At 59.9% G+C, this 55,330-nt stretch carries 57 protein-coding genes and 2 pseudogenes (1 of these 59 cut by a window edge); 38 read left to right on the top strand and 21 right to left on the bottom strand.

Annotated features, from left to right (window positions below; translation table 11 throughout):
- The 4 genes from ACPYOJ_RS06085 to ACPYOJ_RS06070 all read left to right on the top strand — a co-directional run.
- On the top strand, positions 1-25 hold the 3' end of the coding sequence (locus tag ACPYOJ_RS06085) for a hypothetical protein (protein WP_481415443.1). Its footprint begins 218 nt before the window's first position; 25 of the gene's 243 nt are visible here — the last part of the coding sequence; the start codon falls outside the window, past its left edge; the stop codon is at positions 23-25.
- A 524-nt stretch (positions 26-549) separates the two neighbouring features.
- Positions 550-762 (top strand): DUF2905 domain-containing protein, encoded by a 213-nt coding sequence (locus ACPYOJ_RS06080; RefSeq protein WP_481415442.1) that lies wholly within the window; start codon positions 550-552, stop codon positions 760-762.
- A 99-nt stretch (positions 763-861) separates the two neighbouring features.
- Complete coding sequence (locus tag ACPYOJ_RS06075) at positions 862-1,713, top strand: FkbM family methyltransferase (RefSeq protein WP_481415441.1); 852 nt, start codon at positions 862-864, stop codon at positions 1,711-1,713.
- Positions 1,714-1,864: 151 nt separating this feature from the next.
- Complete coding sequence (locus ACPYOJ_RS06070) at positions 1,865-2,347, top strand: hypothetical protein (protein ID WP_481415440.1); 483 nt, start codon at positions 1,865-1,867, stop codon at positions 2,345-2,347.
- Positions 2,348-3,022: 675 nt separating this feature from the next.
- On the opposite strand, the gene ACPYOJ_RS06065 is transcribed toward ACPYOJ_RS06070, so the two are convergent.
- Positions 3,023-4,165: a glycosyltransferase gene (locus tag ACPYOJ_RS06065; protein WP_481415439.1), complete on the bottom strand. Its 1,143-nt coding sequence runs from the start codon at positions 4,163-4,165 to the stop codon at positions 3,023-3,025.
- Positions 4,166-4,342: 177 nt separating this feature from the next.
- On the opposite strand from ACPYOJ_RS06065, the gene ACPYOJ_RS06060 reads away from it, so the two are divergent.
- The 7 genes and pseudogenes from ACPYOJ_RS06060 (at position 4,343) to ACPYOJ_RS06030 (ending at position 10,215) form a co-directional block, all read left to right on the top strand.
- On the top strand, positions 4,343-4,687 hold the full coding sequence (locus ACPYOJ_RS06060) for a hypothetical protein (RefSeq protein WP_481415438.1): 345 nt from the start codon (positions 4,343-4,345) through the stop codon (positions 4,685-4,687).
- Between the two features lie 184 nt (positions 4,688-4,871).
- On the top strand, positions 4,872-5,918 hold the full coding sequence (locus tag ACPYOJ_RS06055) for a glycoside hydrolase family 25 protein (protein ID WP_481415437.1): 1,047 nt from the start codon (positions 4,872-4,874) through the stop codon (positions 5,916-5,918).
- A 282-nt stretch (positions 5,919-6,200) separates the two neighbouring features.
- The gene (locus tag ACPYOJ_RS06050; RefSeq protein ID WP_168833083.1) at positions 6,201-6,623 is read left to right on the top strand and encodes an EF-hand domain-containing protein; all 423 of its coding nucleotides are present in this window, start codon (positions 6,201-6,203) and stop codon (positions 6,621-6,623) included.
- Between the two features lie 262 nt (positions 6,624-6,885).
- On the top strand, positions 6,886-7,338 hold the full coding sequence (locus tag ACPYOJ_RS06045) for a hypothetical protein (RefSeq protein ID WP_481415436.1): 453 nt from the start codon (positions 6,886-6,888) through the stop codon (positions 7,336-7,338).
- A gap of 30 nt (positions 7,339-7,368) precedes the next feature.
- Positions 7,369-8,637: a cell envelope integrity protein TolA gene (gene tolA / locus ACPYOJ_RS06040; RefSeq protein WP_481415435.1), complete on the top strand. Its 1,269-nt coding sequence runs from the start codon at positions 7,369-7,371 to the stop codon at positions 8,635-8,637.
- Positions 8,638-8,927: 290 nt separating this feature from the next.
- On the top strand, positions 8,928-9,347 hold the full coding sequence (locus ACPYOJ_RS06035; protein ID WP_481415434.1) for a helix-turn-helix domain-containing protein: 420 nt from the start codon (positions 8,928-8,930) through the stop codon (positions 9,345-9,347).
- A gap of 560 nt (positions 9,348-9,907) precedes the next feature.
- Positions 9,908-10,215, top strand: a pseudogene (locus ACPYOJ_RS06030) (hypothetical protein).
- 127 nt (positions 10,216-10,342) lie between these two features.
- Here ACPYOJ_RS06030 and ACPYOJ_RS06025 read toward each other — a convergent pair.
- The 4 genes from ACPYOJ_RS06025 to ACPYOJ_RS06010 form a co-directional block, all read right to left on the bottom strand.
- Positions 10,343-13,558, bottom strand: coding sequence for an efflux RND transporter permease subunit (locus ACPYOJ_RS06025; protein ID WP_481415433.1), 3,216 nt, complete (start codon positions 13,556-13,558; stop codon positions 10,343-10,345).
- 3 nt (positions 13,559-13,561) lie between these two features.
- The gene (locus ACPYOJ_RS06020; RefSeq protein ID WP_481415432.1) at positions 13,562-14,674 is read right to left on the bottom strand and encodes an efflux RND transporter periplasmic adaptor subunit; all 1,113 of its coding nucleotides are present in this window, start codon (positions 14,672-14,674) and stop codon (positions 13,562-13,564) included.
- Between the two features lie 192 nt (positions 14,675-14,866).
- The gene (locus tag ACPYOJ_RS06015; RefSeq protein WP_168833077.1) at positions 14,867-15,865 is read right to left on the bottom strand and encodes a LacI family DNA-binding transcriptional regulator; all 999 of its coding nucleotides are present in this window, start codon (positions 15,863-15,865) and stop codon (positions 14,867-14,869) included.
- Between the two features lie 9 nt (positions 15,866-15,874).
- Positions 15,875-16,882, bottom strand: coding sequence for a Gfo/Idh/MocA family protein (locus ACPYOJ_RS06010; RefSeq protein WP_481415431.1), 1,008 nt, complete (start codon positions 16,880-16,882; stop codon positions 15,875-15,877).
- 200 nt (positions 16,883-17,082) lie between these two features.
- Between ACPYOJ_RS06010 and ACPYOJ_RS06005 the strand changes: the two genes are divergently transcribed.
- The 5 genes from ACPYOJ_RS06005 (at position 17,083) to ACPYOJ_RS05985 (ending at position 22,121) form a co-directional block, all read left to right on the top strand.
- Positions 17,083-18,375: an ABC transporter substrate-binding protein gene (locus ACPYOJ_RS06005; RefSeq protein ID WP_481415430.1), complete on the top strand. Its 1,293-nt coding sequence runs from the start codon at positions 17,083-17,085 to the stop codon at positions 18,373-18,375.
- A gap of 78 nt (positions 18,376-18,453) precedes the next feature.
- On the top strand, positions 18,454-19,341 hold the full coding sequence (locus ACPYOJ_RS06000; protein WP_481415429.1) for a carbohydrate ABC transporter permease: 888 nt from the start codon (positions 18,454-18,456) through the stop codon (positions 19,339-19,341).
- Between the two features lies 1 nt (position 19,342).
- Positions 19,343-20,254, top strand: a complete 912-nt coding sequence (locus ACPYOJ_RS05995; RefSeq protein WP_481415428.1) for a carbohydrate ABC transporter permease — start codon at positions 19,343-19,345, stop codon at positions 20,252-20,254.
- A 21-nt stretch (positions 20,255-20,275) separates the two neighbouring features.
- Positions 20,276-21,361, top strand: coding sequence for an ABC transporter ATP-binding protein (locus ACPYOJ_RS05990; protein WP_481415427.1), 1,086 nt, complete (start codon positions 20,276-20,278; stop codon positions 21,359-21,361).
- 13 nt (positions 21,362-21,374) lie between these two features.
- Positions 21,375-22,121 carry a ThuA domain-containing protein gene (locus ACPYOJ_RS05985; RefSeq protein WP_481415426.1) on the top strand — a complete coding sequence of 249 codons (747 nt, stop codon included), beginning with the start codon at positions 21,375-21,377 and terminating at the stop codon, positions 22,119-22,121.
- 154 nt (positions 22,122-22,275) lie between these two features.
- On the opposite strand, the gene ACPYOJ_RS05980 is transcribed toward ACPYOJ_RS05985, so the two are convergent.
- Complete coding sequence (locus ACPYOJ_RS05980; protein ID WP_481415425.1) at positions 22,276-22,863, bottom strand: TetR/AcrR family transcriptional regulator; 588 nt, start codon at positions 22,861-22,863, stop codon at positions 22,276-22,278.
- Positions 22,864-22,995: 132 nt separating this feature from the next.
- On the opposite strand from ACPYOJ_RS05980, the gene ACPYOJ_RS05975 reads away from it, so the two are divergent.
- Entirely contained in the window at positions 22,996-24,210 is a 1,215-nt protein-coding gene (locus tag ACPYOJ_RS05975; protein WP_481415424.1) for an MFS transporter, read from the top strand.
- 12 nt (positions 24,211-24,222) lie between these two features.
- Here ACPYOJ_RS05975 and ACPYOJ_RS05970 read toward each other — a convergent pair whose 3' ends face one another.
- The 4 genes from ACPYOJ_RS05970 to ACPYOJ_RS05955 all read right to left on the bottom strand — a co-directional run bounded on the left by ACPYOJ_RS05970 (position 24,223) and on the right by ACPYOJ_RS05955 (position 28,158).
- Positions 24,223-24,867: a metallophosphoesterase family protein gene (locus tag ACPYOJ_RS05970; RefSeq protein WP_168833068.1), complete on the bottom strand. Its 645-nt coding sequence runs from the start codon at positions 24,865-24,867 to the stop codon at positions 24,223-24,225.
- A 302-nt stretch (positions 24,868-25,169) separates the two neighbouring features.
- Complete coding sequence (locus ACPYOJ_RS05965) at positions 25,170-25,925, bottom strand: ABC transporter ATP-binding protein (protein ID WP_481415423.1); 756 nt, start codon at positions 25,923-25,925, stop codon at positions 25,170-25,172.
- A complete protein-coding gene (locus ACPYOJ_RS05960) occupies positions 25,919-26,986 on the bottom strand; it encodes a FecCD family ABC transporter permease (protein ID WP_481415422.1) in 1,068 nt (355 codons plus the stop codon). Before ACPYOJ_RS05960 ends, ACPYOJ_RS05965 begins: the two co-directional genes overlap by 7 nt.
- Positions 26,987-27,018: 32 nt before the next feature.
- Positions 27,019-28,158, bottom strand: coding sequence for an ABC transporter substrate-binding protein (locus ACPYOJ_RS05955; RefSeq protein ID WP_481415421.1), 1,140 nt, complete (start codon positions 28,156-28,158; stop codon positions 27,019-27,021).
- A gap of 103 nt (positions 28,159-28,261) precedes the next feature.
- Between ACPYOJ_RS05955 and ACPYOJ_RS05950 the strand changes: the two genes are divergently transcribed.
- Both ACPYOJ_RS05950 and ACPYOJ_RS05945 read left to right on the top strand, forming a co-directional pair.
- Positions 28,262-29,068, top strand: coding sequence for a class I SAM-dependent methyltransferase (locus tag ACPYOJ_RS05950; protein WP_481415420.1), 807 nt, complete (start codon positions 28,262-28,264; stop codon positions 29,066-29,068).
- 332 nt (positions 29,069-29,400) lie between these two features.
- A complete protein-coding gene (locus ACPYOJ_RS05945; protein ID WP_481415419.1) occupies positions 29,401-29,679 on the top strand; it encodes a hypothetical protein in 279 nt (92 codons plus the stop codon).
- Between the two features lie 72 nt (positions 29,680-29,751).
- On the opposite strand, the gene ACPYOJ_RS05940 is transcribed toward ACPYOJ_RS05945, so the two are convergent.
- Positions 29,752-30,054 (bottom strand): MliC family protein, encoded by a 303-nt coding sequence (locus tag ACPYOJ_RS05940; protein ID WP_481415418.1) that lies wholly within the window; start codon positions 30,052-30,054, stop codon positions 29,752-29,754.
- Positions 30,055-30,144: 90 nt separating this feature from the next.
- On the bottom strand, positions 30,145-31,263 hold the full coding sequence (locus ACPYOJ_RS05935) for a helix-turn-helix domain-containing protein (protein WP_481415417.1): 1,119 nt from the start codon (positions 31,261-31,263) through the stop codon (positions 30,145-30,147).
- A 534-nt stretch (positions 31,264-31,797) separates the two neighbouring features.
- Between ACPYOJ_RS05935 and ACPYOJ_RS05930 the strand changes: the two genes are divergently transcribed.
- The 13 genes from ACPYOJ_RS05930 (at position 31,798) to ACPYOJ_RS05870 (ending at position 42,879) form a co-directional block, all read left to right on the top strand.
- Entirely contained in the window at positions 31,798-32,754 is a 957-nt protein-coding gene (locus ACPYOJ_RS05930; protein ID WP_168833060.1) for a Bug family tripartite tricarboxylate transporter substrate binding protein, read from the top strand.
- 24 nt (positions 32,755-32,778) lie between these two features.
- On the top strand, positions 32,779-34,281 hold the full coding sequence (locus tag ACPYOJ_RS05925) for a tripartite tricarboxylate transporter permease (RefSeq protein WP_168833059.1): 1,503 nt from the start codon (positions 32,779-32,781) through the stop codon (positions 34,279-34,281).
- Positions 34,278-34,796 (top strand): tripartite tricarboxylate transporter TctB family protein, encoded by a 519-nt coding sequence (locus ACPYOJ_RS05920; RefSeq protein WP_481415416.1) that lies wholly within the window; start codon positions 34,278-34,280, stop codon positions 34,794-34,796. The genes ACPYOJ_RS05925 and ACPYOJ_RS05920 overlap by 4 nt, the downstream gene beginning before the upstream one ends.
- Positions 34,797-34,844: 48 nt before the next feature.
- The gene (locus ACPYOJ_RS05915; protein WP_481415415.1) at positions 34,845-35,615 is read left to right on the top strand and encodes a class II aldolase/adducin family protein; all 771 of its coding nucleotides are present in this window, start codon (positions 34,845-34,847) and stop codon (positions 35,613-35,615) included.
- Between the two features lie 44 nt (positions 35,616-35,659).
- Positions 35,660-36,430, top strand: a complete 771-nt coding sequence (locus ACPYOJ_RS05910; protein ID WP_481415414.1) for a class II aldolase/adducin family protein — start codon at positions 35,660-35,662, stop codon at positions 36,428-36,430.
- Positions 36,431-36,507: 77 nt separating this feature from the next.
- Complete coding sequence (locus ACPYOJ_RS05905) at positions 36,508-37,086, top strand: chromate transporter (RefSeq protein WP_481415413.1); 579 nt, start codon at positions 36,508-36,510, stop codon at positions 37,084-37,086.
- Complete coding sequence (locus ACPYOJ_RS05900) at positions 37,076-37,615, top strand: chromate transporter (RefSeq protein WP_481415412.1); 540 nt, start codon at positions 37,076-37,078, stop codon at positions 37,613-37,615. The genes ACPYOJ_RS05905 and ACPYOJ_RS05900 overlap by 11 nt, the downstream gene beginning before the upstream one ends.
- 237 nt (positions 37,616-37,852) lie before the next feature.
- Positions 37,853-38,770 (top strand): LysR family transcriptional regulator, encoded by a 918-nt coding sequence (locus ACPYOJ_RS05895; protein WP_481415411.1) that lies wholly within the window; start codon positions 37,853-37,855, stop codon positions 38,768-38,770.
- Positions 38,771-38,874: 104 nt separating this feature from the next.
- Entirely contained in the window at positions 38,875-39,771 is an 897-nt protein-coding gene (locus ACPYOJ_RS05890) for an alpha/beta fold hydrolase (RefSeq protein WP_481415410.1), read from the top strand.
- A gap of 86 nt (positions 39,772-39,857) precedes the next feature.
- Entirely contained in the window at positions 39,858-41,147 is a 1,290-nt protein-coding gene (locus tag ACPYOJ_RS05885) for an MFS transporter (RefSeq protein ID WP_481415409.1), read from the top strand.
- Positions 41,144-41,596, top strand: coding sequence for a nuclear transport factor 2 family protein (locus ACPYOJ_RS05880; RefSeq protein WP_481415408.1), 453 nt, complete (start codon positions 41,144-41,146; stop codon positions 41,594-41,596). Before ACPYOJ_RS05885 ends, ACPYOJ_RS05880 begins: the two co-directional genes overlap by 4 nt.
- A gap of 82 nt (positions 41,597-41,678) precedes the next feature.
- Entirely contained in the window at positions 41,679-42,326 is a 648-nt protein-coding gene (locus ACPYOJ_RS05875) for a glutathione S-transferase N-terminal domain-containing protein (protein ID WP_481415407.1), read from the top strand.
- 4 nt (positions 42,327-42,330) lie between these two features.
- The gene (locus ACPYOJ_RS05870; RefSeq protein ID WP_481415406.1) at positions 42,331-42,879 is read left to right on the top strand and encodes a carboxymuconolactone decarboxylase family protein; all 549 of its coding nucleotides are present in this window, start codon (positions 42,331-42,333) and stop codon (positions 42,877-42,879) included.
- 165 nt (positions 42,880-43,044) lie between these two features.
- Here the strand turns inward: ACPYOJ_RS05870 and ACPYOJ_RS05865 are convergent, their stop codons facing one another.
- Genes ACPYOJ_RS05865 through ACPYOJ_RS05835 form a run of 7 tightly spaced genes read right to left on the bottom strand, consistent with a single transcriptional unit; the run spans position 43,045 to position 48,508 of the window.
- The gene (locus ACPYOJ_RS05865) at positions 43,045-43,815 is read right to left on the bottom strand and encodes an SDR family NAD(P)-dependent oxidoreductase (RefSeq protein ID WP_481415405.1); all 771 of its coding nucleotides are present in this window, start codon (positions 43,813-43,815) and stop codon (positions 43,045-43,047) included.
- A 23-nt stretch (positions 43,816-43,838) separates the two neighbouring features.
- Positions 43,839-44,807, bottom strand: a complete 969-nt coding sequence (locus ACPYOJ_RS05860) for an NAD-dependent epimerase/dehydratase family protein (protein ID WP_481415404.1) — start codon at positions 44,805-44,807, stop codon at positions 43,839-43,841.
- Positions 44,804-45,484 carry an amino acid ABC transporter permease gene (locus tag ACPYOJ_RS05855; RefSeq protein ID WP_481415403.1) on the bottom strand — a complete coding sequence of 227 codons (681 nt, stop codon included), beginning with the start codon at positions 45,482-45,484 and terminating at the stop codon, positions 44,804-44,806. Before ACPYOJ_RS05855 ends, ACPYOJ_RS05860 begins: the two co-directional genes overlap by 4 nt.
- 9 nt (positions 45,485-45,493) lie before the next feature.
- On the bottom strand, positions 45,494-46,165 hold the full coding sequence (locus tag ACPYOJ_RS05850) for an amino acid ABC transporter permease (protein WP_481415402.1): 672 nt from the start codon (positions 46,163-46,165) through the stop codon (positions 45,494-45,496).
- Positions 46,166-46,220: 55 nt separating this feature from the next.
- Positions 46,221-47,084, bottom strand: coding sequence for a substrate-binding periplasmic protein (locus tag ACPYOJ_RS05845; RefSeq protein WP_481415401.1), 864 nt, complete (start codon positions 47,082-47,084; stop codon positions 46,221-46,223).
- A 28-nt stretch (positions 47,085-47,112) separates the two neighbouring features.
- A complete protein-coding gene (locus ACPYOJ_RS05840; protein ID WP_481415400.1) occupies positions 47,113-48,024 on the bottom strand; it encodes an allantoinase PuuE in 912 nt (303 codons plus the stop codon).
- A gap of 4 nt (positions 48,025-48,028) precedes the next feature.
- On the bottom strand, positions 48,029-48,508 hold the full coding sequence (locus tag ACPYOJ_RS05835) for an ureidoglycolate lyase (RefSeq protein WP_481415399.1): 480 nt from the start codon (positions 48,506-48,508) through the stop codon (positions 48,029-48,031).
- Between the two features lie 186 nt (positions 48,509-48,694).
- Between ACPYOJ_RS05835 and ACPYOJ_RS05830 the strand changes: the two genes are divergently transcribed.
- The gene (locus tag ACPYOJ_RS05830; RefSeq protein ID WP_168833045.1) at positions 48,695-49,360 is read left to right on the top strand and encodes a GntR family transcriptional regulator; all 666 of its coding nucleotides are present in this window, start codon (positions 48,695-48,697) and stop codon (positions 49,358-49,360) included.
- A 154-nt stretch (positions 49,361-49,514) separates the two neighbouring features.
- On the opposite strand, the gene ACPYOJ_RS05825 is transcribed toward ACPYOJ_RS05830, so the two are convergent.
- The gene (locus tag ACPYOJ_RS05825; RefSeq protein ID WP_481415503.1) at positions 49,515-49,949 is read right to left on the bottom strand and encodes a GntR family transcriptional regulator; all 435 of its coding nucleotides are present in this window, start codon (positions 49,947-49,949) and stop codon (positions 49,515-49,517) included.
- Positions 49,950-49,967: 18 nt separating this feature from the next.
- A pseudogene (locus ACPYOJ_RS05820) lies at positions 49,968-50,162 on the bottom strand (GntR family transcriptional regulator); the annotation flags it as partial.
- Between the two features lie 149 nt (positions 50,163-50,311).
- Between ACPYOJ_RS05820 and ACPYOJ_RS05815 the strand changes: the two are divergent.
- The 5 genes from ACPYOJ_RS05815 (at position 50,312) to hydA (ending at position 55,226) form a co-directional block, all read left to right on the top strand.
- Complete coding sequence (locus ACPYOJ_RS05815) at positions 50,312-51,115, top strand: substrate-binding periplasmic protein (protein ID WP_481415398.1); 804 nt, start codon at positions 50,312-50,314, stop codon at positions 51,113-51,115.
- A gap of 54 nt (positions 51,116-51,169) precedes the next feature.
- Positions 51,170-51,901: an amino acid ABC transporter permease gene (locus ACPYOJ_RS05810; protein ID WP_481415397.1), complete on the top strand. Its 732-nt coding sequence runs from the start codon at positions 51,170-51,172 to the stop codon at positions 51,899-51,901.
- Between the two features lie 11 nt (positions 51,902-51,912).
- Positions 51,913-52,680 carry an amino acid ABC transporter ATP-binding protein gene (locus ACPYOJ_RS05805; RefSeq protein WP_481415396.1) on the top strand — a complete coding sequence of 256 codons (768 nt, stop codon included), beginning with the start codon at positions 51,913-51,915 and terminating at the stop codon, positions 52,678-52,680.
- A gap of 82 nt (positions 52,681-52,762) precedes the next feature.
- The gene (locus ACPYOJ_RS05800) at positions 52,763-53,770 is read left to right on the top strand and encodes an NAD-dependent epimerase/dehydratase family protein (RefSeq protein ID WP_481415395.1); all 1,008 of its coding nucleotides are present in this window, start codon (positions 52,763-52,765) and stop codon (positions 53,768-53,770) included.
- Positions 53,763-55,226: a dihydropyrimidinase gene (gene hydA / locus ACPYOJ_RS05795; RefSeq protein WP_481415394.1), complete on the top strand. Its 1,464-nt coding sequence runs from the start codon at positions 53,763-53,765 to the stop codon at positions 55,224-55,226. Before ACPYOJ_RS05800 ends, hydA begins: the two co-directional genes overlap by 8 nt.
- Positions 55,227-55,330: the final 104 nt, after the last annotated feature.

The raw sequence follows: 55,330 nt of genomic DNA, 5'->3' as shown, positions 1-55,330 counted from the left end.
GCGTCAGGAGGCGCAGGCCGTGTAGAGCGGATCGGTGGGGCGGTGATCGTCTTGAGGTCGTCGGTGAACTCGGTCTCAGAGAAGGCCTTTCGGTAGCGCTCTGATCAGGCCGCTCCGCTACGTCCGGACTTTGCACGCCAGTTCAAACAACCGGAAACGAAAAAGCCTGCCGCGGGAGGAGGTGCGGCAGGCTTTTCCAAAAGAACCGATCAGCAACCTGGGAGGAGGAGTGGCGCTGATCCCGAGAGCGACCTGGGAGGAGGACGGTCGCACACTCGCATCGAAGTTCTGCGGGAGGAGGTGCAGCACTTCGATGAGTTGAATATACAAGGATTGCGCTCAAATCATAGGCAGGAATTCGCAATCCAGCCATGCGCTATGCGCGTGGCGAATAGGTCACTATACCTTCAACTGCCAGCATCGGGCGCTTTATCGGGCGCGCCCTGCCGTAGCGAAAACGCAATATGGGCGGCTCGTTTCTTGCCAAGGGCCATTTGGACTTAGAGCGAGGCTGGTTTAGATTGATCCGTGTCAATCGAGGCAGGAAGCATGGGAGCTACCATGTCCCGGACGCTGATCACCATTGGTCTTATAATCGTTGCGCTCGGTATTCTCTGGCCGTGGCTTGGGCGTCTCGGTCTTGGGAGACTACCGGGCGACATTCTGGTCCAGCGCGGGAGCTTCACGATCTATATCCCTATCGCCACCGGCCTGCTTGTCAGCATCGTGCTTTCCGCGCTCCTCTGGCTGATCAATCGCTAGAAGACCGCTTCCGCGAGCAACGCAGGCAGAATTTGACAATCTTAAGTTTGCCGTTCTTTCGATCTACCTAATAGACGGGCTGATGGAGGAGGGGGCTGCATGCCAAGGCGCGGCAAGTTCTTCTATTTCATTGTCAAGTCGATGGACGTTTTTCAGAGGATATATATGAGGCTCTACACGATATTGAGCCCATCTTCAGAAGCGTACACGGTTTTTGACGCCAGGATGCTCTGCAATTCTCGAGACTTCGTTCAACGACGAATCAGGTTCTTCGGTATATTTGAACATAACCTCACGCACTTCACCCTTTCCAGGCTGAAGCAAGGTGATGGTTATGCAGACATCGGAGCGAATGTCGGCTATTACTCGCTGCTCGCGTCAAAGAAAGTCGGCGCTGATGGTGTCGTCGTCTCGGTGGAGGCTGATCCAACCACCTTCACGAGACTTCAGACGAACCTTTCACTAAACGACACGGGAAATGTAAGAGCGCTCAATGTTGCCGCAACAGAAGAGCCATGCACGATTTCCATCAGAAAGGGCACCAAGCACAATGCCGGCGCCAATGCTGTAGCCGTAGATGCATCCGGTACGATACCAGGATTGCCGCTGAAAAGGATTCTCGGCGACGACATTGGGAAGATCAACTTCATCAAGATAGACATAGAGGGTTCGGAAGGACCCGTCCTCAAGTCTATCCTTGATGACGTTGATCAATTTCCTGCCGACCTAATCGTCGCCTCGGAAGTAAGCGATGACTCTTCGGAGTTTGTCGAAAAGTTCATCAAGGCGGGATTCAAAGCCTATGCCATCAGCAATATCTACACGGTCGATTATTACCTGATCAGGTCGTATCTCCGCCGGATCGGTGATCCATCCACTTTCGATATCGTCGAAACCAACAGATTTTTACCCGGTCAAAACGATTACGTTTTCGAGCGCATGCATGCTTAGGCGCTCCCGCCCTGCTTCTTATAGTAGCTCAGCCACCTGGATATCCGACGCGCCAGTGGGCGTGGCAATTCGGCAAGTGACAGATACCGCACCGGGCTATTGCGGCTTCATAATCTCGAGTTCAACTCCCAGATTAGATAGAGGATGGTCGATGAGGGAGCGATTTTGCAGGAATCTGAAAGTCACCGGCTTTTCCGCAGCCATATCTTTCTTGTCCTTCGTGCCAGCCCTGGCAGAGTGCAGGTCAGCGCTCAACAGCCCCGAGTGGCCGCAAATCGCCAGGGCGATCGGCTCCGCGCAACTGTGTGAACAACTTCCGCTGGGTCCAAACCACACCGCGAGATTTCAAGTGCTGTCGGTCGATATCTGTTCGTTGCCAAGCGGCGCATCGTCTGTCGTCGCAAAGGCTTTGCTGACTTGTGAGTCAAGTTCAGATTCACTCTTTCAGACGCCTCCGCTCGAGGGCGAAGTTGTAGCCACGGTGACGCTTGATATTGGCGCGTGCAGGATAACCGATGCAAATATTCAGATCAGCGGCGAACTCGGCGCGCTTCTGTCCGGGCTGGAGGAGACCCAGCAGTTCGCCCGGGACTGGGCGCAGTCGCAGTTAACTAGACTTTGCCGTCTGCGCTGATCGATACAAGCTCCGCCGAGATGCGTTAGCGTCGGTGCTTTGAAAGAAAAGGGGAGGTCGCTGGGGGGAATGCGACCTCCCAATGGATCGAAGCGATCCATTGCCAAGGGAGGGAGAAAAACACCAGAGCTCAGAAGCCTGGTCACCCGCCTCATGCGAGAGACGGACATGAGGCAGTGGTGATAAGGTACATCCGGTTTGCAAATAAAGGTATTATACTCCGGTATATGAGCGCTACGCCTTGGCGTGGTCGCTGGACGCTTGCGATCTCGTCGCGAGAACATCCCCCAACAGCATACCTGCCCGCTACCATGGCTTTTCGATCAGAAGGGCGTTCCGAGCGTTCACCCAATTGGATTATTGCGGTCGTTTTATGCTTAGGTTCTAATATGCTCTCTGATATGAGCACCGGGGGAAGCGGTGATGAGCATCGAAGACTTGGAAGCCTTATCTCGGAAAGAGTGGGGTCGTGTGCTCGGCTGTCGGCCGCGTGAACCTCGTCGCGCGGAAAAGCCTTCGCAATTGGAAACCAGTTCCGGAAGGCCTGCAGACGGTCATTCACCAGTGACGGAACAGCCTTCATCAACGCAGCGGATACAGAGTGGACCAAGCCGGGTTGATCCGGACTAGGCCGTGCCCGCGGTTAAACAAACGCCCGGTGGAATTTTGGGGTCTTCACATCTGGACAGCCGGTGCCTCACTCAATCGGGAACCTTGCGGACCGATCGTCATCGTATTGCCCCGCCATTCAAATGTCTTGCCCAACCAGCTTCGCATCCAAATGATAGGCATCATAACGTCTCTGGCTATCATGGCGACAAGCGACATGGGCGATAGATGCCAGTTCTTGCTCTTTGCCAGTGCTAGCTCTGGCAAGTAGACGGCCGCAAGAACCGCGACGGTACTCGCAGCCAGGCCGGCTCCCGACAGGGGGAGGCAGAACACCAGAAGCAGTGGTGGCAATAGTCCAAGAAAGATTTCAGCCGCGAAATAGATGGGAAACGTAACACGTCTCAGCCTTGCCCATCGGCATTGCCTTGACCATATATCCCGGACAGTCCGCTGGCCGAGCGGCTGATCGAAGGGCGATGCTACCAGATGAACCTTCAATCCGAGACCGTTGACCAGCTTTGTCGCTGCAGCGTCCTCGGCAATCTCCGCCGCCAGGGCTTGAATGCCTCCCCGGCGGTCAAGCGTCTCCTTGCGCCAAAGCATGCTTTTGCCTTGCGCAAAGCCAAAGCCCAGCGCTTCACCCGCATATTGCCAGCGTGCCTGATGCGTGTTGAGAAAGGCGCATTCGACCTTTGCCCAGAACCCTTGGGGCCGAGCGCCCAGGGGCGTCGAACAGACAAGACCGCTGTCGCTTCGCCATGCAGCCATCAAGTGGTGGAGATAGTCCGGAGGCATCAGAACGTTGGAATCGGCGAGGACGATCCAATCATGGGCGGCTGCATTCCAACCCTTGAGGCAGTTGTTGAGCTTCGGGTTGGCACTGAAACGGTCGTCTCCCACCAGCGTCCGGGATTTCACGGTCGGATGCTCTAAGCGCGCGCTTTCGATCGCTGCTACCACTGGGTCGTTTCGGTCAGCGACACAAAAGATGAGCTCGTAGTCCTGCCAGTCCAGGCGATGGGCGCAAGCGATCGTTTCCTGCGAGAACTGTTCGAGGCCGCAAACCGGAATGACGATAGAGACCGGAGATCGCGACGAGAGATCAGGTGTAACAAGACCACGTCGTGAAATCCGCCATCCGGCAATCATCAAACTTATGATGTGAATCGCCAGAAGGAGACCGACGACGGCAAGCATGTAGAGCATCGGCAATTCCAAGAGTGGAAGCGGCTGCAAAAATCACATGAATCGCGGCGCGACAGGTCAGAGATCACCATTCTCACATGACACTATGATGACGTGCGGCGTTCGGGCAGGCATTGGCTATCGCCTGTCACAAAGGTCATGCTTAATGGCGGTAGCGCCAGCGTGGGAGGGATCATCATGACGCCGCGCCAGTTCCGCAGGAACGCAGTCACGTTCTGGTTGGAAGCCCCTTTCGTGATGTCGCTCCGGCTCCAGCAGATGCAGATTGCGACGCTGACGGGTAAAGCCCAGGATGCGGCGGAACTTCAGCGGATGGTCGTGGAAAAACTCGCAGCCACTGCAGAGAGCGCGGTGGCGGTCAATATGGCGCTGTCGAAGGCTGCTTTCGACGCGACGATCAACTTGATGATGGGCAGACGTCCCTCAGTGACGAAGACTCACGACGCGGTCGTCGCGGCTGCTGTCAAACCCTTTGGTAAGCGTGTCCGCGCCAACAGCCGTCGCCTGGCTAACAAGAAATAAGACGGTCCCGTTCGCGAAGTCCCAACCAGGGGCGGCCGGACGATCCCTCTTGGCCATCCTCTCCGTTCAGCCACTTAGGCAACGGCGTCGTTAGGATTCAGTCTTTTTTGGTAATTCTCCGGTAAGCATCTCCTGTTCATGACGCGGCTTCTGCCGCCGGCAATTGTTTTGTGTACGGGGGCATATGCGTCTAGCGGCCGTTCCAGCAATATTTCTCGCCTCGCTGACCCTATCGGGCTGCGCATCCAATACCGGTCCGGAAAGCCTGGTAGCCGGATTGCCGTCGCAGGAAACGACGAGTTCCGTCGTCCGACCGGCCGCCCCGGTGCCTGTAGCAGACGTAGGCCAAACCTTCGCGCCGGCCGCTCCGCAGCAGGAGGTCCTTGCCTGGGCGGGGCCGGTTCCGCAACCGCAGGCCTTCGTGACGGCACCAGGAACGGCAGCCATGCCCGTTCCGGCGGAAAGGCCGACTGCGGCTTTCGCCCCAGTCGCCCCCGTCGACCCCGCGCCCCCCGCGATCGATCCGTCTCCGAGGACGCAGATTTACAGCCGCCGTTTCCGCGACGCCAAGCCCATCAATTTTGGTTCCGCCTCGCCACGGAAGCTCGCCGTGCACGGTGTCGACGTTTCGCGCTGGCAAGGCGGGATCGACTGGGTGAAGTTGCGGACACAGGGCGCGAACTTCGCCTATATCAAGGCGACCGATGGCGGCGACCATCTTGATCCGATGTTCCGGAAGAACTGGCGCAACGCCAAGGAGGCCGGGCTGAAACGCGGCGCCTATCACTTCTTCTACTGGTGCCGGACCGCCGGGGAGCAGGCAGACTGGTTCATCCGCAACGTCCCGCGGGACGCGGACGCTCTTCCGCCAGTCATTGACGTCGAGTGGAATGGCGAATCGAGCTGCAGGAAACAGCCTTCGCGGGCGCGGGTGCTGGAGAAGATGCAGGTCTTCATGGACAAGCTCGAGCGGCATTACGGCCAACGCCCGATCATCTATACCGCTCCGGACTTCTACCGAGACAATCTGAAGGGGGCGTTCCCCAACTATCACTTCTGGCTGCGCTCGGTAGCCGCTCACCCCGCCAAGGTCTATCCGGGACGAAAGTGGCTCTTCTGGCAGTATTCGGGCTCCGGCCTCTCGCATGGCGTCGAAGGCAGGATCGACCTCAACGTATTCCATGGCAGCGAGGCGGAGTGGCACGATTGGGCTGAAGCATCGGCCGGCTGAGCGAATCGGATAAGAAAGCGGCGGTTCTTCGCAATGCCTCTACGGTCCTTGCCCGGCCAGGTTCCCGAGCGCCATAAAAATCATAGTCGTCGCGTCGTTTGATCTGGCCGCGACAGAGGCTGTTCGGGGTAGTACTTCACGGCATCGGCTGCATTGGGCCGACGCATTCATCCTTTTCAGTTGTAACGCAACTCGCCAATTCGCGTTTTTGGCAAGGTCCGGACAAGTATCGGCCTACAACTTGGCCTTGCGTAAGGTCAGCCAGAAAAGGATATCATTTTTATGAAAGTAGGATCTGACAATTCCGTTTACAGCCTGTTCGTCCCGAAGGCGCGCAAGAGTCCGTCCGTGAAAGATGAGGGCATGGAGGTGTCGCCTCAACAGCCACCAAAGGCGCCGCCACTGCGAACCGATGATGAACTTGTCGCTGAATTCCAGGCGCGCATGGCCCGTCAGGCGATGGAATGGGCAGATACAAACAAAGACGGCACGCTCACCAAGAGCGAATATCTGGATGGCCAAACGCGCCTCGCCGCACTCAACGACAGGCCCTACGATGCAAGCTATAATGAGGACCGGTGGGCAAAACTCGACACGACCGGTAAGGGCTCCGTCAATGAGGACGAACTTCGCGAAGGTTTGGCCAACATCTTCCCGGTAAAGGTTGGGCATCTGGATCCAAACTATCGACTACCCAAGTCCTGAGGCCGCTTAGTGGCCCCTGAATGATGGATTTGACCGTCGCGAAGGAAATGACACGCGGCGGTCATCGGCACGAGATCTGCTAAAAAGCCTCGGGATCCCCTTCGACGCCTTGTGCCTCAATCGCCTCGGTGTTGCGCAACTGCAATGCTTCGCCACCTGCTGGTTCTCCAGCGAATTGTAGAGCTGTAGCCGCTCTGGCGAATGCCGTTCGTCTCTGATATATGACTATTTAAGTCAAGTTTCAGAAATGGATGGAGAAGTGATGTTGGCGGCAAGCAGGTTTGCAACTTTCGTGGCGGGCGGATTGATGGCGGCTGGAAGCATCTCGCCCGCCTATGCACAGGATGCTGCCGCGGCCCCTCTGGCTCCCGCAAACGCCCTCGAAGTCGAGCTCAACGCCCTGACGCCCTCGCAAAAGGGCTGCATGATGACCTTCGTGGCGCTGAACAAGCTGGGCTCACCGGTCAACAAGATTTCCTTCGAGCTCGCCTTCTTCAACGACAAGAACACCGTCGAAAAGATCACCGTTCTCGATTTCCGCGATCTGCCGCAGGGCAAGAAGCGCGTGCGCCAGTTCGACATGCCGAACGTCAAGTGCGAGGCGGTCACCCGCATCCTGATCAACGATACGCCGGTCTGCGATGGTCCGGCGCCGGGCGAATGCATGAAGGGTCTCGTCACCCGTTCGCAGATTTCCGTTCCCTTCGAAGGGTGAAGAATGGCGCCGGGGGCCGGGGAAAGGCAAATGGTAGTTTCAGCGAAATCCAGGTCGCGGCACGCGTTCTTCGCCGAGCAGGACGCGGGCGGTTCGAACGACAACCCGCCGGGGCTCCTTCCCGGGCACGAGATGCCGGAACTGCGCAATGCGCCGCGCCAGCCTGCTGGCGAAGCCATCATCCATTATACCCGTTTCGCTCAGATCGAATGCTTCCCGGAACATCCGCAAGGCCCGAAGGCTGGTGCTGCGGATGCGCCGCACATGGTGCAGTGCGCAATTGAAAAGCAGGACGCTGCGCCGAAGCTCCGCAAGCGCAATGTCGCCGTAGCGTGTCTGACGTCGTTTGCCTTTCATGCGATACTTTTCACCGTGCTTACCGTCGGCTTCGTGGTGACGCCGCATGAGCCGGAGGAGGAGGCGGGCGAGACTGTCAGCGTCGTCATTCTCGGCGATTCCGAGGCCGACCAGGCGTCTGCCGGCGACCCCGACCTGCAGGCAGAGCCGCAGCCCGAAGAAGTGGTGGCCGAGACCGTTCGGCCGGAAACGATTCAGCCCACCGAAGTGCAGCCGGAAAGGGCGGAACCTGTCGAAGCCGAGCCGGTTCGGCCGGTGCAGGAAGTGACGCGGGCCTCTGCGGAGACCGTCACGGCTACAGAACCGGAAGTCCTGACCTCGAATGTTCCGATGGAGACCTCCGTTATCCAGCCGATGGCGACCGAGATACCGGAAGAGGTAAAGCCCCTTGATCCGGTGGAAACTGCGGAAGCCCTGCCGGAGCCGGTGCAGCCGGAAGAGATGCCGATGTCCGCAACGCCGAAGGCCGTGCGGCCGGTCGAAAAGCCAAAGGCGGAAATGAAAGAGCCGCCGAAGAAGGTCGAAAAGAAGGTTGCCGGCTCGCAGGGTGAGAACAAACAGGATTCGAAGCGTGGCGCGAACGACGGCGAAGAACTTGCGAAGTCGAACCAGAACTCCCGTTCAGCCGGCGGTTCGGATGGAGCAGGCAGTGCGGCTGTAGCCAATTATCCGGGCAAAGTTCGATCCCGCATCAATCGCGGCGTAAAGGTGCCAAACGAATACAAACGCATGGGCCGTTCGATGTCGGTACGCGTCAAGTTAACGATTGGTGCCAATGGTTCACTTGCTGGTTTGTCCATAACGCAAAGTTCTGGATTTCTACAGTTGGATCAGGATGTTGCAGCTGACATTCGCCGTCTCTCCCCATTTTCGCCACTGCCAGCCGACTGGGGCAAGCCGACTTGGACGTTTGACGTGGGGGTCCAGGTCACCGGCCGCTAAAAGTCGCGGGAGCGGTCAGGCACGTATAAAAGCTCTTAAGCTCGTGTATAGGTCATCCCCTCCTTTTTAATAGTTGGAGCCTTTCTCCCGACAATAGCAACGGGCAGGGAGGGTGGTGTAACAGTAATAGTCCGGCTTACGTCCATTTGCAGGAGGTGCAGGCAGCGGCCTCGTCTGCGGCCGCTGGATGCGGTGCAGTAAGCTGAGCGATTTGGGACCCGAAGGGCGGCCGGCCCGGCTTACCCTGGAACAGGTGCCATTCAGTAGCGCGCCTCCTGGGAAATAGTGAAATGAACGCAAAAACTCCCAATGCAATCGACGTCCATGTAGGTTCGAGAGTGAGAATGCGCCGGTTGTTGCTCGGTCTCAGTCAAGTGCAGCTGGCCGAACAGATCGGCGTTACCTTTCAGCAGGTGCAGAAGTACGAAAAGGGTATGAACCGCATCGGCGCAAGCCGGCTGCTGAAGATTGCTGAAGTTCTCTCCGCGCCGCCAAGCTTCTTCTTTCAGCAGGACGAAGCATCGCCACAGCGGCTTGATGGAGACGGAATTTCGGACAGCGCCGATCCAGTAGGCGAGTTCCTGCGCTCGAAGGAGGGGCTTGCCCTCAATCAGGCATATCTAAAAATTACAGATGCAAAGGTGCGGGAGAAGATCCTTTCGCTGGTCAAGGCAATGGCGGCCGCCGAAACCGAAGCCCTCGCAATGTGACCATCGTTGCCGCATCGCACAGGATCTGCGCGGATCAAGCGGCACTCCAGCCGATGCTCGAGTTCAAAAACATGTGCAGCTTCCGACGGCGGCATTTGTTATCCGCGCAAGCACTGTCCGAAGCAGGCTGACATTCCACAGTCAATATCGCCTCTCAAATTTCAACAGAACCGCAGGGTCGGCACTGAGCCATGCCCGGAGTGTAACGGGACGGGGAAAGATGCCGCGCCCTGACCATGGGTCTATGATTGGCACAACCTCTGTATAATTTCGCGCGGTGCGACGGAATGGTACCTTCTCATAGCTTCATCGGCGAACTCCCCCGATGAGGCGTTCAGTACAGCCTCGGTGCTTCCCCCACCCCCCTCGCGCACCGTGGCCAGCGGATATCGTATCCGCATTGACCGCCTCCTTCAGCCGGGGCGGTCTTTTTTTGGGCGCTCGTGTCGTTTCACGCGCGATTCCGGCCGCAGTGCCGGCGCGGAATTCAACACCTCTCCAAAATTTGCTTTGAATGCTGCGGGCGCCGCTGCTTAACTGGCTTCAGGGGAGGACCTTCCATGAAGAGCGTGATCCTAGCCGCGGCGTTTTTGCTCCCGTCATCAGTCCTTGCCGTCGAGGCCGTGAACGTCGATGCCCGGGCTCATACCTGCAACCAGCTTGCGCAGATCATCCGTCAACAGAAGGCCTTTTTGTTCGCGTCGGCTTCGGCGGCCGCAGCTTCCGCTATCCGCCAGCCCGTTGCCGGTTGGGTGATAAGCGCGACACGACCAGTTTGCGTGATGCCAACGGAAAGATGTGCATCCTCGATTACGCCTGCGTGTACGACCCGGCATCATCCTATAATTGGTCCTTTGGTTCGCGCTGAGAGGTGAGTGCGGTGTCCTTCGGCGGATCGCCGACGATCTCGCTTCGAGCGCCGGATGCCCGCCTCGTGGAGGAAGGCAAGATCCCGAGCTGAACCGGACTTTCCTCCGTCAGGCGGCCGCTTTGCGCTAACTCGAATCGGCACGCCTTTGCGTGGAACTCGCAACCTGATCGGGCTCATGTGGCCGCTCACCCGCTGGGGCAGCCGCAGCGGGCTGCGGCTGCGAGCCGCCAGCAAGCTTATGCGCACGTTCCCGGAGCGATTGAAAGACCACATAGAGGGCCGGGATGATGAAGATCCCGACGAGGGCGGCCACCAGCATGCCGCCTGCAACACCCGTGCCGACCGCCCGGCGGCTGAGCATGCCAGCCCCCTGCGCGATAACCAGCGGGATCAATCCGGCGATGAAGGCGAAGCTGGTCATCATCACTGCCCGGAAGCGGGTCCGGGCGCCCTGAATGGCCGCATCGACGATGCCTGCACCTTTCTCCCGCTGGAACTTGGCAAATTCGACGATCAGGATCGCATTCTTGGAGGCCAGCGCAATCAAGACCACAAGCCCGATCTGGGCGTAGATGTCGAATGACAGACCCGCAATCAACACTGAAAGAAGAGCGCCTGCGACACCGACCGCCACCGAAAGCAGAACCGGGATCGGAATCGTCCAGCTTTCATAAAGAGCGACCAGGAAGAGGTAGGCGAAGAGGATGGCGAGCGCCAGGATCACGGTGGTCTGGCCAGCCGCCTCGAGCTCCTGAAGCGCTGTTCCGGTCCACTCGAAGCTGTAGCCTGCCGGAAGCGTCGCTGCCGAAAGCGCTTCCATCGCAGCAAGCGCCTGGCCCGACGAGACGCCGGGGGCCGGCTGGCCATTCAGCGTGATGGAGCGGTAGTTGTTGTAACGCACGATCGATTGCGGGCCTACGATGTAGTCCACGCGCGCCACGGATGCGACGGGGACCATCTCGCCGGAGGCATTGCGGACATGCAGGCGTGGAATGTCGTTGACGGAATCGCGATCTGTCTCGGCAGCCTGTAGATTGACCTTCCAACTGCGGCCGAAGAGGTTGAAGTCATTAACGTAATACGATCCGAGCGTTCCCTGCAGCGTGGCGAACAGATCGCTGACTGACACCCCAAGAGCCTGCAGGCGATCGCGATCGAGATAGAGATAGAGTTGCGGAGAGGTTGCCGAGTAGGTGCTGAAAGTCGGCCCGAGCATCGGGTTCTGGTTCGCCGCCACGATCAGCCCGCCGGCCGTCGCGGCCAGTTCCGTGGGTGGGCGTCCCTGCAGGTCGAGCAGTTGATATTCGAAGCCGGAGCCGCTACCCAGACCGAGGATCGGGGGCAGGTTGAAGGCGAAGACCTGAGCGCCCCTGATTGTCGTGCCCTTGGCCATGGTGGCCGCTATCGCGGAATCGACCGAGGCGGCTGCGCTCTCGCGCTCGGCGAAGGGCTTCATGGTCACTACGGCAAAGCCGCTGTTCGATTTCGCCAGGCCATCGAGAAAGCTGTAGCCCGTGACGCTGATGACGTTCGCGACTCCTTCGATGCCGCCCAGCAATGTTTCGACCTGGCGCACAATCGTGTCGGTCCTGTTGTAGGACGCGCCATCCGGCAGACGGATTTCCACAAAGAAGGCGCCTTGGTCCTCGCTCGGCAGGAAGCCGGTCGGCACGACACGGAACAGCCAACCGCTGGCGCCAATCGCGATCGCCAGCAGCACGAGGCCGACAATGGCTCTGCGAGCGATATGCTCGGCGACATACGCATAGCCGTCGCGGCTGCGGTCAATGCCGCGCGAGATCCACCCAAGAAGGCCCCGTTTCGGTCCGTGGTGCGGTTTGAGGAGGATTGAGCACAAGGCCGGACTGAGCGTCAGGGCATTGATCGCAGAAATCACCATTGACACCGAGACGGCGACCGCAAACTGCTGGAAGAGCTGACCGCTGAGACCCGGAATGAAGGCGACGGGCACGAAGACCGAAAGCAGGACGAGGGTGATCGCAACGATCGCGCCGGTGATTTCGCCCATGGCAAGGCGGGCTGCCTCCGGCGCACGCATGCCAGGATTCTCCTCCATCACCCGCTCGACATTTTCGACGACGACGATTGCGTCGTCGACAACGATTCCGATAGCGAGTACCAGCGCCAGCAGCGACACGGTATTCAGCGAAAAGCCCATCGCCAGTATGACCGCAAAGGTGCCGATAAGGGCTACCGGAACGGCGACCAGCGGTATCAGCGTCGCACGGACGCTGCCCAGAAAGAGAAATACGACGACGATGACGAGCACGAACGCCTCGATCAGCGTATGGGCGACGTTCTCCACACTCGCCTCGACGAATTCGGAGGTGTCATAGGAAATCTTGTAGGTGAGACCCTCCGGAAAGGCGCGGGAGAGGCGCTCCATCGCCGCCCTGACACCCTCTGCTGCGGAAAGCGCATTTGCGCCGGGAGCCTGATACGTCCCGATCATGGCGACCGGCCTGCCGTTGAAGCGCGCGCTGGAATCCGAACTCGCTGCTCCGAGCTCAACCTTGGCAACATCGCGAATGCGAACATAGGAGCCGTCGGGCTGTGCTCGCAAGACGACGTTTCCGAACTCTGCGGGATCGGTCAGCCGCCCCTGGGTCTGCAGGTTGAGCTGGAACAGCGGGTCGTTCGTCATCGGCTGGGCGCCGATACGGCCGATGGCGGCCTGGACGTTCTGCGCCCGTAAGGCGTTGATCACATCCGTTGGCGTCATCTCGAGGCTAGTGAGGCGATCGACGTCGAGGACCACGCGCATCGAATAGTCCTGGGCCCCGAACATCGATGCATCGCCGACACCTGGCACCCGCTTGAGCGTATCCATTATGTTGATGGTCGCGTAGTTCGAAAGAAACAGCGAATCGAAGCTGTCGTTCTCGCCATAGATGGCGATCACCTGCATCAGGGCGGAGGATTTCTTGCGGACGCTGACGCCGGTCTGCTTGACCTCGGATGGCAGGCCGGCTTCGGCGAGCGACACGCGGTTCTGGACGTTGACAGTGGCGATATCCGGATCCGTCCCGACGGCAAAGCTGACCGTCAGGTTGTAGGATCCGTCAGCGCCGCTCGTGGATTTCATGTAAAGCATGTCGTCAACGCCGACGACCTTGCTTTCGATCGGCTGAGCGACGGTCGCTTCGACCACTTCGGCGCCGGCGCCGGGATAGTTAGCCGTGACACTGACCTGCGGCGGGACGATATCGGGAAACTGGGCGATCGGCAGTCTTGTCAGCGCAATCAGGCCGGCGAGCGTCAGCACGATGGAAATGACGGCGGCAAATCGCGGGCGATCGATGAAGATTGCGGAGATCATGGCTTAGCCGTCTGCGGCAGGTGCAGCATCGACGACCATGCCGGGTCGTACCTTGCCGACGCCATCTGTTATAACGCGCTCGTCTTCCTTCAGACCTTTTGCGATCACCGACTGGCCGCCCGTAGAGCGAGCGACTTCGATGCGACGAAGTTCAACCTTGGAATCCGCCCCGACGACCATCACGAAGGCGCCTTGCTGATCGCGTTGTACAGCCTCCTGCGGTATGGCCAGCACATCCTGCCTGTCCAGCTGTTCGAACGTGACCCTGACGAGCGTGCCATCGAGCAGGAGTTTATCCGGATTGGCGAATTCGGCGCGCACCAGGATCGTATCGGTACCCTGCGCCACGTCGCTGGAGACGAAATTGATCTCCCCTTTCGACGGATATATCGTTCCGTTCGGCAGAGTTATCCCGACATTGCCGCCCGGAGGGGCCTCTCCCCTCAGCACGCGCTCGCGATAGGTAAGAAAAAGCGAGGTCGCGACTGGGAAATTGACATAGATAGGATCCAGCCGCGTCAGAGTGGCGAGCGAACCGGAATCGGGACCGACGAGAGCCCCGACATCTACAGCGCTCAAGCCGATGATCCCGTCGAAGGGCGCAACGATCTTCGTGTAGGAAAGATTGAGCTCGGCGCTCGCCTTGCTGCCCCTAAGACGGACGAGCTCAGCCTCTGCCTTCTTTACCTGGGCATTTGCAATGTCGAGCTGCGCCTGCGGGATCGTCCTGTTGGCGAAGAGCTGTTGGGAACGACGCTGCTCGATAGCAGCCAGATCCCGCGCTGCTTCGGCAGCCTCGATAGAGCCCTGGATTTCCTGAACAGCGGCCCGATACGTGCCGTCTTCGACCTCATAAAGTACCGTCCCGGCGGAAACAGTTTGCCCCTCTGTGAATTTGACAGCCTCCAGGAAACCGGAGACGCGGGCGCGAATATCGACCTTCTGTATGGCAACGACACGGCCCGTAAAGTCCGTGGTCTCCCGCAGATCCATCATTTTAGCGGGAGCGACGGTCACTGCAGGTGCCTGTTGGGAATAGGCAACGTCAGCCACGAAGATGATGGCAACAAATAGCGCGGATGAAAAGGCGGAAACCAATACACTCGAGACTCGCATGAAACGTTCTCCTGAGCAGACGCTGATGCTGTGTCGAATTTCCCGCCTAGACTATACACCAAAGCGAGCAGTCACAAAGAGACGAATCAGAAGCATAAAGTCCACCGCGGCGGACTTGTGCTTGCCGCGCCTAAAGTATCGCCAAGTCAGTTCGCTCGCTTGCGCTAGCTCATGCAATGATTGTTATAACGGCTACGCCGTTGAGCCCCAGCGGACCGTGCAGGTGAGCATCATGTTGTGCGGGCCTTCGAGTCCGGCTTCGTGACGCTCGATAAGCTCCACCACCGCATCCATGAAAGCGGTATGGTCGAGGCTCAGCGTCGTAAGATCGTTGCAGTCCCATGCGGCCATGGCGATGCCGTCCTGGCCCACGATGGCAATATCGTCGGGCGTGTTCTTGCCGAGGACGCGGCGGGCCGCGTCGCGGGCACCGATCGCCATCACGTCGTTGCCGCAGATGATCGCATCGACCTTGGAGCGATGCAGCAGGAGGACGGCTTCCTTGAACCCTGAATCGTATCCGTAGTCGCCAAAGGCCTCAGCTTCCAGGGAGAGGCCGCGTCTGGCGAGGGCATCGGCGAACCACTTGCGGCGCAGCTTGTCGATCCAGCTGGACTTGGTGCCGGAGAGATAGGCGAAGCGTTTCTTGCCGTCGCGGACGATCTTGTCGATGATTTCGTCGGCGGCCGCCGAGCCGTCAATGCGGATACTGGAGACGTTTTCGTTCTCAAGCGGTTCGAAGGACACGATGATCGGTTTCGTGGTGTGGAAGATATCGACTGCGTCCTGCATCGAGACCATGTCGGAGAAGACGACAACGTGATCGACCTGATAGGTCGAGGCCAGGCGCATCAGTTGCAGCCGGTCGGAGTGATCGCGGCAACAGAGGATGATGGGCAGAAGCTGGCGGGCCTGCAGCCGCTGGACGAGAAGTTGCTGTTCCTCGGCTTCGCAGGGGTTGCCGATCGCATTGACGACGAGCGCGACCAGACGGGAACGCTGGTTGTTCAGGGAACGCGCCAGCGCATTCGGCTGATAACCATGTTCGCGCGCAACTGCCAGGATGCGGTCGCGTGTAGCGCTGCCGATCCTCGAATCCGACGAGAAAGCCCGGGAAATGGTCGCGGAGGACACCCCGGCGAGCTTTGCCAGTTCCTTCGAGGTCATCCGTCGTTTGCTCATTACAGACATTCCACACGCTTACGGCGCGGCAATCCTGACGGGGACGCCGTCTGCCGCTGCCGATTCCTTGATTGCATCCCAGAGCCTAGCGAATCGTAAGCCCATTTCAACCGAACCGGTGTTCTCCATCTTTCCGCCACGTATGGCGAGAAAGCTTTTCATCGGATTGCCGAGAATCTCGGCCTCCTCACGGGCTCCACTCGCGCGGTCTACGCTGATTTCGCGCCAGCCGCCCCAGGCGTCGATGCGAACGATCGCCTTGGAATAGAAGAACGTGATGTATGAGGCGCAGCCCGGAGGACCTTCGCCAGCCGCCGTCAGGGTCGCAAGCGCGCCATTCTTGAGACGCGCCGAGACGGCGGTTGCGATATCGATCCTTTTCCCATGATTGTTCATGTAGGCCGAGACGCTTTCGAAATCGGAGTTGGCGAGCAGGCAAACGGTATTCATCATGTGCGCGCCGGTATCGAACATGAAGCCTCCGCCGGAGATTTCGGGCTGCTGCTTCCAGTGTCCGTCGTAGTTGCTCGACCAGCTTTCCCAGATCATCCCGGAAATCGCGATCAGATCGCCGAATTCGCCGCTCACGGCGCGCTCGCGGGTATCGATGACCAGCGGAGAAAGGCCCCCCTGGAAGGCGGTGACGATCGTCACGCCACTTTTCTTTTGCGCAGCAATCAGCCGCTCGGCTTCGGCGACCGTGGTGACCATCGGTTTTTCGAGGAAGAGGTCGAGACCGGCTTCCGCAACCGCGACCGCCTGTTCGCCGTGGAAGGCGTGCGGAGTCGAGACGTAGACGATATCGAGCTCGTCCCGACAGGTGGAAAGCATGTCCCGATAGTCCTCGAAGCTCCTCGGCGCCGGCGCGCCGGAAGCGACGCAGACGTCAATCAGCCGCTGGCGGGAGGAGGGATTCGTGTCGGCGAGCGCCACGAACTCGAGTTCAGGCATCTTCGCCCAGCTTTCCGCATACTCAGCCGCCTTCAGCCCGGCGCCGATAACGCCAAGCCGCAATTTCTGTGACATGCAAAGGTCCTCCCGATCGAATTGTGTATACGATTACACAACGATGCAGCGAAGGCAATATCAAAAATTATAAAGCAAAATCAAATGTATAATGCATGGGCGCAGTGCTTCTTAATATCCATCTTGTCTTAACTGCGAATGCGTGTACATTTTTGCGCACGGTGCTGGAGGGCGCCGTGTACCAAAAGGGAGGACTTCCGTTGAAGAAGACGGTCATTGGTGGCCTCTGCGCCATTTTGCTCAGCGCCGTTTCGACGCTGGCGCATGCCGAGACAATCCGAATTGCCAACCACGGCCAAGCCGGCATCGACGCCATGAAGTCGACCGTCGAGCGCATCGAAAAGAAGTATGGGGTGACCGTCGAGGTCATCGAATATCCCGCGCCGGACAAGGACTACCTGACCAAGCTGCTAACGGAACTCGGGGCCGGGAATGCTCCAGACCTCTTCTCGATTCCGACGACGGCTGCCGTCGCCGACATGGTCGAAGCCGGTTACCTCGCGCCGATCAGCAGCGAGTTCAAGGCCTGGGAAGGCTACGGCTCTCTCTATGATGTCGCAAAGCAGCTCGCCGTCAGCCCGGACCGCGAAACCTATGTGATGCCGTTCATGCTCGGCATTCAGGAGATCTATTACCGCAAGGACGTTCTCGACAAGGCGGGCATCTCCACCGAGCAACCGAAGACCTGGAAGGAGCTTCTTGATCGTGCCGCCGAAATCAAAAAGAAGACCGGCGCCTACGGCCTGCTCTTCCCGGCGGGCGTTTCCTGGGGCAGTGGCGCCTTCGACGAAGGCTTCCAGCACCTGATCGTCGGCTCCAAGACGCCGCAGATCGTCGATGCCGATGGCAAGCTCGACCTCAATGGCGAGGGCGTCAAGGACGTCTTCGACGTCTACAAGCAGCTGATCGACAACGATCTGATGCCGACGCAGCCGCTGCTTGGACCGGAACCGTGGGTCGTGCCGAAGTATCAGATGTTCCCGGCCGGCAAGCTTGCTGCAACCACCTGCGGCTCCTGGTGCTACATCTTTGACTGGGGCCGCGAAAGCAAGAACCCAATTCCGGACGTGACGAAAGTCGTCGGCACCTGGACGGTTCCGGGCCAAAGTGGCAGCCAGTATGTGATTGCCAACCTTGCTGCGCCGTGGGCGGTCAACTCCAAGTCCGCCAATGTCGAACTGGCGAAGAAGGCGCTGATGGAAATCGGCTCGGTAGAGACCCAGGTGTCCTATGCGGCCCGGATCGGCAACATTCCGGCCAGCAAGGACGCTGCGAAGAATGCCGACTTCCAGAAGCTGACCGAGCTGGTTCCTATCCATGCGGCCGCTGAAAACGGCGTGTTTCTGAAGCAGGCTGCCGGCTTCGGCGCGGTTGCCGAAGGCGTTGCCCGAGCAACCGAAGCGCTGCTTCGCAAGGAAACCGATGCGGCCGGCGCCCAGAAGATCCTGGTCGACTACGTCAAGGAAACGCTCGGCGACGACATGGTCAAATAGGCTGTCCTTCCGCTTATTCCGGGGACGCGGCTGAGCCGCCGCGTCTTCCAGTCCATTCCGACGGAGTTGTAGGCTTCCATGGTCCGAAACGTCCACGAAAAGCGCGCCGAGCGGCAGCTTCTCCTGATCCTGCTGCCATCGCTGGCGCTGCTTCTGGCCTTCGTGATCTACCCTGCGCTTTACTCCGTCTATCTGAGCTTCACCAATGAAGCGCTAACCGGCGCCGCAGCACTTCGGCCGCGCTTCGTCGGGATCCGCAACTATGCGCGGCTTCTGAACGACGCGAAGTTCTGGAACTCCCTGCTCGTCACCTTTTTCTTCGTGCTGGGCTCGGCGGTCATCGGCCAGTTCGTCCTCGGTCTGATCTCTGCGATCGCGCTTCGCCGGAACATCCGCTTCCGGCAGATATTCTCCTCGATCATCCTTTTGCCGAACGCAGCGCCGGAAGTCGTTGCCGGCTTCATGTGGATTTCCATGCTGGCGGGCGGCGAGCAAGCAACACTCAGCCGGATCGTCAGCTTTTTCGGCGTCACGCCGGCCGACTGGCTGCAGGTCTTTCCGCTGTCGATGATCATCATCGTCAACACCTGGCGCGGCATTGCCACCGCCATGATCCTGCTGACGGCGGGCCTCAGCACCATTCCAACCGAAATCTACGAGGCTGCCCGCATAGATGGAGCGACCCCGTCGCAAATGTTTCGCCGCATCACCCTGCCGCTGATGATGCCGACGATCCTTCTCTACATGCTGATCTCTGCGGTCTCGACGATTGCCGTCTTCGGTCTCGTCTATGCGCTCACGCGCGGCGGGCCGGGCGGTGCGACGGAGCTCGTCAGCATCTACATCTACAACCAATCCTTTACGGCATTCCAGCTCGGTTACGGCGCGGCGGTGGCCGTCGTCGCCCTGCTGATTTCGCTGGTCCTCGGCATCGGCTATGTCCGGGCCATGAAAGTGGACGTCTGACATGGCAGCAATTTCTCCCGCCGAGAACGCGAACAAGACCCGCTCCGATCTGCTTGCTTACGCAACGCTGTCGCTGATCTCGATCTTCTGCGCCGTGCCTTTCTTCTGGGTGCTGCTTGCCTCCTTCGACGGAAATGCGCAGCTTTTCCTGCGCTGGCCGGAGCAGTGGTCGTTTGCCAACTATATGCGCGTCTTCACCAAGGAGGACGGCGCGAAATGGCTATTCAATTCGCTCTTCGTGGTCGGCAGCGCGACGGTATTGGTCATGGTGCTGGCGGGGCTCGGCGGCTATGCGCTGTCGCGGACCCGGGCCTGGTGGAAGCTGCCGTTCCTCTATGCGATCCTGCTGATCCGCGTGCTGCCGCCGACGGCGCTCGTCGTGCCGCTCTACAAGTTCCTGTTGACGCTGAACAATGCCGAAGGGGCTGTGCTTCGCCCGATCTTCGGCGAGTATGCCCGGCCGATCATGCGCTGGACCGGCTTCATCGATGGCTATCTCGGCCTGATCCTCGTGCTTGCGACCATGCAATTGCCGCTGGCGCTCTGGATCATGAAGACCTTCTTCGACGGGCTGCCACGGGACTATGAAGAAGCCGCCGTGATGGACGGGGCAACACTCGTGCAGCGCATCCGCCGGGTGCTCATTCCGCTGGCGCTGCCCGGACTGGCGGCCGCGGGACTGTTTGCCTTCATGTCGGCCTGGGGCGACTTCCTGCTGCCTTTGATATTCCTGTCGTCGCCGGAGTTGCAAACACTGCCGCTCGGCCTTTTCCGTGCCTTCCTGCGTATCAACGAGATCGATTACGGCCTGCTTGCGGCACTCGCCTTCATCTACCTCATGCCCGCCGTGGTCGCCTTCGGCTTCGCGCGACGCTTCCTCGTGCAGACCTTCGCGGGCGGCGTCAAAGGCTGATTTCCGGAAAGAGTTTCAAAGATGATCAATCTCAAGAACGTTCGCAAATTCTACGGTGCGCTGGAAGTCATCAAGGGCGTGGATATCACCGTGGAGGATGGTGAATTCGCCGTATTCGTCGGGCCTTCCGGCTGTGGTAAATCGACATTGCTGCGGATGATCGCCGGCCTCGAGGGCATCGACGACGGCGACTTGATCCTCAACGGCCAGCGCATCAACGACGTCCCGCCGGACAAACGCGGGATCGCCATGGTGTTCCAGTCCTACGCGCTCTACCCCCACATGACGGTGGCGGAGAATATCGGTTTTTCCCTGAGCCTGAAGAAAGTCCCGGAAGCGGAGATTCGTCGCCAGGTCGAAAGCGTCGCAGAGATCCTGCAGTTGACCGACTATCTCAATCGCCGGCCCGCGGCACTTTCCGGCGGACAGCGGCAACGTGTGGCGATCGGCCGTGCCATCATCAAGAAGCCGTCGCTGATCCTCTTCGACGAGCCGTTGTCAAACCTCGACTCCGCACTAAGGGTGCAGATGCGCGCCGAACTGCAGCGCCTGCACCGGGAACTCAAGGCGACCGTCGTCTATGTTACTCATGACCAGGTCGAGGCGATGACCATGGCGGACCGGATCGTCGTGCTGAACAAGGGCGTCGTTGCGCAGCAGGGCGCGCCGATGACGCTCTATCACCGGCCGGAAAACGAGTTCGTCGCGACCTTCATCGGCTCGCCCAAGATGAACATCATCCCGGTGACGGTCACCCGCCCGCAAGCCGGGCTGCTGCATGCCCAAAGCCCGATCGGGCTTTCGCTCGATCTGCCGGATAAAGGAAGCTCCGTGCCGCAAGGGGAGGCGAGGCTCGGCATCCGGCCGGAACATCTGAAGATCACGCCGGAGGGCCGGGGCAACTTTTCCGCCGAGGTCGTGATCGTCGAGCGGCTCGGCGTTGAAACCTACATGACGGTCGGCTCGCAGGCGCAGCCGATCGTGGTGCGCGCCGAGGGCGACATCGCTCTGCGGCCAGGTGACCGCGTTTCGCTCGCGGCCGACCCTTCGGCCTGCCATTTGTTCGACACCGCCGGGCGGGTCATTCGCCCTGCTCAAGCTTCATAAGATAGAGGACATCATGACAATCAAGGTCACCATCTGGAACGAGGGACGCCACGAACAACTGCACAAGGAAGTGCAGGAGATTTATCCGGACCGCATCGACGGAGCGATCGCCGCCGGCATCCAGCATCCCGATTTCGAGATCCGCCGCGGTACGTTGGACGATCCCGATGAAGGCCTGCCGGATTCAGTGCTTAATGACACCGACGTGTTGCTCTGGTGGGGTCACATGGCGCATGAGGAGGTCAGTGACGGGCTGATCGACCGTGTGCAACAGCGAGTGCTGAAGGGCATGGGGCTGTTGGTGCTGCATTCCGGCCACCACTCCAAGCTCTTCCGGCGCCTGATGGGAACGAATGCCAATCTCTCCTGGCGCGAGACGCCGGATGGTGATCTCGAGCGGGTCTGGGTCGTCAACCCCGCGCATCCGATCGCCGAGGGCCTGCCGCCTTATTTCGAGGTCAATGCCTCGGAAATGTACGGCGAACCCTTCGACATTCCGCAGCCGGACGAGCTCGTCTTCATCTCCTGGTATTCGGGCGGCGAAGTATTCAGGAGCGGCTGCACCTTCCAGCGCGGCCGCGGGCGCATCTTCTTCTTCAGTCCCGGTCACGAGACCTATCCGATCTATCACGACAAGAACGTGCACAAGGTCATTTCGAACGGCATCCGCTGGGCGAAGCAGACGCATACCGACGGCCGTATCCTTGAAAACTGGCACCGGGCCCAACCGCTCCACAGCCGTCCGGACAAGCGAGTCTGATCGCGCGCGGGGCTGGCTTTTGACAGCTTAGGCATCCTCCGCGTCGAACGAATTGCGGCCGGGACAACGAAAAGGCGGTTTGTCCCGGCGCTTCTCACCGCGGAAGCAATTCAGTCAGCTGCGAGTCGTGGAACCATCAAATGCGGATGGGACATCACGCAGATTTACGGGCGGAAGCCCGCGTTGGCGATATCAGCTCCATTGCCCCTGCCACCAGACGCTCGACACGTGCAGCATCCGGTGTTTCGCCGAAAAGGATGCGGTACATGATAGGAGAGACAACGCGGTCTAAGACCGCCTCGACATCCGGAAACGCTTCGCCGCGCTCCCTGGCACGCTGCACGACCACCTCGATCTGCTGCTTAGTGAAATTGCGGCATTGAAAGGCGCCGCTGCCGTCTTGCGAACATAGCACGTCGCGTATCATCTCCCGGCCGGGGTTCGAGGACATTTCCTCGGCATATTGCTCGGCCCACGCCTGCAGGTCGCCGCGGCAGCTACCCGTATCGACCGGCTGCATGTCGGGGCGCAGCCGCTCGACGGCGACGTCGGAAAGCAGTTCCTGAAGATCGCCCCAACGGCGATAGATGGTCGACGGCGTTACCCCCGCTTCAGCCGCGATGATCGGAATTGTCAGGTCCGCGCGATCCATCTTCGCAAGGAGATCCTGTACGGCCTTGTGAACCGATGCCTGGACCCTGGCGCTTCTGCCGCCCGGACGGAGACCTTCCCTGCCTGCCATTTTCCTATCCTGGCCCTTCCTTCGGTGATGGTTCAGAAATTTTCATGAAGCCATAAACGCAAATTATTTGCTTTTAGCCGCGCGTTCGCTTACATCGCCTAAACGCAACGATTTAGCTTTTGAGGGTTATATATGTTCTCCTCCCGCGAATCCAGAGAGTCCGGAGCTGCCGCAAAGAACCCAATCGCTTTCCATGCCGTCACGCTCGCAACCTTCTTCGGCGCATCCGCGGCGCCGACGCCGCTTTATCGTATCTACCAGGAGAACTTCGCCGCCTCGCCGGTGATCATGACAGTTGTTTTTGCGGTCTATGCCTTCGCACTCCTGACGGCATTGCTGATTGCCGGTTCGATTTCCGATCATCTCGGCCGCAAGCCGGTGATTTTCGGTGCGCTGCTTCTCGAAGTCGCAGCCATGGCGCTTTTCGTCGTTGCGGATGGCCCCAACTGGCTGATCGCGGCGCGCATCGTTCAAGGCCTTGCGACCGGCATAGCCGGCGCCTCGATTGGCGCAGCACTTGTCGACGTCGACCGCGCCAAGGGCCAGCTCGTGAACTCGCTCGCACCGTTGACGGGAATGGCGTTCGGCGCAATCGGCACCAGCGCGCTCATTCAATACGGCCCTTTCCCGCTTCACCTCATCTATGGCTTGCTCCTGCTTGGCTTTGCGGCGCAGGCGGCGGCGATATGGATGACGCCGGAAACGGGCGGCAGACGCACGGGTGCACTGGCCTCCCTCATGCCGCGGCTCAGCATTCCGCCCCAGGTCAAGCGGCCACTTGCGCTCGCCACGCCAGTCAATATCGCCAACTGGGCACTTGGCGGCTTTTATCTGTCACTGGTGCCCTCGCTTGTGGCCTCGACCACCGGCAGCCGGGCGCCGCTGACCGGAGGAGCGGTCGTGGCCGCGCTGATGGCTGCCGGCTCTTTCAGCGTCTTCCTGCGCCGTGCACGCAGTCCGCGGGCAAACGTGACCTTCGGCGTTTCGGCCACGACGGTCGGCTTCCTCACCGTCGTCGCCGGGACCCACCTCGCCAACGTGCCGGTCCTGATCATCGGGACACTGGTCACCGGGATGGGGTTCGGTACGAGCTTCCTCGGGACTGTCGGATCGATCATGCCGCTTGCCAAAGCGGATGAGCGCGCCGGGCTGCTGTCGGCCTTCTACGTCCAGAGCTACCTCGCCTTCAGCCTACCCGCCATTCTTGCCGGGTTTCTTGCAAAGACGCTCGGTTACCAGCTGACGACCGACATCTATGCGGCCGCCATCATCGCCACCGGCCTCACGGGGCTCATGGCAAGCCGCGCGCGCCCAGAAAGGGCGACGACTGCTGCCCAAGAGAGCTGATCTCCGAACAGCTCAGGCCTTTACATCGAGAAAAGCAATCGGGCCGCCAGGGACGCTGTCATCGAAGACGGCGCAAGATAGCTTGCCACCGAAGACGCAAGCGCTGTCGACGTTGGTGCGGTTTCCGACCGTGAGAGGGTTCTGGTGCGAAGGCGTATGACCGTGACAGAGATGCTTACCCCAGTAAGTGCTGGAATAGTCATCTGGCACTCGGGTCCACAATAGATCTTTGGGGGTCTGGTCTTCGAGATATGCGCCCTCCCGGACGCCGGCGTGAACGAATATCCGATGCTCATCCATGTGCATGAGCGGAAGGCTGTGCGCCCATTCCAGATGCCACTCGGGGATTTCGTTTTCATACGACTGGATAGTCTTGAGCCCTCCGTTTGCGAGCCACCATGACTGATCGCATTGCCCAGCATGCACACCAACCATCATATCTTCGTGGTTGCCTTTAAGCGCTATCCATTTCCAGCTGGAGGATGGCGGGCCGGAAATCAGCCTTTCGACGACGGATCGACTGTCCGGTCCGCGGTCGACATAGTCTCCCAGGAAGACGACGGTGCCACCCGAAGCGTAGGCCGCGATGTTAGCGAGCAGGCGCTTCAGTGGATCAATGCAGCCATGAATATCGCCTATTGCGAACGTGTAGCTCACGCGGCCCCTCTCTTCGGCGCATCGGATACGTTTCCCATTAAGACGATTGGCTTCGAGACTGGGAACAGCGAATCACCGGTGCGACTTGCCTCGATCTTATTCTCATCGAGGCAATAGTCGCTATCGAATTACTTAAGGAAGTGCTTATTCACGGCTTTAAGCTTCGCGTCCAGTTCCAAACGCGACCGGCGCGCTGCCAGGGGCGGTAAGGGCACTGGTTTCCGATCGGCGGTGTCACTGACAAGGGTAGCCAGCGAAAGAGGTGTGGCTCCAATCCGTTCGCGGGGCAGGGGAGTTGCTCTCTATCCCACCGTGCCGTCGACGATGACCACCGGCTTGCCTTCGCTGCAGCATTCGATGCGAGCGATGACGTTGTAGACTTCGCGCAGCATATCCGGTGTGATGACATCCTCGGTCGGGCCGCTTGCAATCAAACCGCCGCCGGCGATCACCATCGTCTGGGTACAGTAGCGAAGCGCATGATTGAGATCGTGGAGAGCGATCAAAACAGCCATGCCGTCGGCTGCAGCGAGTTTTCTCATGAACTCCAGCACCTCGATCTGCCGGAAAAGATCAAGCGCCGACGTCGGTTCGTCCATTAGGAGCACTTCGGGCTTGCGGACCAAGGCCTGGGCAATCGCCACCAATTGCCGCTGCCCGCCCGAAAGCGCGCCGAGATCGCGGAAGGAAAGATCTGAAATACGCAGCGCCGAAAGAACCCGGTCGATCTCCGTCAGCTCGCGATCGGCGACCCGCCAGCCGGAGTCCTGCTTGGCGGCAAGCAATACCGACTCATAGACGGTCAAAACCGCGTTGGCACCGGTATCCTGCGGCATGTAACAGATCGACCTGTGGCCATCTCTGGCTGCCTCGACATGGACAACGCCCGGCCCGGAAAGCAGGCCGGCTATCCGCTTGAACAAGGTCGACTTGCCGGCGGCATTTGGGCCGATCACGGCGGTCAATTCGCCGCCGCGCAGCACATCGGTCGAGATGCCGTTGAATACCTGCGTGCGGCCGTAGCGCGCGCCGACCCCCTCCAGTCTGAGCGCTACCATGCCCGCCTCCGGTTGGTGAAGATAAGGGAGAAGAAGAAGGGAACGCCCACGAGTGCGGTAATGACACCGATCGGCAGGATCGCTCCGGGAATCAAGGTCTTCGATACAACGGAGGTGACCGAGAGCAACAGCGCGCCGCAGATAACCGATCCGGGCAGAAAGAAGCGCTGATCCTCGCCGACCAGCATCCGCGCGATGTGCGGCCCGACGAGCCCGACGAAGCCGATCGTCCCGACAAAAGAGACGGGGATCGCCGCCAGCAGACTAACGAGAAGCATGGTTTCGAGCCGCAGTGAACGGACATTGACACCGAGGCTCGCAGCCTTGTCATCGCCGAGGCGAAGTGCCGTCAGCGCCCAGGCGCGGCGGGCAAAGAGCGGTATGCATAAGACGAGGACCGCGCAGGTGACGCCAACCTTCATCCAGGTGGCCTTGGTCAGGCTGCCCATGGTCCAGAAGACGACGGCGGCAAGCGCCTGTTCGGATGCCAGATATTCAAGCAACGACAAAAGCGCGTTGAACGTAAAGACCAGCGCTATCCCGAGCAGCACGATGGTCTCGACGGTGACGCCGCGCAGCGTCGAAACGCCATAAATGAAGAGTGAGGCAAGCATCGCCATCAGAAAGGCGTTTACGGGCACCATGAACTGGATTGCTGCAGGAAAGACGGCAATGCCCGCGACCAGCGCCAGTGCGGCACCGAAGCCGGCGGCTGCGGAAATGCCCAGCGTAAAAGGGCTGGCCAGCGGATTGGCCAGAATGGTCTGCATCTGCGCGCCTGCAAGCGAGAGCGAGGCACCGACCGTCACCGCCATCAGCGCGATCGGCATGCGAATGTCCCAGATCACCACCCGCAACTTGTTTTCGACCGTGTCTGGCGAAACGATCGCCGCGAGAACCTCGCTCAGCGTATATCGCGCCGGGCCAAGGCCCATGTCCACAGCGACGCTCAGGATCAATGTCGCGAGAAGGCCGGACAATATCAGGATCCGGCGAGCCGCCAGGGCGCGGTACTGACCGCGTCCTGGGAGAACTGCCGCGTTTTCGATTGTGACGGCCATCAAGCCGAGCCCCTTTCAAGTGTCACGAGATTTCAAAGGCTCGTATTGAGCGACACGAAATAGCCCGTGCGGTATTCGACCGGCAGGAAGCGCTGATGCAATTCCTTGAAGGTCGCGTCCGGATCGAGGTCTTTGAAGAGGTCAGGGTGCAGCCACTTGGCGATCTGCTGAACCGCCACGAACTGGTACGGATTATTGTAGAACTGATGCCAGATCGCATGGACATTGCCGGTCTTGACCGCCTTGATATCCGTGAAGGCGGGCCGCTGCATCAGTGCCGCGAGCTTCCTGGTGGCCTCGGCCTTGTCAGCACCGGCGCCCAAACCCACCCACTTGCCGCCGGGAACGTAGAGCTCCCAGTTGGCGCCGGTGACGATCACCTGATCGGGATTGGAGGCGATGATCTGCTCCGGGTTCACCGTCCCGAAGGTGCCGGGGATGATGTCCTTGGCCAGGTTTATGCCGCCGGCAAGTTCGACCATCTCGCCGAAGTTCTCGTCGCCGAAGGACATGCAGCAATCGTCGCTATAGCCGCCGGCGCGCTCCATGAAGACCACGGGCTTCTTCAGGCCCGTCGCCTTGGCAATCACGCCGGTGACGCGGGCGAGCTGCTCGTTGCGGAACTTGACGAAATCTTCGGCACGCTCTTCCTTGCCGTAGAGCTTGCCGATGATCCGCATGGAGTCATCGGTATGCTCCATGGCCTTCTCGCGGAAATCGACGTAGACGAGCGGAATGCCTACCTTGGCGAGCTTTTCGATATAGCCGCTTTCCTCGGTCGCCGATTTGGCATCGATGTTCATGATGACGACGTCGGGCTTCAGCGTGACCGCCTGCTCGATGTCGAAGGTGCCGTCCTTCATGCCGCCGAAGCTGGGGATCTTTTCCATCTCCGGGTATTTCTCGAGATAGGCATTATAGCCGTCGAGATCCGCCTTCTTGAAATCGTCCCGCCAGCCGACGATGCGTTTGAAAGGTGCGTCGGTGTCCAGGGTTGCCGCGAAATAGATCTGCCGTCCTTCACCAAGGATAACGCGTTCGACGGGAACGCTGACCTCGACCTCGCGGCCGCTGATATCCTTTATCGTCACCTTCTCGCCGGCTTCCGCTGCACCCGAAAAAAGAGCGAGCGAAAGCGCGGCGGCGGTTGCCACCACACGAACGTTGAACACGTTTACCCCCGTTGAAATGTTTCGGTGTGGATTTATTATTTTATGACTTTTACAGTCAAGTTATTTCTTTTAGAAGCGTTCCAGACACGGTTCTGGAGGGTGTATGCATCAGGTAGCGGCCCAATCAAATTACAGTCTGAAAGACGAGATCAAGGCCTATTGGTCGGTGAGGGCAGAGACCTTCGACACGCAACCGGGTCATGAAATCTTCTCCGAGGCCGAGCGGGCTGCTTGGCATGATCTCATTCTCAGGCATCTTGGAGAAGGCAAGAGCCGCAAGGCGCTGGATCTGGCTTCGGGTACGGGCGTCGTCTCCCATCTTCTGGACGATCTCGGTTTTTCCGTCACCGGCATCGATTGGGCGGAACCAATGCTGGAGCGAGCACGGGCCAAGGCGAAGTCGCGCGGCCAGGCAATCCGTTTCCTCATGGGTGACGCGGAAAATACCATGGAGGCGGACGCCTCTTACGATATCATCACCAATCGCCATCTCGTCTGGACCCTCGTCGACCCCAAGGCGGCTTTCGCCGAATGGCACCGTGTTTTGAAACCCGGCGGCAAGCTGCTGATCATCGACGGCGATTTCGTCAATCCAAGCCTCGTCTCACTCCTCGCGAACCGTCTCGCCGATGCGTTGTCCCGGCTTCGCCGGAGCTCCGCTCGCCCGCATCAGCCGCCCGCCCTTGCCGAAACGCACAAGAGCATCCTTTCGCGGGTCTACTTTTCGAAGGGTGCACGCGCCGAAGCAGTGGCGGCGTTGCTGACGGACGCCGGCTTTTCGACCATAACCATCGACACGAACATGCGGACGATCCACAGAACGCAGAGAGGGAATTTCACCTTCCTGAAGGGCCTGGAAAGGGCTGCGCAGCATCGCTACGCAATCTGTGCGGTGAAGGCGGTGAACTGACGTTATCCGACGGGATGTCAGGGCCGAGAAGCCGGACACGCGAGAAATCAGATCGACTGTCGGGAGAGCCGCGATTCGGCTCTCACATGAGACCCGGACTTGGATAGACGTCGCGTGAGAGCGGCGGGATGCACGCGTCTCCGGCCTTGGTTGAGCAATAATAATATCAAGCGTTTGCCAATCGTCTCAGCGAAGTATTCTGAACGTATCAATTTTGTTCCCAGCCTCGTAAATATGCGCTCCAGTCATTGCCCTTCATTCGCGCGTACGTATTTTGCTCGGCGTAAGTAATTGATCTTGCGCCACCAAAGCTGGATTTAATGGAGTTATTGATGAAATCTTTATCTTTGCCGCCGCGCCGAACGGCGCTCGCTTTTTGCCTTGGAATAGCCTTTGCTTCGAGCGCCGCAATCCTTCTGCAGCCGAGCCGCGTCGAAGCTCAGTGGGGCGGTAACCAGCCTTACATGCAGTCGGCGCTGAATTCGCTGGTCTCTGCGAAATCATCGTTGCAGAAAGGTACGACCAACAAGGGAGGCCACCGCCTCAACGCGATCAGCCTGGTCGATCAGGCGATCGTCGAGGTGCAGGCCGGCATGGCCGTCGCCAACTGATCGAGCTTGCCGCAAAGCTGCTTCCGGAAGGCGCCCGATTGGGCGCCTTTTTTATTCGATCCAAGCTTCGAACTATTGCGCGTGGCAGTTGGTCGATCTGCCGGCCGCTTCGAGCTGCGCGTCGTCGCCTTTGATCCAGAACACCACGCTGCCATCCGTGTAGCGCGCGCCTGAGCCGGACCTCGCTTGCGGCAAACGGAAGCTGCGGCCACCTGTCGTGATCAGGACCTCGTTCGTGGAATTCACAAAGCTTGCAATGACCGCCGTGCCGTCGTCGCAGCGATACATCACTCCGGCCTGGTCCTGCGCGAAAGCAGCGGCCACGCTCATCAAAGGCAGTGCAGCTCCAAAAACAGCGATTCCGATCCTGGTCACGTCTATCTCCTTGTATCGAAAAGCGCAGCCCGTACCAGAAGGCGACAGCGGCGGCTTTGCCCTCCATCCCTGCTTGCTTTGCACTCCGTCTCATTTCTCCTGGCGGATGGTGCGAAGCGCGGAGAGTTGCGGAATGGCGCCTGTGAGCTCGGCCACCCAGCGCGCCGCTTCGGCGTCGGGACGAGGCTCGGCCGGGCGATCGTCCGGAGGCGCATTGGAGGTCCGTAGCGACCGCTCGCGCGCTTCCCCGGGCGTGAGGCCAAATTCGTGACGAAAGGCCCGGATGAAGGTCGCGTCCGAGCTGAATTGGCATTCGACGGCAACGTCGATGATCCGCCAGGGGCGGAATGCCGGAGAAACAAGGATGGCGAAGGCGCGGTGCAGCCGGCGCTGTTGAATGTAGCTCGCGGGGCTCTGCGGCGCAAACAGGCGATAGAGGCTGGCGCGCGATAGCGCGAAGCGGCGGCATAGGTTCGTCACATCGAGCGAGGCTGTGCTCAGATTGTCCTCGATGTGCCGTTTGATTCGGGCGCGCAGCGCCTCTTGCGATGAGCTCGGGAGGGGGACGGTGTTGTCGGCGTGGGAATTCATGCCGCCGGCTGCAAGCTGCGCCAGCGATTGGGCTGCCGCTTGGCGCTCGGCCTGCGTCAGTTGCGCCGCGTAACGCTTCAGCGCCAGCATATGTTCGCCGATCAGGGCTCCAAATGCGGTCTCGCGCCTTGCAACGGTGATCGTCGGAACGTTTTCGATCGCGGCGAACAGGGGCGCGAGCAAAGGGCGAGGAAGCATGAAGCTCAAAACTCGGGCTACGCCGTCGTCGCCCGGAATTTCGCGCGTCAGGTGGGGTTTACTCATATTGATGAGGGAGACGTCACCCGCCCGCTGCAGGAAGGTGCGCTCGCCAACGATGAATTCAGCGCCGCCGCCGAGATACATGACGAGCTGAAAGTGATCGAGGCCGCGCGCGATATGCTCGGGCGTCCTGTTATAGCGCAAGGCGCTCGAACGGCCGTCCAGCAGCAACGCATTGCCAAGATGCAGGGTGCTGGCGACGACACGGAAATTCTCCGCCTCGCCAAGCATCGCCGCGTCGCAGATGTCGACGATCAGCTCGCACAAGCGCTCGAACCCCTGCTGCGGCGAGGCGAAAGCAGCCGTATCGAACAACAGCGGCTGTCCGTCTGTATTGGGCGCGGCTTCAACGCTCATTTCGCTTCTTGGGGTCTGAGTAGCAAGGAACAGAAACCTACATAAGGATTTCCGGGGATTTTGGGAAGAACACGAATTTGGGCATAATTTTCATACAAAAGAGATCGAGTTGCAGCAAAATTCTATCCCACGCAGGGCCGGGAAGTTTTGCCCCGATCATGCCGGCCGCTTGCGACGCGCTAAAGGACGGAGGCCGCGCGGAGTTGCCGAGCAAGCGGATTTCGCGCGTGGCGAGCTACGAATTAAAATTATAGCAGCGAGCAAAAATCTATCCTTGTTATGAACCCGGCAGGCTGTATCCGTTTGGGTCACGCTAGCAGTTGGGGAGGGTGCAGATGCGTTTCGACCAGTCGGACGTCGATCTCATTCTCAAATTGCACTTCAGCGCCACAGATCTGCACAGCATTCGCAGCGCCGGCGCCTGATGCGTGTTTTCGGGTCAAATTTCGTTCGTTGAGCGCAAGGCGACCGATGCCGGCGATGCGGTCCGGTATCCGACCATACCCACGGGACGTTAAGAGGAGGAGAGTGAGAGTGAGAGGGATTATTCAGACAGTCGTTGCTTGTCTTGCGCTGGCAGCGACCCCGGTCGTGGCGGCCGATTTTCCGGCCAAGAATATTGAATTCGTGATCCCGGTGAGCCCAGGCGGCGGGTTCGATACGTATGTCCGGGCGATTTCGCCGACCATGGAGCGCCACCTGCCGCAATCCGTCAACGTCGTCCCGACGAACGTTCCGGCCGCTGGCGGCGCGCGCGGCGCGGCGCAGGTTTTCCGTGCCAAGGCCGATGGTTACACGATCGGCATATTCAACATCCCCGGCATGCTGGTTCCCCAGATCCGTGGGGACAGCGGTCTGCAGTACGATCTGACCAAGATGACCTGGCTTGCGAGCTTCGGCCACGATGACTACGGCGTCGGCGTTCCCTCCGCCTCTTCCTACAAGACTGTAGCGGACCTGAAGGCGCTCGGGCGTCCGGTCAAGTTCACAGCCTCCGGCCCGTCTTCCACCGCCTATTCCACCACGATGATCGCGACCGACATGCTCGGCATCAAGCGCGAGATCATCTCCGGCTACAAGGGCAGCAACGACTACGTGCTTGCCGTCATCCGCGGCGATGGCGATGCCGTCATCGGCCCGCTGCCGCTTCTCAAGAAATTCGCCGAATCCGGCGAGATGCGCATTATCGGTACGTTCGAGGAGAAGTCCTCCGTTCCCGGCGCGCAGAATGCTACGGAAATGGGCCGCCCCGAACTTTCCAAACTGACGCTCGGCAGGCTTGTCGCAGGCCCGCCGGACCTTCCGCCCGAGGTCGCAAAGACGCTGGCTGACAGCCTGATGGCCGCCATGCAGGATCCGGACACGGTGAAGTGGTCGAAGGAAAGCGGCATCGACATCGAACCCGGCGACGCGGCTGCGGCCAAGGCTTCGCTCGAAAGCCAGTTCGATTTCTACAAGCAGTACAGCCAATATCTTGGCCCTGCCAACTAAGCACCAGAGGATCGGGAAAGATCGATGCTTGACGTCGCGCTCACCGCGGCTGGCAATGTATTTACGTTGCAGTCGCTTCTGTTTCTGACGATCGGGATGCTGATTGGTCTCATCGTCGGCGTCGTTCCCGGCATGGGCGGCACGACAGCGCTTGCAGTCTTCGGGCCGATGACCGTCGGTCTCGACCCCTATGCCGCCCTTTCACTAGCGGGCGGGCTGATGGGTGCGGTGTCCTTCGGCGGCTCGGTCACCTCGATCCTCATCAACCTGCCTGGCGGCGCGCCCAACGCAGCGACTTGCCTCGACGGATATCCGCTCGCCCAGCAGGGCAAGGCAGGTCTCGCGCTCGGCGCCTCGGCAAGTTCGTCTTCCGTCGGCGGCGTCATCGGTGTCTTCACGCTGCTGCTCGTCATTCCGATCTCGAAGACGATCGTCCTCGCCTTTGGCCCGTCGGAATTCTTCCTGCTGGCGGTGCTCGGGCTGGTGACGATCGCCGCCTGCGCGCCGGGCAACATGCTGCGCGCCATGATCGTCGGCGGTATCGGCTTGCTCTTTGCCTTCGTCGGCTTCGACAACGTCAACGGCGGCACGCGCTTCACCTTTGGCATCGAACATCTGTGGGAGGGCGTTCCGCTGGCTCCGGCGATGATCGGCCTTTTCGCCTTCCCGGAGATGATCGAGCTCTCCGCTAAGGGCGGCTCGATCGCCAAGCACAAGGACAAGGTGGGGCTGACAGGGACGCTGGACGGCGTATGGGCCTCGTTCAAATATTGGAAGACGCTGCTTCGCGGCTCGCTGATCGGCACGCTAGTCGGCGCGATCCCTGGCGTCGGCGGGACAGTCGCCGCCTTCCTTGCCTATTTCAGCACCGTTCAGGCCTCCAAGGATCCGAACAGCTTCGGCAAGGGCAACATTGAGGGGGTCATCGCTCCGGAAGCGGCCAACAATGCCAAGGATGGTGGTAACCTCATTCCGACACTCGCCTTCGGCATTCCCGGCACCGCCGAAATGGCCGTGCTCCTCGGGGTCCTCGTGCTGCACGGTATGGAGCCCGGACCGACGATGATCATGCATCACGAGGCGGAGATCTACGGTCTCATCCTGACGCTGACGCTGTCATCCGTACTTGCTTCGGTGATCGGCCTGATGATGGTCCGCCCGCTGGCGATGATCACGCGCCTCGACGCCCATATCCTGGTGCCCGCCGTCATCGCCATTTCCTTCGTTGGTGCCTATGCCAACGACTCGCTGGCGGGGGATATCGTGCTCGCCTTCGTCTTCGGCATCATCGGCTATCTGCTGATCCGCTTCGATTATCCGCGCCTGCCGCTCGTCATCGCGCTGGTGCTCGGCGAACTTGCCGAACGCAGTTTCGACCAGACGATGATGATCTCGAGTGGGCATTGGTCGATCTTCGTCACCCGTCCGATCTCGGCCTTGCTGCTGTTTATGATCGTCTTTGCTCTCACCTTCCCGATGCTGCGCTCGCTCTCGCGGCGGCAGAAAACGGCCGAGGAATTGTCATGAAGGAATCCCCCAAAGGCTTCAGCGCGCTTGCCCAGAATTTCGCGCCGCCGCTCGTGCTGCTTACCATCACCGGCATCTTCATCGTCGCATCCTACGGATATCCGCCCGCCTCGCGCGAGGTCCCTCTCCTTGTCTGCTATACGCTGGTGGTGTTGATCGCGCTCGATATCCTCTCGCGCACGGCGACCCGCACCGGCGAGCTCGTCCGTAAATATCTCAATCCTGGAGCCGGCATCACGCAGATGCCCAAGAGCGACGAGGAGGACGAAGGACATCCGTCCGGCCGCCGTGAGCTGTTGGCGGTCGGCTGGGTTGCCGCCTTTACGGCGGGCGTGATGCTCGTCGGCATTCTGCCCTCGGTGCCCGTCTATCTGGCCTCCTACATGATCTTGGAGGGCCGCAAGAAGCCCCTCTTCAGCATCTTGATCGCGGCTGCCGTCGTTCTGTTCCTGTGGGTCAGCTTCGAAGAGATCCTTTCCATTCCGCTCTATCGCGGCGTCCTCTTCGAGGACTGACGAGCGGCCTCAACATTCACATTCAAGGAATATCATCAAGGAGTTTCAATGAGCGGTTTTCAGGAAGCAAGGTCCGGTACGGGATATGACGTCGAGGAGCGCCGGCTGCGCGAGGAGGTGGCCTCCTGCACGCTGATTCTCAACAGTCTCGATATCCTCGGTTATAGCGGCCATGTCAGCGCCCGGCTGCCAGACGGACAGCATATCCTGATCCAGTCCTTCGACCAGAGCCGCGCCTCGTTGGGACCGGACGATCTTCTGATCTGCGACATGGAAGGGAAGGTCGTCGTCGGACCGAAGGGCATCCGCGCGCCGGCCGAAGTCTATCTCCACACCGAAGTGCTGAAGGCGCGTCCCGACGTCAATTCCGTGGCGCATTTCCATGACGATCTCGCCACGACCTTTACGATCGTCAAGAACAAGCCGCTGCTGCCGGTCAAGAACCACGCGATCCGCTGGGCGAGTGGCATCCCGGTACATCCGGATCCGAGCCATGTCAGCGATTCCGAGCTCGGCCACGCGCTGGCGAAGACGCTTGGCGGTCATCAGGCGCTGCAGATACGCGCCCATGGCCAGGTCATCGTTGCCGAATCCGTCAAGGCGCTGTTGATCGATTCCGTGCATTTCGTCGAAAATGCCAAGGCGCTCTACGACGCGCATCTCTTGGGAGAGGTCGAGCCCCTGACCGCCGCCGAGCTCGAGGATTTCGGCCGCACCTTCAATCGCGACCGGCACGTGGCCAAGCTCTGGAAATACTATGTCGGCCGTGCCGTCGACGATGGAATCATTCCGGAAACCTGGTCATCGGTCGTTGCCTGATCAGCGACAAGACAACCCCTGCGGCAATATACGGAAACATGATGATGGATCAGCACGATCTCCTTGAGGAACTGGTAACGGCGAACCGAATCTTGGCCAACGAAGGGGTTCTGGATTCCTTCGGACATGTCAGCGTGAGAAATCCTGAGAATCCGAACAGCTTCTTTCTGTCACGGGCGCGGGCGCCGGCGATCATCGAAGCCTCTGATATCATGGAATTCACGCTGGACGGGACGAGCATCGGCGCGGAGCCTGGCAAGCCTTATTCCGAGCGCTTCATTCATGCCGGCATCTACGAAGCGAGACCAGAGATCAATGCCGTTGTCCACAATCACAGCCCGAGCGTGATCCCGTTTTCCGTGACCGGCAAGAAGCTTCGACCGATCATGCACATGTGCGCGCCGATCGGCGACGACATTCCGACGTGGGATATCAGCCACAAGTTCGGCGAAAGCACCAATCTTCTGGTGACCAACATAGACATGGGTCGCGATCTCGCCGCCTGCCTTGGCGGGCGGACGATGACGCTGATGCGGGGGCATGGCAGCACGGTCGTCGGGCGCTCGCTGCGTGAGGCGGTCTTTACGGCCGTCTACATGGAGCTCAATGCCGGCATGCAGATGAAGGCGATGGCGCTGGGGGAGGTGACCTATCTCTCCCCGGGCGAGATCGCCGCCATCGAGCGCGGTCGCGCAGGCTTCACCTTCGAGCGCGGCTGGGAGAACTGGTGCCACGAGGTCGACCGCCCCTACGTACCGGGCAATTGGGATTTCGGGGAGGGCTATTCCCGTACCGATAGGCAGGCGGGTGGCTAGCCGCTAGGCGGTTCGGGGAAGCCGGCCGGACCGGGCCGCGCTTCCATAAGCTTCAATGAGAGCCCGCGGCGCCCAGCATGGATATCCAGACAAACCAGGCAATTCCTCTGAGACCCACTTCGCTGCTGATGCTTTTCACCGTTTGCTTCAGGATCGGGATCCTGAGCTTCGGTGGAGGTCTGTCCGGCTGGCTCTATCAGGAGTTCGTCCGCAAGCGGAATTGGATCAGCGAAGATGATTTCGCGAGCAGCATGGCGATTTCGCAAATGCTGCCAGGGGCCAATGTCGTCAACATGGTGGTTTGCATGGGCGAGCAACTGCGCGGGCCGCTGGGAGCCGCCACCTGCATTTTCGCCTTTCTGGTGGGTCCCTTTTTTGCCGTCATCGCACTCGGAGTGCTCATCGGCCATCTCGGTGATGCCAAAGCTTTCGAGGCGAGCCTGATCGGCGTTGCCGCCGCGGCGACGGGACTGCTCAGCACCGTCGGTTGGCGGGGCATCGTGAGATCCCGCCGCAACTGGGCGGCTCTGTTCGTCACCATCGTTACCATCATTACTGTCGGCATCCTCCAATGGCCGCTTCTGCCCGTTGTGGCCGTCATTGCGCCGGTCAGCGTTCTCTTGCGCTGGAAACGGGGGGCGGCCGATGCGCGATGATGTTCTAATCGGGCTGGTGATGATCTTTGTGCCCTTCTCGCTGGCTTCGATCGGCGGCGGCGGCAGCATCATCGCGGGCCTCGAGAGCGAGCTCGTCACCGGGCGGGGCTGGCTAACTTCCAAGGAATTCGTCGAGCTCTTCGCCGTTTCCCGCGCGGCACCCGGCCCCGGGACCATGCTCGCCACGCTGATCGGGTGGAGAATGGCCGGCTGGACGGGCGCGCTCGTTGCTTCGCTCGCCTTCTTTCTTCCCTCCTCGCTGCTTTGCTACGCCGTCTTCCGGCTCTCGAACGCCCATCGCGAGAAAGCATGGCATCGCATCATGCGCGAAGGGCTCGCGCCGATCGGCACCGGCCTCATCATCGCCGGCGTTATTTCGATATTGCGTCTGACGAGCGGAAACATCGCCTCGGTCGCAATCGCGCTCGCCGCGGCTGTAACTTTGATAGCAGTCCCGCGCCTGCCGCCGCTGCTTGTGATCGCGCTCGGCGGCTGCATCACTTGGATGATGTATGGGGTGCTGAGCTGACCGGCGAAGCGGCGCTAAGCCGAGCTTTCCATCGTCGATTTGACAACAGACCTGGCGCGTTACGCAACGTCCCACAACGTTGCTGGAAGATATGTCCTCTAGCACCGCATCTCGTTGTCCCATAATGAAGATAATGCCGTACTAGTTGGACATCTGGTTGTGCCTAAGACGGTCGGTAATGCCGCCTTTTGACTGATCGGACTGCTTTGGAAAGAGCTTCGGGACATCGTGCTAGCTATGCATCACGAAATAACACTTGCTTCGCTCCGCTATTTTGTCTCCGTGGCGGAGGAGCGGAGTTTCACCCGGGCAGCCCAGCGGCTCAATGTTGCGCAACCGGCCTTGAGTCGGCAGATATCCAAGCTGGAGGTGGCGCTCGGCTCGCCGCTCTTCACACGATCCGTTCGCGGAGTGCAATTGACGGAGGCCGGCGAGGTATTGCTTACCCGCGCCTACACGATCTTCAATCAGGTCGAACAAACTGTCCACGATATCGCCATCACGGCAAATGTCGCGCGCGGCGTGGTGACGGTCGGAATGCCGCCGACACCCGGGGAACTGATCGCTCCGCCGCTTCTGGAATATGTGCGCGAGAACTACCCTGAAATCGAACTCCGCTTTCGTGAGGCCTTCAGCGGCGATCTGCTTCGTATGCTGAACAACAACGAGATCAGCCTCGTGGTCATGCATGAGGCCCCTTCAGAAGATGACTTTCTCGTCACGCATCTGCTGGACGAATATCTCTGGGTCGTCGGCAAGTCGGGATCGCTCAAGCAGGAGAGCTATACCTTCGCCGAGGCGGCGGCCCTGCCTCTCATCCTGCCCAGCCGGCCGAATTTCCTGCGCATTTTGGTTGATCAGGAGGCGGAGAAACACAAGCTCGATCTCAATATCGTCCAGCGCTCGGACGGCGTGTGGATCACCAAGGCGCTGGTGCGATACGGCCTGGGCTATACGATCCTGACCCAGGGCGGCGTGCTGTCCGAGCGGCTGCACGGTACCGTCGATGCCGCGCCGATTGTATCACCGCAGATCAACTGGACGCTGATTACGGCAACGCGACTCGACCAGGCAAACAAGCCAGCCTTCCGGGCGGTGAACGAGGCCATCCGCAACATCGTCGAAAGGCTGCGGGAGAGTTCGGCTTGGAAATAACCATGCCGAGGCGGCATGGAGACGATAGTAAAGAAGTATTTGTGATATAGATTTACACTCCTTTAATCTGCCCGCGAATTCCTAATCGAATCCGCGAGGGCGCATTGAGCATTCGCCAGTTACAGAGCGAGATCGGACCAGGCGGCGCGACAGAAACGCGTTTGGGGCCCTCCGAGACCCTGTTCCCGGATCGTCCCGCAGGAGCAGAGTTTCAGGTCAAAGTCGATGGTTTAAACCTCCGGGTCCGGGTCGATGGCGCGCCAGGCAAGCCATGGATCGTCTTCAGCAATTCCCTCATGACATCCCTTGATATCTGGAATGATCAGGTCGCGGAACTTGCGGCCTCGTTCCGAATTCTTCGCTATGACCAGCGCGGTCACGGCGGCAGCGACGTACCGCAACAGCCGGCCGATTTCGACCGTCTGGCAGACGATCTGCTCGAACTGATGGACGCCTTCGGTATCGCCTCGGCGACATTGGTCGGCATTTCGATGGGTGCGGTGACTGTGCTGGCCTTTGCGTTGCGCAGTCCCGGCCGTGTGGACCGCCTCGTCATGGCGGACGGTCAGGCAGCGACGGCACGGGGCGGAGCAACGGTCTGGCAGGAGAGGATCGACCTCGCCCAAGGCAAGGGCATGGCCGGTCTTGTCGAGCCGACGCTGCAGCGCTGGTTTCTGCCGGCGAGCATTGCCGGGAAGGAGAGCGGAGTCGATATCGTCGGCGAGATGATCGCCTCGACGCCGCTCGAAGGCTTTGTCTTGGGCGCGCGGGCGCTTCAATCCTTCGATTACCGGCCGCGCCTCGCAAGGCTGGAATGTCCGGTTCTGCTGATCGCGGGATCCGGGGACAGGCCGCTTGCCGAGACCATGCGAGACATGGCGCCGCAGATTGCCGGCGCCCGCTTTGTCGAGATTCCGGAGGCGGGTCATCTGCCGAATGTCGAACGACCGTCGCGTTTCAATGCGGCGCTTGTGGATTTCATCAACCGCTCCGGCGGTTGAGAAGAAGTAGGCACAGACCGCGCTCGGAGAGGACCGCGGAGCTGTGCCGGAGATGTGCAATCACACTGCTATAGGGAGGGGCCAGAGTGAAAATCGGACGTTCCATTATCTATATCCTGCTCTTTACGGGATGTACCATCAACTATATCGACCGCGTCGTGCTGTCGGTTTCGGCCTCGCATATCCAGTCGGAATTCGGCCTGTCGACCGTCGAGCTCGGCTATCTGTTCTCCGCCTTCCTCTGGACCTATCTGATTTTCGTCCTGCCCTGGGGCGTCTATATCGACAAGGTCGGAACGCGGAAATCGACAGCGGCGGGCATGGCGATCTGGTCGCTTGCGACGATTTTCACCGGCTTCAGCGGCTCGTTCTTCACCGCATTTCTGTCGCGGCTTGCCATGGGCTTCGGAGAGGCATCCACCTATCCGGCCGGAGCCCGCACAATCCGTGAATGGATACCGGCGCGCGAGCGCGGCGTTGCGACGGTGATCTTCAACTGCGGCGGCTATGCCGGTCCGGCGCTCGGTTCGCTGATCATGGGCGCCATCGTTGCCGCCTATGGCTGGCGCATCGCTTTCTTCGGCGCGGGCGTGATCGGCTTTCTGTGGCTCGTCGCCTGGCTGCTGTTCTACCGCCAGCCCGAGGAAGCGGGCTTCATCGGCGAGGAAGAACGCCGCAAGATCCTCAGCGAACGCGGCGGCACCGCCCGGCAGGGCGCAAGCGCCTCAATCGGTTCGCTGCTGCGCTACACATCGACCTGGGGTCTCTTCGTCACGCAGGGATGCGCCGTCTACACGGTCTATCTGTTCCTGACCTGGTTGCCGAGCTACCTGCAGGCAACGCGCGGGCTGGGCGTTCTCAAGACCGGTTTTTACACCGCCATCCCCTATGCCGTCGCCGTTCCCGGCACGATCTTCGTGGGCTGGCTGAGCGACAGACTGCTGCGCAATTCGCCTGTCGAGGGCGGACGGCGCCGCAATCTGGTGACGATCATGATGCTGTGTTCGTCCGGTGTCTTCCTGACACCTTGGATTAGCGACACCACATTGCTGCTGACCGTGTTCTCAATCTCGCTGACCTGCATCGGCAGCGCGGTCGGGCTCAATATCGCCCTGCAGAACGACCTGCTGCGCAATCCCGCCGATGTCGGCCGTGCCAACGGCATATTGGTAACGGGCGGCAACCTTTTCGGCGTCGTGGCGCCTATCGCAACCGGCTATGTCGTTTCCGCCACCGGCAACTACGATAATGCCTTCCTGCTTGCCGGAGCGCTTCTACTGATCGGCGCCGTCGTCTGCCTGACGATGACCCGCAAGCCGATCGATCCGCAGCCGCAGGAAGAGACGGTCGTGCCGTCCGCGAGGCAGCTCGTATGACCGGCCAGCTCGAAGACCGCGAGGCAATTCGGGAGCTGCTGGCCGAATATTGCTTCCTGCTCGATGGATACCAGCTCGCTGAGTTTTCGAGGCTGTTCACCGAGGACGGCGCGTGGATTTCGCGAAACGGAGAGGCGACTGGCCCTAAGGATATCGAGGCGCTTCTGCGACGCCTTGTTCCGGAGCCGGTGCCGGGAAAGCGGCGCAAGCACCTCACGACCAATATCATTATCAAGCTGACCGGCGACGAAGCCCGTGTGAAGTCCAACTTCCTGGTCGCGCGCGATTCCGAAGACGGGCCGGTGATCGCGGTCGCCGGAACCTATGAGGACCATGTGGTCCGCGTAGGGGCGGGCTGGAAGTTCCGTTCCCGCCGCCTGTTCCACGACGTTGCCGGCGAAAGCGGTCTCAATGATACCGGGCCGGCTCCGCAACAGGGCGCCTTATAAGGTGCCCTGATTTGAAAGATCGCGGCCGAAGCCGGCTTTCCTGCTTCCGCCGCGATCACCCGGATAATTCAAGGAATACGGAATGCTGAATTCGGCTTCTAATGAAATCGTCCAATCGGCGATGGTATTACGAACGACAATGACCTCTCCCTTCGGCCGCAAGGTTCGCATGGCGACGAAGGTGCTCGGGCTCGAGCCTGTCATCACCATCGCGCCTGCCGATACGCTCGACGAAGACGATACTCTGCGCCGGCAGAACCCGCTCGGCAAGATGCCGACGCTGCTCTTGGCCGACGGCAGCGTCATTTTCGACAGCCGGGTGATCGTCGAATATCTTGACGGCCTGAGCGGCAGGCCGCGGCTGCTGCCGCAGTCCGGGGTCGAGCGGTATCGCGCCCTGACGCGCGCGACAATTGCCGACGGCATCATGGATGCGGGCCTGCTGATGGTCTATGAGGGGCGGTTTCGGCAACCGGAGCAAACGTCCGAACGCTGGCTGTCCCACCAGCGCGGCAAGATTTTTCGCGCTATGACATCCATGCAACAGGACCTCCCCGATCCGCATACCACAGATCTTGTATCCATAGGCCTAGCCTGCGCATTGTCCTATCTGGACTGGAGGGAGCCAGTGCGGTGGCGCGGCGATTTTCCGATCCTGGAAGACTGGCTCAACCGTTTCGCCACATCCGAGCCGGCGTACAATGCCACCGGCCGGCCGGAACAGGGATGACGTCATGGTGCGTTTGAAGACACCCGATCCGGATAGGTTGAGCGACGCTCAGCGTGCCGTCTATGATGCCATCACCTCCGGCCCCCGCGGCGGCGTTCGCGGTCCGCTGGCGATCTGGCTGCATCGGCCTCAGCTGGCCGATCTCGCCCAATCGCTCGGACGCTATTGCCGCTACGACACGCTGCTGCCGCCAAGGCTGTCCGAACTCGCCATTCTGGTGACGGCGAAGGTCTGGCGCTCGGAATATGAATGGCAGGCGCACAAGCCCATCGCCCTACAGGCCGGCATCTCGCCCGAAGTCGTCGATGCGATCAGGGCAGGGCGCAAGCCCGATTTTGCATTGGAGGATGAAGCGGTCGTGCACGATCTGGCTTTCGGCATCCAAGGCGAACGGAAGGTCGATCAGGCGCTATATCACAGGGCGGCCGCCGTTCTCGGGAACGAGGCGCTTGTCGATCTCGTCGGGGTGCTCGGCTACTACGGGCTGATTTCGATGACCATCAATACGTTTGAGGTCGGTCCGCCGGATCCATCAAAGCAAGAGATGAAATAGCCGTGGCTCTCGCCGCTAGAATGTCGGCAGGTACCGATCTTTGCGATCATTCCGAAGGAAGTAACGACTTCGAACTGGCGGTGAGGTGCTTTCGGAGCGCCTGCCTACCGGATAAGGCCGTGAGAAGTTTCCGGCCTGAACTGGTTGCAGATCTCAGAACGAGGGTCACGCGGCCATCCATCCGCCATCGACAAGCAGATTATGGCCGGTGATATAGGTTGCGTCGTCGCTCGCCAGGAATAGTGCAGCATTCGCGACATCCGCCGGCTTGCCGAGCCGCGGCATCGGAGTGCGCCGACGGGAGTAGTCCAACATTTCCGGCAGGACGGCTCGGCCGGTCTTGCCTGTCAGTATCTTTCCGGGAGCGACCGCATTGCAGATGATGCTGTCGGCGGCATAGTCGGCCGCAATCTGTTTGGTCATATAGACGAGACCTGCCTTGCTGACGCCGTAAGCGAGGTCGCCTGGCGCGGAAACCATGCCGTGCTGGGAGGAAATGTTGATGATGCGGCCGCGGGCCTCATTGACGATTTCCTGTCTCAGCATGACGCGAACCGCAGCTCGGCTGCACAGGAACGCGCCCTTCAGATTGACATCCATGACCCGGTCCCAATCCGCCTCTTCGGTATCGGCAAGCGGTGTGGGCGCGTGGATTGCTGCATTGTTGACAAGAACGTCGAGCCGACCAAATCGCGCCCTGCTCTCTACGAACACCCGTTCCACATCATCAGCCCGCGCAATGTCGGCCTGCAGGAAGATGGCCTTCGGGCTGATGGCGTTGAGCGCCTCGATAACGGGCACACCGCCTTCAACGACTTCGCGCGTAATGTCGACGGCAACGATGTTGGCGCCTTCCTCGCAAAACCGCGTCGCTATTGCGCGGCCGATGCCGGACGATGCCCCGGTGATGATGACGGTCTTGTTTCGCAGACGCATGCCGGTTCTTTCCTTGTTGGAGGCTAGCCGCTGACCGAGGCAAGCCAGGACATGTAGTCCTCTGCCGCCACGCGGCCCGAAAATGCCGGCTGGAAGCCGATATCGGTCTTGATCCGCTCAATATTGAGTGGGGCTCGGTCACGTGACAGTCCGAACCGGATATTTGCCGCTTCTCCTGGTCCTGCGATCTTCCATTTTCGCGCCCGGGGGAACGGTTGAAGCTCCTCGGCCCACTCCGCGAGGCTCGTCAGCACCTCGCCGCCGAGATTGTAGATCGTGTGCGGGAGAAAGCCGGCAGTCAGAAGCGCCGCGATGCCCCGGCCGGCATCCCGGCTATAGAGCCAGTCCCCTCTGAGCGCACGGGGAAGAACGACGTCCTCGCCCCGCAGCCAGGTATCGAGCACCTGGCCGTGCGGACTGAGGATGGGGCGCAGGCCCGTCTTGTACTCCCAAGGACCATAGACTGGACCGAGCCTGACGATTGTCAGGTCCATGCCATAAAGCTGTGCGAGACGGATGGCCGTGTTTTCGGCCGCGAGCTTGGAGATGCCATAAAGACTTGTCGGCGCCGGCAGAGATTCATCCTCGCGATATGTACCCCACGCCGGAGGTTCCTCGCCATAAACGGCCACGCTGCTGACAATGATAACCCGCGGCCGCGACGCCAAACGCGAAAGCGATCGCATGAGATTTGCGGTGCCGCCGATGTTGACGGCAATAACCGCCGCGGGATCGCGCATTTCTGCTTCCCGGTCGGGTGTCGCGGCGGCCAGGTGAACCACTGCCTCCGGTTCCACTGTGTCGAAAAGACGATCGAGATCGGCGCCGTTTGCGATGTCTCCGGCGATGAAGGACGCGCTGCCGAGAAGAGGGACGAAACGGTCCGGCATCGGTTCGCGTCCGAACAACACGACATCCCGATCCGCTCGCTCGAGTGCCTCGGTCAACGCCAGGCCGACAAAGCCGGTGCCCCCGGTGATAACGATGCTCATCGCTGGTTGCTCCCGATGATGGCTCGCCTCTCCATGCGGGACACCCAATGGGAGAAGGGCCAAAGCATAATGAAAAAGATGAGGGCCGCCGCTGTGAGCGGCGTCGGGTTATAGGTTTGCTCCTGTGCGACGCGCGCCGAGCGAAGCAATTCGGGCAACGCCACCATCGAGGCGATCGACGTCGTCTTGATGAGCTCCAGGGAATTGCTCGCCAAAGGAGCGAGCACCTTCCTGAGAACCTGCGGCAGGATGACGAGGATCATGGTGTGAAAACGATGGAGACCGAGGGCTGCCGCGGCCTCATGCTGACCCTTTGGGATCGACTGGAGACCGGCGCGGAAAATCTCGCCGAAATAGCCTGCATTGTTGATCACCAGAGCAACGACGACAGCGGTGAAGTTGCCGAGCGTCACTCCAAAGAAAGGCAGGCTGTAAAAGATCAGAATGAGCAAAACGATGACCGGAAAGGAACGCAGCAAATCGATCAGTATGATCACCGCGCGACGGGAGAATGCTCCACCGAAGCTGTAGATCATTGCTACCGCGAGTCCCGACAGTGCCGACAGCGGCAACGAGACAAGCGCCAGCAGGACCGTCAGTTCTAGCCCTTGCAACAACAGCGGATAGATCTTCAGGAACGACGGTACGCTCGCGAAATTCTGGAGGAAGAGATCCATGGCTGCTCCTTACTGAGACCGGGCAAACCGCTTTTCAAAAGCGCGGCTCAGCCATACGAGCGGAATGAAGAAAGCGAGATAGAAGCCGGCGGCGAGCGTCAGAGGTGACGGATTGGCATAGATGGACATGGCGCTCTGCGCGCTGCCAAGGGCTTCCGGAAGCGAGATTGCAGCGCCAAGCGCAGTGCCTTTGGTTATGGCAATCGAGCGGTTTGTCACAAGCGGGATGGCCAGCCGAATGGCTTGGGGAAGGATGATCAGACGCAGTGTCAGCACGCGGGAGATCCCGAGGGCGGATGCGGCTTCCCACTGGCCTTTCGACACCGCCATGATGGTCGCCCAGAAGATTTCGGCGGAGAAGGCCGCAAGCACAGCCGCCAGGGCCAGCGCGGTGGCGAAGAAAGGTGAGAAAGTCAGCCCCAAATACGGCAAGCCGAAATAGATGAAGATGATGATGACCAGCTGCGGAAGGGTCCGAAAGACCTCCACGTAGATGGTCACCAAGCCATTGATCAACCGGCTATTCGTACAGCGCAACAGGGCCAGGAAGAGGCCGGCCATAACACCGATGACGATCACACAGACAGCCACCTCGACCGTGACGACGAAGCCGCTGAACACATCCGGCAACGCTTGCGCCATTACCGGTCCATTGAAGTAGTTTTCGAGAATCTGGTTCATGTAACCCTCACCATGGAACGCGGCGCGGTCAAGCCGCGCCGGATCTCAAACAGGGTCAGTTGCAGGCGAGCTGATGAGGTTTCCCATCGTAGCCCTTGAAACCCGGAGCACCATAGCCCGCATAGACGGTGGTCAGTGCGGTGCCGTCAGCCGGCTTTTCCCCGTACCATTTTTCGTAAAGCTTCGCCATTGTGCCGTCCTGCTTCAGGCACTCGATGGCGCCCTCGACCTTGTCGCGATAGGCCTCGTCGCCGTAACGGAACGCGTAACCGAAGTTGCGGCCGTTGAAATCCTTGAACCCGACCTCGATTGCCGGGTTCTGGCTGGCCGCATAGACCGTCGTCGGGATCTCGTTCAAGGCGGTAAAGGCGCGGTGGGTAATCACTGCCTGAACTGAATCCGGGAAAGTTTCGTAACGCTGAACCTCGAAGCCATATTTTTCAGAGTTTTGCGTTGCCCAGGTGTCGGAGATTGTGCCGCGGTTGACCGCGAGGATCTGCCCCTTGAGGTCGTCCAGGTTCACAAGCTTCTCACCTTTTCTGACGAGAAAACCATTGCCCGTCGCAAAGAAGGGCTCGGTGTAGAGCATCTTTTCCGAGCGCTCTTTCGTGATGTTAAGCGGATTGACGGTGAATTCGATGCGCTTTGCGAACAAGGCGGCGAAAAGCCCGGAGAAGTTGACATCCTGAATATCGACCGACGGACGGCTGACCTTCTTTCCGATCGCGTTGATGAGATCGACGCCGAAACCTTCAGGCCCGCTGGCACCGCGCACCATCCATGGCGCGACGCCGAAATCGGAGCCGACGACGAGCGGCTGGTCCTGCGGATGATCGTCTGCAAGCGCGGCGGTGCGTGACATTCCGAAGGCTGCGAGGGCGGTCAGAAGTGCGATTGTGCTGATTGTTTTTTTTGTCATTGCATTCCCCTTTTGTTGCATGCGTTGGTTACGGTGACGGTTGATGATGCTGATGCCAGTGCCTAGCGATGTCACCACGACGGCAGACCCAGACGCCGTCATGGCGGGAGACGTGATCGAGGAAGCGCTGGAGCCCGGCGGCGCGTCCGGGATGCCCGGCGATGCGAAGGTGGAGACCGACCGACATCATCTTGGGCGACTGCTTGCCCTCGGCGTAAAGGAGGTCGAATGCGTCGCGCAGGAATTGGAAGAATTGATCTGCCGTGGCCATGGCGCCGCGCATGAATTTCGCGTCGTTATTGGTCAAGCTGTAGGGTACGACGAGATGATTGCGGTCGCCGACCTTCACCCAATAGGGCAGCTCGTCGTTATACGCGTCGCTATCGTATGAAAAACCGCCATGTTCAACGAGCAAGTTGCGGGTGTTGATGCTGGGTCCATAGCGGCAATACCAGCCTTCCGGCGGGGTGCCGATCGACGCCTCGATGCTGCGCACTGTCCTGGCAATTCGCTCCCGTTCTTCATCGACCGAAAGTCCGCGGTGCTGCTCCCAGCGCCAGCCGTGCGCACAGACATCGAATGCGCTCTTGCGCAGGTATTTGCTTATGTCGGCATTGCGCTCCAAGGCCAGGGCGCATGCCATGACGGTCGCAGGAAAACCTCGCTCCTCAAGTAATCTCGCCACGCGCCAGAACCCGACCCTGCTTCCATATTCGAACATAGATTCCGCGGCGAGGTCGCGGCCGGGGAAATTGCCGGAGCCGCCCTCCGTCAAGGCAGCTTCGCTGGCGGCATCGCCGTCAAGGATGGAAGGCTCCGATCCTTCCTCGACATTGATGACGAAATTCAGCGCCAGTCGTGCGTGGTCCGGCCATTTCGGGTCATAGCCCTTTGATCCGTATCCAACAAAGTCTCTGGTAAGATGCTCTATCGGCTTCATCGCTCTATGCTCCCGAGCTGATACCGAGCGGCGTCGCCAGCTCAAAAAATTCGTCGTTGTCGGCTTTGTCCGTCACTCCCATCGTGACGAAGAATTCCGCCGGCGCGGTCAGCGCCGACAGCGGCGCGTGCCAAACATTCCGGCGATAGATCACGCCCTGACCCGGCTCAGCGACGAAGGCTTTGATCCGCTCGACATCGGGATCGCCTTTGGCATCGTCTGGGCACACCACTACCAGGAATCGCGTATCGCGCAGCGGAACGAATCCCTGGTCGGAATAGGGATGCCGCTCGAGTTGTGTTACTTTCGTCGGCAAAGTCGCCGCCTCCGATACCTTCGAAACCCAGAAGGCACGACGCATGTCGTCTTGCGCATCGATGAAGTCGATCGACAGTGCACGACGGCGCTGGTCACCCTCATGTTCGATGACGTCGCCGAATTCGGCGAATTCCCGTTGGGTGAGCGGTTGAATAATTCGATCCACGCAAACTCCATCATAAATCCCACTGGGATACCAACGGGGCACGAATGGAATTTATCGGCAAAAAATATATTGTAAAGCGGAAATGAAAAAGCCAGGGCCGGCTTGTACCGGCGGGACCCCGTTGGGATTGCTCCCCAAGCTCCAATCGTCTAAGGAGAATTCGACGGGATAATTCAAGGAATAAAAGTGCAGAACGACGCCGCACTCGCGACAACGCGGGATCAAACAAAGATTTCCGAGCAGGCCTACCAGTACATGCGGAGCCTGATACTGGCGCGCGAACTCGGGCCGGGAGACGTTTTCACGGAACGCAAACTCGCCGAGCAGATCAACGCGTCGAGAACGCCGCTAAGGGCCGCAATCAATCGGCTCGTCGGTGAGGGCCTCGTGGCCCGCTTGTCGAACGGCAGTATCGTCATCCGCCAAGTCGCCGTCGAAGAGCTGATGGAGATCCTCGTCATTCGCCGGCTGCTCGAGGGAGAGGCTGCCGCGCAGGCCGCCCATCGCAGCACTCCCGGTAGCGTCGACAAGATCCTGGAAAAGAGCCGCGCCATCCTTGAGGACCCCGACCTGGAATTCGATCCGTTCTGGGAATACGACGACGAGTTTCACCTCTTCGTCGCGGACGCGAGCGGCAAACCCTTGCTTGCGCAGTATATCCGCAATCTGAGGGACAAGGCGCGTATGTGCCACGTGGTCCGAATGGAGAAGAATTTCGAGCAGCAGGCCCGCGAGCATATCGCCGTCTTGGAGGCTGTTGCTGAAAAGAAGCCGGATGAAGCGCGGCAGGCAATGGCAACCCACATCGACCGCGTAAGAGAGCGGTTCATGCGCTGGCTCTTCACAGAATAGGCCGGCACCCTGAAGCGGATGCGGAGTGTGCGCGGCTTTCGTGCGATATTCAGCTTCAACTTTTTGATTCAGAGACGGATTCGGATTTCAGGTCGATGACGTGAATTCTCCGGCTTTACAGTGCCCTGAGCTCATATGCGAGGCGGGCTCTTTTCTAGCGCATGCTCAACAGCTTCAAGAATCCAAGCCTCACTTGGTCGATGTGATTTCGCATGCATTTCCGAGCGAGATCTCCATTGGTCTCCTGGAGTGCGCGCAAAATTGCGAGATGTTCCATGCAGGTCTCATTGAAACGGTGAGGCAGCTTCTCGACGTTGCACATTCTGATCAGGCGGCGCACCGTTGTAACCGACCGGCCAAGCCAGCGGTTCGCACAATATCTGGCGACCAGCGCATGCAGTTCGTCATCCAACCGCCAATGCTCTGATAGATCAGGCGAGGCCATAGCTTCTTCAATCCTGCCGATCAGACGTCCCAGTTCGGCTTCTGGAATTTTCCCCGCCGCCTGCAATGCTGCTTCGCCCTCAAGAAGCCGCCGAAACTGGATGAGCTGAGCAAAGTCCTCCAGGCCAAGTTCGGTGACCGTCAACAATCCATTTGGCGCGCGATCGACAAGGCCCTCACCGACGAGGCGTGAGAGAGCGGCGCGGATCGGCGTTCGGGAGACACTGAGCTTTGCTGCCAATGCTCGCTCTTCCAAGAGGTCGCCAGGTCTAAGCTCGCCGGTTTCGATGAGCGACAGCAAATGCTCATGAGTCTGCTCGGACAGGCGGCTTGCATCAACCGTAGCGCTTCCCCTCATTGCTGCCTCCTCAATGATGCGACCCGCCTTCTCCGCGAGTTCGTTGTTTTGGCGATTGACACTTCTGGTTCGTCGCTGTTACGGTATCTTAGTGGGATACCAGTGGGATTGTCTAGGGATTTCCCGCCAGAACCAAAGGGGAATGAAGGATGCTGAAACTTTTGATTTCGGCGGCCGCGATTTCAATCGTCGCCGCTGCTGCGAACGCCGCCAGCCTTGCTGACATCAAAGCCCGCGGTTATCTGAACGCCGCAACGAGCGGTAATCTGCCACCTGTAAGCTTCCTCAATGAAAACAACGAGCTGGATGGCTATGACATCCAGGTCGAGAAGTACGTTCAGGATAAACTTGGGGTGGAGATTCGGATGAACCGGCTTGACTTCAAGGGCATTCTCCCCGGCCTGCAAACAGGCCGTTTCGATGCCGTCTTTTCCAACGTCAACATCACTGAGGACCGCAAGGCGACCTTCGATTATTCAATCCCTTACTCCCGGTCGGCGGTTGTGGTTGTGAAGAGCTCCAAGGCCGAAGGCATCAACGGCTACAAGGATTTGGCGGGCAAGCGCGTAGGGGCGATCTCGGGCGCCAACGATGGTGAAATGCCCGCCCAGGACATCGCTTCGAAGTTCGGCGCATTCAGCCAGTTCAAGGGATATGCAGGCTACGCCGAGATGTTCCAGGATCTGGCGATCGGCCGTGTCGATGCTCTCATCGCGCCAGACACGGCAGCCGCCAATTTCCTCAAGCAGCGCCAGGGTATCGGCGCGATTGTCGGGGAGCCGTACCAGATCCGATATGTCGGCGTGCCGATGCCGAAGGGATCTCCGGATCTGAAGGCGGCAATCGACGCAGCAATTACCGAAATGCGCCAGAAAGGCCTGCTGGATCAGTGGGCGAGCAAGTATTTCGGCATCGACAATTTCAGCGCGCAGCTGGTCGATAAGGTTCCGTGATGACGTCTTGTCTCTCGGCGGCCGCCGGGAGGCAAACCATAAGGAGATACGATCATGGATCTCGATTTTTCGGTGGTCTGGAAAAATCTTCCGACCTTGCTCAACGCCGCCATAATGACGCTCGTGCTGACGCTGATCAGCCAGTTCATCGGGACGATCGCCGGGTTCTTCCTCGCGCTGGGCCGATTATCGCGAATGGCCTGGCTGCGTGGGCTCGTCTGGACCTATGTCTGGATTTTTCGCGGAACGCCGGTGCTGTTGCACCTCTTCTTTGTCTACTACGCCGCGCCCATGTTCGGCGTCACGCTGGATGCATTCCCGGCTGCGATCATTGCCTTCTCGGTGAGTTCGGCTGCCTATAACACCGAGATCTTTCGCGCCGGCCTGCAAGCGGTCCATGTCGGTCAGATCGAAGCCGCCCAGGCGATCGGCATGCGATACCCCGCAATCGTCCGCAAGATCCTTCTGCCCCAGGCGGTTCGGATCATCATTCCACCCTACATGAGCAACTTCATCAGCCATACGAAGAACTCCTCACTTGCCTCGGTGATCACGGTTCAGGAACTGATGCTGACGGCGCAGGCGATCTATTCGAGCACCTATCGTGCCATCGAAATCCTGTCCGCCACGGGTGTCATTTATCTTTGTCTCACAAGCTGCCTGACTGGGCTTCAGGTGCTTCTCGAGCGCCAGATGAAGTTCGAGGAGCGCGGTTTGAGTGCGCGGCGCAAGCGGCTTCTGAAGGTCATTGACGGCGAGCCGGTCGCGATTGCGGCGAGCGCATAAGGATGGGAAGCATGGAAACGATGATCCAAGCCCGCGGCGTTCAGAAGTCCTTTGGGGCGGTCCAAGCGCTGCGCGGCGTTTCCATGGAGGTGAACAAGGGAGAGGTTGTCTGTCTCATTGGTCCGAGCGGATCGGGCAAGAGCACCTTTCTTCGGTGCATCAATCATCTCGAAGTCCCAGATATCGGTGAAATCCGGGTTGATGGACGGCCGATCGGCTACGTCGAGAATGGCTCGGGCCGACGCCGCGCCATGGCGGGCCGCGAGTTAGCGGAGTTGCGCGCCGGAATTGGCATGGTGTTTCAGCTCTTTTATCTGTGGCCGCATCTCTCCGTGATCGAGAATGTCACGCTCGGCCTGACCGACGTCCGCGGCATGCCATTGGCCGAGGCGGTGGATGTCGGTCACAGAATGTTGGCCAAGGTTGGCCTCGATCATAAAGCCGGGAGCTATCCTGACCACCTTTCAGGTGGTCAGCGCCAGCGCGTGGCGATTGCCAGGGCGCTGGCAATGCAGCCGAAAGTGATGCTTTTTGACGAGCCGACCTCGGCGCTGGACCCAGAGCTCGTCGGCGAGGTGCTGCTGACCATGGAGCAGGTCGCCGCGGAAGGCATGACGATGATTGTGGCGACGCACGAGATGGGCTTTGCCAAGCGGGTCGCCGATCGTGTCGTCTTCATGGATCAGGGACGTGACGTCGAGGCCGGCACGCCAGCCGAGCTCTTCGACAATCCGAAGAGCGAGCGGCTGCAGCGCTTCCTGGAAAGAATACTGAAATGAGGGAACCCTGTTTCCTGCGAGCGACAGATGGAGCTGCAAGGCGGGCGCGATTCTGCCTGCCGATGGCGGATGGCTGGCATAGATGACGGTGCGGCGGGTTCTTATCACCGGCGGTTCCGGTTTCTTGGGCCTCGGCATCACGGAGGCGCTGCTTTCCGCTGGAGTTGAGGTCGTCAGTTTCGATAGGAACCCCGCCTTGCCGACGACGCTCGACGAATTCAGCCGACTGCCCGGTCGGATCGAAATCGTCGAAGGCGATATCCGTGACGCCGAGCGGTTGCTGGCGGCGGCTCAAGATACCGATGCGGTCATTCACGGATCGGCGGTGACGCCCAATGATGCCAACGAGGCGTCATCCGTTGATTTGACGCTTGCGATCAATGTCGGCGGCACGGTCAACGCCATTCGCGCCGCAGCCCGCACACGTCTTCGCAGGATGGTCTTTCTTGGGTCTGCGTCGGTCTATGGCTCGCATGCCGGCGCGACGGAGACGCTGGATGAAGTTCGTACCGCGCCATCGCCGCACTCGGTCTACGCAATCTCGAAATACGCCGCCGAGCGTCTTGCAGAACGGCTCGCGTCGCACGAGCGAATTTCTCTTCGCTGCGTGCGTCTGGGTTCCGTGTTTGGGCCGTGGGAGCATTCCTCAGGCGTTCGAAGCACGTTGAGTGCGATCCTGCAGACGACTGCAATTGCTCGCTTTGGCGGGCAGCCCTGTGTATTGCCCCGGCCCGGGCGCAGAGACTGGATCTATAGCCGCGATGTCGCCACTGCGGTTATGAAGGTTCTGAGTGCGGAGGGCCCAATATCGGGACCTGTGAATATCGGGCTGGGATATGAATGGACGGTTGCCGATTGGTGCGATCGACTGGCTCGCTCTTTTCCAGCATTTGAGTATCGCCTCGCCGAACCCGGGGAGGAGGCGACGGTCGATTTCCACGGCGGAAGTGACAGGCCTCCTCTCGCGATCGAGCGATTGCACGGCGAAATCGGATTCGAGCCGCGCTATGGCCTCGACGCCGCCTTCGCCGACTACATGGGCTGGATTGCTTCTCACAGCAACTTCTTGAAAGGGCAGGGCTATGGCTGACTTTGATCTCGTCGTGAGAAACGGGCGCATCTTCACGCCCGATGGCCTCGTCGAAGGCGATATCGCGAGTACTGGAGGGGTGATTGCGGCAATCGGCAAGGGGCTGCCAAGCGGTCGGCGTGAGCTCGATGCCGAAGGCCATTTGATTTTGCCCGGTGGGATCGATGCCCATTGCCATATCGACCAGCTGACGTCGACAGGTGCGAGAACGGCCGACACATTTCGATCGGCGTCCATTCCAGCCGCATTTGGCGGAACAACAACGTTGATGCCCTTTGCAGTACAGCATCGCGGCACGTCATTGCGGGCCGCAGTCGAGGACTACAAGGCGCGGGCGGCTGGCCAATCGGTCGTGGATTATGCTTTCCACCTCATCGTTACCGATCCGACACCGCAAACCCTGGAGACGGACATCCCGGCGCTTGCTGCCGAAGGCTTCACCTCCGTGAAAATCTACCTGACCTATGACGCGCTGAGGCTCGACGATCGATCCGCCTTGGATGTCCTGGCGGTCGCTCGCCGCGAGCAGATGATGGTGATGATCCATGCCGAGAGTCATGACCTGATTGCGTGGCTGACGGAACGGATGCTCGGGCACGGCTACGGCGACCTGAAATATCTCAGCCGTTCGCGGCCGATCATCGCTGAGCGGGACGCAACGCATCATGCGATCACGATGGCGGAGCTCATCGACGTTCCGATCCTGATCGTTCACGTATCGTCCAAGGATGCGCTCGAGCAAATCCGATGGTCGCGCACCGAGGGTGTACGCACCTATGCGGAAACCTGCCCGCAATATCTTGTCCTCAGCGAAGAGGATCTCGATAGGCCGGATTTCGAGGCCGCAAAATATTGCTGCAGTCCACCGCTGCGTGACCAGCGGCATCAGAAGGCCTTGTGGAAGGGGCTGGCTGATGGCTCGATCGACGTCTATTCGTCGGACCACTCTGCCTTCTTTTTTGAAGGGCCGGACGGAAAGATGCGGAACGGCAAACATGCCGCTTTCAACAAGGTTCCCTACGGTCTGCCGGGACTTGAAACCCGATTGCCGCTTCTGTTCTCGGAGGGCGTTGGCAAAGGCCGATTATCGCTCGGGGACTTCGTTCGTGTAACAGCCGAGCGGCCGGCTGAGCTCTACGGCCTGCAGGGACGCAAGGGTATTCTTGCTCCTGGTGCAGATGCCGACTTCGTTGTCTGGAACGAGAAAAAGCGCGTTCGGATCGGCAAAGACACGCTCCACGACGAATTGGACTACACGCCCTATGAGGGAATGGAGGTCGAGGGATGGCCGCAGACCACGATCGTCAGGGGGGAAATAGTTTGCCATCGTGGTGAGCTGTTCGCCGACACCGGATGCGGCCGGCTGCTCGTATGCGCACGGCCGAATGCAGCAAAACCGACCGGACAGCCGGTCACCGGCTTCGATGTTACGGACAATACCATGAAGCTTCGCTGATGCTGCTCCCCGTGCGCTCGATTAATCGCGACATGGCGAGCTACATCACCGGCGTCAACCTGATGGTCGACGGCGGATGGATGGCCGGCTGAGGCGATACGCCT

Source organism: Rhizobium sp. SVR5-9E (genome assembly GCF_056755095.1).
Note: the sequence above shows the minus strand (reverse complement) of the source record. Positions and strands in the feature narration are given on the sequence as shown.

Bases quoted from the DNA above. Each gene is read 5' to 3' on its own strand.
- ACPYOJ_RS06080 (WP_481415442.1), top strand. From the start codon at position 550: ATGGGAGCTACCATGTCCCGGACGCTGATCACCATTGGTCTTATAATC.
- ACPYOJ_RS06075 (WP_481415441.1), top strand. From the start codon at position 862: ATGCCAAGGCGCGGCAAGTTCTTCTATTTCATTGTCAAGTCGATGGAC.
- ACPYOJ_RS06070 (WP_481415440.1), top strand. From the start codon at position 1,865: ATGAGGGAGCGATTTTGCAGGAATCTGAAAGTCACCGGCTTTTCCGCA.
- ACPYOJ_RS06065 (WP_481415439.1), bottom strand. From the start codon at position 4,165: ATGCTCTACATGCTTGCCGTCGTCGGTCTCCTTCTGGCGATTCACATC.
- ACPYOJ_RS06060 (WP_481415438.1), top strand. From the start codon at position 4,343: ATGACGCCGCGCCAGTTCCGCAGGAACGCAGTCACGTTCTGGTTGGAA.
- ACPYOJ_RS06055 (WP_481415437.1), top strand. From the start codon at position 4,872: ATGCGTCTAGCGGCCGTTCCAGCAATATTTCTCGCCTCGCTGACCCTA.
- ACPYOJ_RS06050 (WP_168833083.1), top strand. From the start codon at position 6,201: ATGAAAGTAGGATCTGACAATTCCGTTTACAGCCTGTTCGTCCCGAAG.
- ACPYOJ_RS06045 (WP_481415436.1), top strand. From the start codon at position 6,886: ATGTTGGCGGCAAGCAGGTTTGCAACTTTCGTGGCGGGCGGATTGATG.
- tolA (WP_481415435.1), top strand. From the start codon at position 7,369: ATGGTAGTTTCAGCGAAATCCAGGTCGCGGCACGCGTTCTTCGCCGAG.
- ACPYOJ_RS06035 (WP_481415434.1), top strand. From the start codon at position 8,928: ATGAACGCAAAAACTCCCAATGCAATCGACGTCCATGTAGGTTCGAGA.
- ACPYOJ_RS06025 (WP_481415433.1), bottom strand. From the start codon at position 13,558: ATGATCTCCGCAATCTTCATCGATCGCCCGCGATTTGCCGCCGTCATT.
- ACPYOJ_RS06020 (WP_481415432.1), bottom strand. From the start codon at position 14,674: ATGCGAGTCTCGAGTGTATTGGTTTCCGCCTTTTCATCCGCGCTATTT.
- ACPYOJ_RS06015 (WP_168833077.1), bottom strand. From the start codon at position 15,865: ATGTCTGTAATGAGCAAACGACGGATGACCTCGAAGGAACTGGCAAAG.
- ACPYOJ_RS06010 (WP_481415431.1), bottom strand. From the start codon at position 16,882: ATGTCACAGAAATTGCGGCTTGGCGTTATCGGCGCCGGGCTGAAGGCG.
- ACPYOJ_RS06000 (WP_481415429.1), top strand. From the start codon at position 18,454: ATGGTCCGAAACGTCCACGAAAAGCGCGCCGAGCGGCAGCTTCTCCTG.
- ACPYOJ_RS05995 (WP_481415428.1), top strand. From the start codon at position 19,343: ATGGCAGCAATTTCTCCCGCCGAGAACGCGAACAAGACCCGCTCCGAT.
- ACPYOJ_RS05990 (WP_481415427.1), top strand. From the start codon at position 20,276: ATGATCAATCTCAAGAACGTTCGCAAATTCTACGGTGCGCTGGAAGTC.
- ACPYOJ_RS05985 (WP_481415426.1), top strand. From the start codon at position 21,375: ATGACAATCAAGGTCACCATCTGGAACGAGGGACGCCACGAACAACTG.
- ACPYOJ_RS05980 (WP_481415425.1), bottom strand. From the start codon at position 22,863: ATGGCAGGCAGGGAAGGTCTCCGTCCGGGCGGCAGAAGCGCCAGGGTC.
- ACPYOJ_RS05975 (WP_481415424.1), top strand. From the start codon at position 22,996: ATGTTCTCCTCCCGCGAATCCAGAGAGTCCGGAGCTGCCGCAAAGAAC.
- ACPYOJ_RS05965 (WP_481415423.1), bottom strand. From the start codon at position 25,925: ATGGTAGCGCTCAGACTGGAGGGGGTCGGCGCGCGCTACGGCCGCACG.
- ACPYOJ_RS05960 (WP_481415422.1), bottom strand. From the start codon at position 26,986: ATGGCCGTCACAATCGAAAACGCGGCAGTTCTCCCAGGACGCGGTCAG.
- ACPYOJ_RS05950 (WP_481415420.1), top strand. From the start codon at position 28,262: ATGCATCAGGTAGCGGCCCAATCAAATTACAGTCTGAAAGACGAGATC.
- ACPYOJ_RS05945 (WP_481415419.1), top strand. From the start codon at position 29,401: ATGAAATCTTTATCTTTGCCGCCGCGCCGAACGGCGCTCGCTTTTTGC.
- ACPYOJ_RS05935 (WP_481415417.1), bottom strand. From the start codon at position 31,263: ATGAGCGTTGAAGCCGCGCCCAATACAGACGGACAGCCGCTGTTGTTC.
- ACPYOJ_RS05925 (WP_168833059.1), top strand. From the start codon at position 32,779: ATGCTTGACGTCGCGCTCACCGCGGCTGGCAATGTATTTACGTTGCAG.
- ACPYOJ_RS05920 (WP_481415416.1), top strand. From the start codon at position 34,278: ATGAAGGAATCCCCCAAAGGCTTCAGCGCGCTTGCCCAGAATTTCGCG.
- ACPYOJ_RS05915 (WP_481415415.1), top strand. From the start codon at position 34,845: ATGAGCGGTTTTCAGGAAGCAAGGTCCGGTACGGGATATGACGTCGAG.
- ACPYOJ_RS05910 (WP_481415414.1), top strand. From the start codon at position 35,660: ATGGATCAGCACGATCTCCTTGAGGAACTGGTAACGGCGAACCGAATC.
- ACPYOJ_RS05905 (WP_481415413.1), top strand. From the start codon at position 36,508: ATGGATATCCAGACAAACCAGGCAATTCCTCTGAGACCCACTTCGCTG.
- ACPYOJ_RS05900 (WP_481415412.1), top strand. From the start codon at position 37,076: ATGCGCGATGATGTTCTAATCGGGCTGGTGATGATCTTTGTGCCCTTC.
- ACPYOJ_RS05895 (WP_481415411.1), top strand. From the start codon at position 37,853: ATGCATCACGAAATAACACTTGCTTCGCTCCGCTATTTTGTCTCCGTG.
- ACPYOJ_RS05880 (WP_481415408.1), top strand. From the start codon at position 41,144: ATGACCGGCCAGCTCGAAGACCGCGAGGCAATTCGGGAGCTGCTGGCC.
- ACPYOJ_RS05875 (WP_481415407.1), top strand. From the start codon at position 41,679: ATGCTGAATTCGGCTTCTAATGAAATCGTCCAATCGGCGATGGTATTA.
- ACPYOJ_RS05870 (WP_481415406.1), top strand. From the start codon at position 42,331: ATGGTGCGTTTGAAGACACCCGATCCGGATAGGTTGAGCGACGCTCAG.
- ACPYOJ_RS05865 (WP_481415405.1), bottom strand. From the start codon at position 43,815: ATGCGTCTGCGAAACAAGACCGTCATCATCACCGGGGCATCGTCCGGC.
- ACPYOJ_RS05860 (WP_481415404.1), bottom strand. From the start codon at position 44,807: ATGAGCATCGTTATCACCGGGGGCACCGGCTTTGTCGGCCTGGCGTTG.
- ACPYOJ_RS05855 (WP_481415403.1), bottom strand. From the start codon at position 45,484: ATGGATCTCTTCCTCCAGAATTTCGCGAGCGTACCGTCGTTCCTGAAG.
- ACPYOJ_RS05850 (WP_481415402.1), bottom strand. From the start codon at position 46,165: ATGAACCAGATTCTCGAAAACTACTTCAATGGACCGGTAATGGCGCAA.
- ACPYOJ_RS05845 (WP_481415401.1), bottom strand. From the start codon at position 47,084: ATGACAAAAAAAACAATCAGCACAATCGCACTTCTGACCGCCCTCGCA.
- ACPYOJ_RS05840 (WP_481415400.1), bottom strand. From the start codon at position 48,024: ATGAAGCCGATAGAGCATCTTACCAGAGACTTTGTTGGATACGGATCA.
- ACPYOJ_RS05815 (WP_481415398.1), top strand. From the start codon at position 50,312: ATGCTGAAACTTTTGATTTCGGCGGCCGCGATTTCAATCGTCGCCGCT.
- ACPYOJ_RS05810 (WP_481415397.1), top strand. From the start codon at position 51,170: ATGGATCTCGATTTTTCGGTGGTCTGGAAAAATCTTCCGACCTTGCTC.
- ACPYOJ_RS05805 (WP_481415396.1), top strand. From the start codon at position 51,913: ATGGAAACGATGATCCAAGCCCGCGGCGTTCAGAAGTCCTTTGGGGCG.
- ACPYOJ_RS05800 (WP_481415395.1), top strand. From the start codon at position 52,763: ATGACGGTGCGGCGGGTTCTTATCACCGGCGGTTCCGGTTTCTTGGGC.
- hydA (WP_481415394.1), top strand. From the start codon at position 53,763: ATGGCTGACTTTGATCTCGTCGTGAGAAACGGGCGCATCTTCACGCCC.